Consider the following 57398-nt stretch of genomic DNA (forward strand, 5'->3'; position numbering starts at 1 on the left):
AGAGCCCGAAGGCGACGACGATGAGCGGGCTGAAGAAGGTAGACGACCTGACCTTCACCGTGACGCTCAGCCAGCCGTACGTGGACTTCAAGTCCATGCTCGGCTACACCGCCTTCTACCCGCTGCCCAAGGCGGCCTTCTCCGCGCCGGGCGTGCTCGCCGAAGGCTACGAGCAGGCGCCGATCGGCCAGGGCCCGTTCAAGATGAAGGGCAGCTGGCAGCACGACGCCAAGGTCGAGGTGGAGCGCTACGACGCGTTCCCGGGCCAGCAGCCCAAGGTCGGCGGCGTCGAGTTCCGCATCTACCAGCAGCCGACCGCTGCGTACGCGGACGTGCTGTCGGACAACCTCGACGTGATCAAGACAATCCCGACCGAGAACCTGTCGACCGCCGCGACCGACCTGGGCGACCGCTTCCAGCAGAGCCCGGCCTCGTCGCTGCAGGTGCTGGCCTTCCCGACGTTCCAGGAGGAGTTCAGCAAGCCCGAGGTGCGCAAGGCGATCTCGATGGCGATCGACCGGGACGAGATCACCAAGTCGATCTTCAAGGACTCGCAGCAGCCGGCCCGCTCGTTCGTCTCGCCGGTGGTCGCCGGTTACCGGGAGAACACCATCGGTACGGCGGGCGCGTTCGATCCGGTCAAGGCCAAGGCCATGTACGAGGCCGCGGGCGGCCCGAAGAAGATCGAGCTGTCCTACAACGGCGACGGCGGCCACAAGGACTGGATCGACGCCACCTGCAACCAGCTCAAGGCCAACCTGGGCGTGGACTGCGTGGGCACCGCCGAGCCGAAGTTCGCGGACCTGCTGACCAAGGTCAAGCAGAAGCAGCCGGTCGGCCTGTTCCGGATGGGCTGGGTCATGGACTACCCGTCCATGGAGAACTACCTCGGCCCGCTGTACAGCAGCACCGGCTCGTCGAACTACTACGGCTACAGCAACCCGGAGTTCGACAAGCTGCTCGCCGAGGGCGCCCGCGCGGCGACCGAGGACGAGGCGATCAAGAAGTACCAGGCGGCGGAGGACCTGCTCGCGCAGGACATGCCGGTAATCCCGCTCCGGTACGGGCAGAACAACTTCGGCCACTCGACCAAGGTCAAGAACGTCCACGTGGACCTCTTCGACCGGGTGGACCTGCTGAAGATCGAACGCGCCTGACACCCCGCTGACGGGCCGGGTCACCCCCACCGGGTGGCCCGGCCCTCGCATTGGCACGCATTTCGGCCGCTTTCGGCAGACTTGCCAGCATGTTCCGGTTCATCCTGCGGCGGCTGCTCCAGATGGTCCTCGCCTTCTTCGGGACCACGCTGATCGTGTACGCGCTGATGTTCGCCGGGCAGGGAGACCCGATCCAGGCCCTCGCCGGGGAGCGGCCGGTGACCGCCGCGCAGCGGGCCTACCTGACCGAGAAGTACCACCTGGACGCGACGGGTGTCGGCGGCTTCTTCTACCGCTACTTCGACTACCTGGGCGGTCTGGTCCAGGGTGACCTCGGGCAGTCGCTGACCGGGCGGCAGATCAGCGACATCCTCGCCGCCGCCTGGCCGGTCACCGTGAAGCTCGCCGTCATCGCGATGGCCGTGACGGTGATCTTCGGAGTCACCGCCGGCGTGATCGCGGCGATCCGGCGCTCCGGCGTGTTCGACCACGCCACGCTCGTGCTCACGCTGCTGGTGCTCGGCATCCCCACCATCGTGCTCGCGCCGCTGGCGCAGTACTTCCTCGGCGTCCGGTGGCCGGTCTTCCCGCCCACGGCCGGCGCCCAGCCGTCCTTCTACGCGCTGCTGCTGCCCGGCATCGTGCTCGGCTCGCTGTCCCTGGCCACCGCGCTGCGGCTGACCCGCACCTCGGTGACCGAGAACCTGCGCGCCGACTACGTCCGGACCGCCCGGTCCAAGGGCCTGCGGCGACGCCGGATCGTCGGCGTGCACGTGCTGCGCAACTCGCTCATCCCGGTGGTCACCTTCCTCGGCGTCGAGCTGGGCAACCTGATGGGCGGCGCGATCATCACCGAGGGCGTGTTCAACGTCCCGGGCGTCGGCTTCAACCTGTTCCGCGGCATCCGCACCGAGGACGGCCCCCTGGTGGTCGGCATCGTGAGCGTGCTCGTCGTGGTCTACCTGCTGTCCAACCTGGTGGTGGACGTGCTCTACGCCGTACTCGACCCGAGGATCCGCTATGAGTGACTTCGAGACGGTGGCGGCGACGGAGAACCAGGCCGCACGGCGCGGTGTCTCCGGCGAACCGGGCACACCCGGCCGGGCCGGGCGGCCGGACCGGGCCCGCAGCCTGGCCGGTGACGCCTGGCGGGACCTGCGCCGCAACCCGGTCTTCTGGATCAGCCTGCTTTTGGTGGTGCTGGTCGCCGCGATGGCGGTGGCACCAGGGCTGTTCGCCGCCAACGACCCACGCGACTGCGTGCTGTCGCGGCAGCACGCCGGGCCGTCCGGCGGGGCGATCTTCGGGTACGACTTCCAGGGCTGCGACACGTTCGCCCGCGCGGTCTACGGCGCCCGCGCCTCGCTGCTCGTGGGCGCGTTCTCCGCGCTGATCACCGGCGTGATCGCCCTCGTCGTCGGCATGGTCGCCGGCTACTTCGGCGGGTGGGTCGACGCGGTGCTGTCCCGGGTGATCGACATCGTGCTCGGCATCCCGCTGCTGCTCGCCGCGATCGTGCTGCTCAAGCGCGTCAGCACGAGCGGCGAGACGGTACGCCTGTTCGCGGTGATCCTCGTCCTGGCGCTGCTCGGCTGGACCACCGCGGCCCGGGTGGTCCGCTCCTCGGTGATCACCGCCCGGGAGCAGGACTACGTGGCGGCGGCCCGGATGCTCGGGGCCGGCAACGGCCGGATCATGTGGCGGCACATCCTGCCGAACGCGCTCGCCCCGGCCATCGTGGTGCTCACCATCGCGCTCGGGTCGTTCATCGCGGCCGAGGCGACGTTGAGCTTCCTCGGCATCGGCCTGAAGGCACCGACCATCTCCTGGGGCATCGACATCGACGCCGGCCGGGTGCACATGCGTGAGTCGGCGACGCCGTTGATCGTGCCGTCGACGTTCCTCGCCCTGACCGTGCTCGCCTTCATCATGCTCGGCGACGCGATCCGCGACGCCTTCGACCCGAAGCTGCGGTGACAACCCATGACCCAGTCGTCGGTCCGGCCCACGCCGGCCTCACCCACCCCGCCCGGCGGGCACCTGCTGGAGGTACGGGACCTGCACGTCGAGTTCCGCACCCGGGAGGGCGTGGCCCGCGTGATCAACGGGGTGACGTACCACCTGGACGCCGGTGAGACGCTCGCGGTGCTGGGCGAGTCCGGCTCCGGCAAGTCCGTCACCGCTCAGGCGATCATGGGCATCCTGGACACCCCGCCCGCGTACGTGCGCGCCGGGCAGATCCTCTACCAGGGGCGGGACCTGCTCACCCGGCCGGAGGAGGAGCGCCGGCAGATCCGCGGCGCCGAGATCGCGATGATCTTCCAGGACGCGCTGTCGGCGTTGAACCCGGTCTTCCCGGTCGGCTGGCAGATCGGCGAGTCGCTGCGCGAGCGGGCCGGGATGTCGCGGGCCGACGCGCGCAGGCGCACCGTCGAGCTGATGGACCTGGTCCGGATCCCGGCCGCGGCGAAGCGGCTCGGCGACCACCCGCACCAGTTCTCCGGCGGCATGCGGCAACGCGTCATGATCGCGATGGCGCTGGCGCTCGACCCGAAGGTCCTGATCGCCGACGAACCGACCACGGCGCTGGACGTCACCGTGCAGGCCCAGATCATGGACCTCCTGGCCGACCTGCGGCGGGACCTCGGCATGGCGCTCGTCCTCATCACCCACGACCTGGGCGTGGTCGCCGGTGTGGCGGACCGGATCGCGGTCATGTACGCGGGCCGGATCGTCGAGCACGCCGACGTGCACGCGCTGTACCGGGCGCCCGCCCACCCGTACACGAAGGGGTTGCTGGAGTCGATCCCGCGCCTGGACGTGCGCGGCCAGGCGTTGTCCAGCATCCGCGGCCTGCCGCCGAACCTGATGGCGATCCCGTCCGGCTGCCCGTTCCACCCCCGGTGCCCGTACGTCCAGCCGGTCTGTGTGGACGAGGTGCCGCACGACCTGGTGCTCGCCGACGGGCGGACCAGCGCGTGCCACTTCGCCCAGGAGGTGCACGATGACCGCGACGGCTGAACCCGCCAAGGTGCGCGGCGAGACGATCCTCGCCGTCGACCACCTGGTCAAGCACTTCCCGATCAGCCAGGGCGTGCTGTTCAAGAAGACCATCGGCCAGGTCAAGGCGGTCGACGGCGTCTCGTTCGAGCTGCGGCGCGGTGAGACGCTCGGCGTGGTCGGCGAGTCCGGGTGCGGCAAGTCCACGCTGGCCCGGCTGCTCATGCGCCTGGAGACGCCCACCGCCGGGCGGGTCACGCTGGAGGGGCGCGACCTGCTCCGGGCCACCGGTGCCGACCTGCGCCGGCTGCGGCGGAACATGCAGATGGTGATGCAGGACCCGTACACCTCGCTGAACCCGCGCATGACCGTCGGCGACATCATCGGCGAGCCGTTCGAGATCCACCCGGAGGCGGCACCGAAGCGCAGCCGGCGGCAGCGGGTGCAGGAGCTGCTGGACGTGGTCGGGCTCAACCCGGAGCACGTCAACCGCTACCCACACCAGTTCTCCGGCGGTCAGCGGCAGCGCATCGGCATCGCCCGGGCGCTCGCGCTGCGGCCCGAGATCATCGTCTGCGACGAGCCGGTGTCGGCCCTGGACGTGTCCATCCAGGCCCAGGTGATCAACCTGCTCGAACAGCTCCAGGACGAGCTGGGGCTGTCGTACATCTTCATCGCCCACGACCTGTCCGTGGTGCGGCACATCTCCGACCGGGTCGCGGTGATGTACCTGGGCCGGATCGTGGAGATCGGCACCGAGGAGCAGATCTACCAGCGCGCGACCCACCCGTACACCCAGGCGCTGCTGTCCGCGGTGCCGGTGCCCGACCCGGAGGCCCGCGACCGGCGGACCATCATCCGGCTCACCGGCGACGTGCCCAGCCCGGCCGAGCCGCCGTCCGGCTGCCACTTCCGGACCCGCTGCTGGAAGGCCGAGGAGGTCTGCGCGACGCAGGACCCGCAGGCGGTACCCCGCGCGGCGGACCCGCACCCCAGCGCCTGCCACTTCGCCGAGGTGCGCACCGAGGCGTGAGCGTGACGAAGGCCCCGTCCCCCGGAGGAAGAGGGGGCGGGGCCTCCGATGCGGGCACGCGTGCGGACGGCGGACCCGGGACGAACCCGAGGCGGCCCGGCGGCGTGAGGCGCGCCGCCGTACCGGCGGACGGCAGCTCGCGGCGGAGACCGCCGGGTCGACGCGGCGGTGTCCGGTGCGGCGCGAGCGCGCGTCCCGGTGCGGGCTGCGGGTTCGGTGCGGCTCAGGCGGCCGGCGGGGCGCGCGCGGCGAGCGGGCCGCACGGCGGCAGCGGCACGACCTGCGGCCGGGGCGCTGGTACGACGGGCTCCGGCACGGCCGGGCCGGCCACGCGCGGGAGCGCGGCCGGGGTCAGGTCGTCCGGCCCGTCGGCGTAGCCGAGGCCGTCGCTGTGGTCGTGCCACGGCCCGGCGGCAAGCTCCGACCAGGAGATTCCGGGGTACGCGGTACGCAGCGCGGCCGGGCTCGTCCCGCTCGTGGAGGCAGTGGCCGGCGCGGCGGCGGCCGGTGCGACGACGGCGGGTGCGGCTGCCGCTCCGAGTCCGGCCAGGACGAATGCCAGCGTGACGACGACGGCGGTCAACCGGTCGCGAACGCGCATGGCACACCTGCCGGGCTCACAGACAGCGGAGACGCTCGATCGTCGCCGCGCACACGCTAGCAACCGCCTCCCGCGGCGGGCAACGGCCCGGCGTCCGGGTGCGCCAGTCGTGTGGACGACTGACACACCCGGACGGTCACGGCCGGACTCGTCAGTGGAAGAAGTGCCGGGTGCCGGTGAGGTACATGGTCACGCCGGCCGCCTTGCAGGCCGCGATGGTCTCCTCGTCCCGGATCGAGCCGCCCGGCTGCACGATCGCCCGGACCCCGGCGTCGATGAGGATCTGCGGGCCGTCGGCGAACGGGAAGAACGCGTCCGAGGCGCAGACCGAGCCGCGGGCCCGCTCGTCACCGGCCCGGCTGACCGCCAGCCGCGCCGAGTCCACCCGGTTCACCTGTCCCATGCCGACACCGACGGTGGCACCCTCGCGGGCCAGCAGGATCGCGTTGCTCTTGACCGCGCGGACCGCCCGCCAGGCGAACGCAAGGTCGCGCAGCGTCGCCTCGTCGGCCGGGTCGCCGGTCGCGAGCGTCCAGCCGGACGGGTCGTCGCCCGGCGCGTCGACGGCGTCCCGCGTCTGCACCAGCACGCCGCCGCTGACCTGCCGCCACTCGGCGGGTCGTACGGCGAACTCGGGCGCCCGCAGCAGGCGGAGGTTCTTCTTGGCCCGCAGCAGCTCCAGCGCGTCCTCGTCGAAGCCGGGCGCCACCAGCACCTCGGTGAAGATCTCCGCGACCTGGCCGGCCATCGCCGCGTCGACCGGCCGGTTCACCGCGATCACGCCGCCGAACGCGGAGACCGGGTCGCAGGCGTGCGCCTTGCGGTGCGCCTCGGCCACGTCGGCGCCGACGGCGATGCCGCACGGGTTGGCGTGCTTGATGATCGCCACCGCCGGCTGGTCCGGGAAGTCGTTGGCGGCACGCCAGGCGGCGTCCGCGTCGACGTAGTTGTTGTAGGACATCTCCTTGCCGTGCAGCTGCTCGGCCTGGGCCAGCCCGGCCGGCGCGCCCGGATCGGTGTAGAGCGCCGCCGCCTGGTGCGGGTTCTCGCCGTACCGCAGCACCGCCTGGCGGCGCAGCGCCAGCCCGGCGAACTCCGGCCAGCCGTCCTCGGCCGGCGACACGGTGGTGGCGAACCAGTCGGCCACCGCGACGTCGTAGTCGGCGATGTCGGCGAACGCGCGGGCCGCCAGCGCCCGGCGCCGGGCCGGCGTGAAGCCGCCCTCGGCGAGCGCCGCCACCACCGCCGGGTACGCGGCCGGGTCGGTCACCACCGCCACCGAGGCGTGGTTCTTCGCCGCGGCCCGCACCATCGCCGGGCCGCCGATGTCGATCTGCTCGACGCACTCGTCGGTGCCGGCGCCGGAGGCGACGGTGGCCTGGAACGGGTACAGGTTGGAGACCAGCAGGTCGATGCCGGCGATGCCGTGCTCGTCGAGCTGGGCGGCGTGCGCGTCCTTGCGCAGGTCGGCGAGGAGGCCGCCGTGGATCTTCGGGTGCAGCGTCTTGACCCGCCCGTCGAGGATCTCCGGGAAGCCGGTGACCTGCTCGACCGGCGTCACCGGCACCCCGGCGCCGGCGATCGTCGACGCGGTGCTCCCGGTCGACACGATCTCCACGCCGGCCTCGTGCAGGGCGCGGGCCAGCTCGGCGAGGCCGGTCTTGTCGTAGACGCTGACCAGCGCGCGCCGGATCGGGCGGCGGCCGGCGTCCTCAGTGGCGTTCACGGGATGGTGACCTTTCTGCCGGTGATCGTCCAACCTTCACGGACCAGGCGGCCGACCTGCTCGACGAGCTGGCGCCGCTCGGCGGACTTGATGCGCTCGGTGAGCGTGTCCTCGTCGTCGTCGTCCTGCACCGGCACGGCGACCTGGGCCACGATCGGGCCGGTGTCCATGCCCGCGTCGACGAAGAACAGGGTGGCCCCGGTGACCTTCACGCCGTACGCCAGCGCGTCGCGGGGGCCGTGGATGCCGGGGAACGCCGGCAGCAGCGTGTTGTGCGTGTTGAGATAGCGGTCGCCGAACGCGGCCAGGAACTCCGGGCCGACCAGCTTGAGGAACCCGGCGCTGATGACCAGGTCGGGCCGGTGCTCGGCGACCTGCGCGGTGAGCGCCTTGTCCCAGTCGGCGCGGGTGGGGTGGTCCTTGACCCGCTCGACGAAGGACGGCACGCCCGCGGCGGCGGCCCGGTCCAGGCCGGCGATCCCGTCCCGGTCGGCGCCGACCGCGACCACCCGGGCGCCGTACCCGGGGTCGGCGGTGGCGTCCAGCAGCGCCTGGAGGTTGCTGCCGGAACCGGAGACGAGGACGACGAGGCGGGCGACGGACGCGGGCTCGGTCACCGGGCAACCCTATCGGGCAGGTCAGGCGGCCCGGCCGCGGGGCGGCGGCTCATCGGTTGACCTCCCGGGTGGCGTGATCGCGGTACGCTGCCGGTCGCCCGGTGTCCGGCCTCGCGCCCGGCCCGCACCCCCACGAAGAATCCGGCACGCCGCGTGCCGTCGGACCGAGGAGTACCTCCATGCAGCCCGGATACCCCCCGCAGCAGCCGCAGCAGATCGACAACAACATGACGATGTCCATCGTCGCGATCTTCCTGTTCTGGCCGCTCGCGATCCCGGCCATCATCAACGCGTCGAAGGTCAACCCGCTGATCCAGCAGGGTGACTACGCCGGCGCGCAGGCCGCCGCGGCCGAGTCCAAGAAGTGGTCCAAGTGGGCCCTCATCGTCGGCCTGGTCTGGATCGGCCTCATCGTGGTGTGTTGCCTCTTCGGCGGCCTGGCTGGTCTCGTCGGCGGCAGCAGCACAAACTGACGGACAACCCGAACCGATCTGAGGAGCACCCAGACATGCAGCCCGGTTACCCCGGACAGGACCCGTACGGCCAGCAGCCGAACCAGGACCCGAACGCTCAGCCGCACGACCCGTACGCCCAGCCGCCGCAGGCCCCGCAGTACGGCCAGCAGCCCCAGTACGGGCAGCAGCCGCAGTACGGGCAGCAGCCGCAGTACGGCCAGCAGCCCACCTCGGGCCAGCCGTACGGCCAGCCCACCTCGGGTCAGCCCGCCTACGGCCAGGACCCGTACGCGCAGCAGCAGCCGTACGGTGCCGCGCCGCAGTACCCGGGTGCCGGCTACCCGGCCGGGGCGGGCCAGGCCCCGAACAACACGCTGGGCCTCGTGTCCATGATCCTCGGTATCGCCTCGATCCCGATGGTCTGCTGCTTCTACCTCGGCATCCCGCTGGGTATCGCGGCGGCGGTCACCGGCTACCTGGGCCGCCAGAAGGCCGCGCAGGGGCTCGCCAACAACGACGGTCAGGCCAAGACCGGTCTGATCTGCGGCGCGATCGGCGCCGGCCTGGGCATCATCCTGATCATCCTGGGCATCGTCGCAAACGTCAGCCTGCCCGCCCAGCCCTGATCGTCAGTCGTCCAGGGGCGTCCACCTTCCGGTGGGCGCCCCTGACGCGTCTCCGGGCCCCGGAGGCGGCGCGTCAGCGGGTGCGGGTCAACGGGTGCGGGTCAGCGTGCGGGTGGCGGCGGCGCCGAGTACCGCGCCCACCCCGATCACGAGCGTGGCCACCGCGGCCACCGCCCACGGTGACGGCCCGACCTCGGCCAACCGGCCACCGCCGAGCGACCCGCCGGAGGCCGCCGCGAACAGCCCCAGCAGCGCGCCCGCGACCGGTCCGGCGAGCGCGGCCGGCAGCAGCAGCGCCGGCCAGCCCACCTCGGCCCGTTCCTCGGCCGCCGCGCGCAGCAGCCGCCGGGCCAGCAGCCAGCCGGCCGCCATCGCGGCCAGCACCGGCACTGCGAGCAGCGCGCCACCCAGCCCGTCCATCGGGCCCCGCGGCAGGCCGGCCAGCAGCGGTACGGCCGGCAGCGCACCCACGGAGACCTCGCTCGTACGGACGGCGGTGTCGGTGCCGACCGCGAACCCGGGACCGAGCAGATAGCTCGCCGACCAGGCGGTCGCGTTCGGCGCGTAGGCGAGGCTGACCAGGGTGATGCCTGCCTGACCGGCCACCCCGGTCCGGTACGCCCCGATCATGTCGGCCGCGTCGCCGCCACCGGTGGCCACCGCCAGCCCGGCCGCACCGGCACCCGCGCCGCACAGCAGCAGCGCCGCCACCAGTCCGGTACGCAGACCGTCGCGCACCGGCGGTGGGCAGCGCTCGACCAGCACCGCCCAGACACCTGTGGTGCGCAGCGCGCCGACCAGGGCGGCGGACACGCCGAACGCGGCGAACGTGAGCGCGGCGGTGACCGGAGAGACCCGCAGGCCGCCGGCGTCGACGGCGAACGCGGCGAGTGCGCCGAGCAGCGCGTACGCGATGCCGACGGCGACCGCGACGGTGAGCGCCTGGCGCGGTGAGCCCGCGCCGCGCGCGCCGACGGCCCGGCTGACGTGCACCCCGGCGCGGGTGAGCCGCCAGACGGCGAGCGCGCTGAGCGCGAGCGGCGCCAGGCCGAGCGGACCGGCGGTGGTCTGCAGCGGCACCCCGTGGCCGAGCAGCCAGCCGGCCAGGCCGGCGCGGAGCGCGCCGCCGAGCGATCCGGCGTCCTCGCTGAGCTGGGCGAGGCCCAGCACGGCGGAGACCGGCAGCCAGGAGGTCAGCGCCGCCCAGAGCGCGGCCACCCCGGCGGCGACCGGCAGCGGGGCCCGGCTGCGGGGCTCGGTACCCGATCGGGGCGCGGGCACGCGCGCGGCCGGGCGGGCACGGCCGGGCGGCCGGGCGCCGGCGGGGGGACCGGTGGCCGGACGGCGGGGCTGGTCAGGGGTGACGCGTGACATCGTGTCTACTCTGGCACGCCGCGGGAAGGACGGCAGTCCGATACCGGGCCGGTTGCCTGGCGAGTTCGCCGAACCCCGGCCCCGGCGGCGCTGATCCGGTCTAGCCTCGGCCTCAGACGCGACCGTTCCCGTCGCGGTGCCGACCGCTCGGAGGAAGCCGTGCACGCTCCGTATCCGCCGCCCCCGCCGCCACCGGCCGTCGGCCGGGACCGGACCACGCTCTGGGGCGTCCTCGGCATCGTCTTCGGCCTGTTCTGCTGCGGCATCCTGGGCATCGTCTTCGGCGCGCTGTCGATCCGCGACGCCCGGCGCAACGGCAGGTCGCAGTTGCTGGGCTGGCTGGGCATCGCCTTCGGTGTGATCAACATCGTCGCCAGCGCCATCGTGCGCGCCCGGGGCAACTCGTACTACCCGTACTGGTACCGCTGAACGCGAGAGGGCCGACCGGTTGCCCGATCGGCCCTCTCGGCGTGTCGCTCGGCCGCTCAGCGGCCGGACATGAGCTCCCGCATCAGGTTGGCGGTCTCGGTCGGGGTCTTGCCGACCTTGACGCCCACCGCCTCCAGCGCCGCCTTCTTGGCGTCGGCGGTGCCCGCCGAGCCCGAGATGATCGCGCCGGCGTGACCCATGGTCTTGCCGGGCGGGGCGGTGAAGCCGGCGATGTAGCCGACCACCGGCTTGGTGACGTTGGCCTTGATGAACTCGGCCGCCCGCTCCTCGGCGTCGCCACCGATCTCACCGATCATGACGATCGCGTCGGTCTCCGGGTCCGCCTCGAAGGCGGCCAGGGCGTCGATGTGGGTGGTGCCGATGATCGGGTCACCGCCGATGCCGACGCAGGTGGAGAAGCCGATGTCGCGCAGCTCGTACATCATCTGGTAGGTCAGCGTGCCGCTCTTGCTGACCAGACCGATCCGGCCGGAGCCGGTGATGTCGGCCGGGATGATGCCGGCGTTCGACGCGCCCGGCGAGGCGATGCCCGGGCAGTTCGGGCCGATGATCCGGGTGCGCTCGCCCTTGGCCTTGTTGTACGCCCAGAACGCGGCGGTGTCGTGCACCGGCACGCCCTCGGTGATCACCACGGCCAGGTCGATGCCGGCGTCGATCGCCTCGACCACGGCGGCCTTGGTGAACTGCGGCGGCACGAAGATGACGGTGACGTCGGCACCGGTGGACTTCATCGCGTCCGCGACGGACGCGAAGACCGGCAGCTCGGTGCCGTCGAAGTCGACAGTGGTGCCGGCCTTGCGCGGGTTCACGCCGCCGACCACGTTGGTGCCGGCGGCGAGCATCCGCCGGGTGTGCTTGGAACCCTCGGAACCGGTCATCCCCTGCACGATGACCTTGGAGTCCTTGGTCAGCCAGATAGCCATTGTCAGACCCCCGCAGCTGCCAGCTCGGCGGCCCGCTCGGCCGCGCCGTCCATGGTGTCGACCCGCTGGATCAGCGGGTTGGCCGCGCCGTCGAGGATCGCCCGGCCGGCCTCGGCGTTGTTGCCGTCGAGGCGCACGACGAGCGGCTTGGTGGCCTTCTCGCCGCGCTGCTCCAGCAGTGCCAGCGCCTGCACGATGCCGTTGGCTACCGCGTCGCAGGCGGTGATGCCGCCGAAGACGTTTACGAAGACGCTCTTGACCGACGGGTCGGACAGGACGATCTCCAGCCCGTTCGCCATCACCTCGGCGCTCGCGCCGCCGCCGATGTCGAGGAAGTTGGCCGGCTTGACACCGCCGTGCCGCTCGCCCGCGTACGCGACCACGTCGAGCGTGGACATGACCAGGCCCGCGCCGTTGCCGATGATGCCGACCTCGCCGTCGAGCTTGACGTAGTTGAGGTCCTTGGCCTTCGCGGCCTGCTCCAGCGGGTCCACCGACGCCTGGTCGACCAGGGCCTCGTGGTCCGGGTGCCGGAACCCGGCGTTCTCGTCGAGGGTGACCTTGGCGTCCAGGAGCAGCAGCTTGCCGTCCTTGGTGGTGGCCAGCGGGTTCACCTCGACGAGCGTGGCGTCCTCGGCCACGAACGCCTGCCACAGCTTGACCGCGACCTCGACCACCTGGTCGGCGATCTCGGCCGGGAAGCCGGCCGCGGTGACGATCTCGCGTGCCTTGGCCTCGTCCACGCCGGTGTTGGCGTCGATCGGCGCCTTCACGACCCGCTCCGGGGTCTCGGCCGCGACCTGCTCGATGTCCATACCGCCGGCCACGCTGGCGATGCAGAGGAAGGTGCGGTTCGCCCGGTCGAGCAGGTACGAGAAGTAGTACTCCTCGGCCACGTCCGCGGTCACGGTGATCATGACCTTGTGGACGGTGTGACCCTTGATGTCCATGCCGAGGATGTCGGTGGCCCGGGCCACCGTCTCCTCCGCGCCCTCGGCCAGCTTCACGCCGCCGGCCTTGCCGCGGCCACCGACCTTCACCTGCGCCTTGACGACCACCCGGCCGCCGAGGCGTTCGGCGATCGCGCGGGCCTCCTCCGGGGTAGTGGCGACGCCGCCGGCGAGCACGGGCAAGCCGTGCCGCTCGAACAGGTCCCGCCCCTGGTACTCGTACAGGTCCACGATTGCGCGTCCCGTCCCGTCTCCGCGGCGCGCCGTCGCGCCGCCACCAGCTTCGGAAAATCAGTTTGACGCCTGTCATCAGATGAGACAGGCCATTTGCCGCAGCCTAACGAGATGGGAACGGGCGGCAACCGAGCGGGTGCGGGGTGTGCGGTAATGCACAGGCCGTCGTCCGGCCGGGCCGGGCACGGCCGCCCCGGCGGGCGCGGGCGTCAGCCGTCCGGGGGATCTCCGGACCGGGGCGTAACCGCCCGTCGGGGGCGTCGTTGAGTGTGATGTCGGCGCGCTGGTCAAGCGCGGCGACGGGAGCGGCCGATGCCCTGTCGGTCGAGGGGTGGCGGCGGGGCATCGTGCATAGAGGGGCCGGGCGTGTGAGGGGTGCGTCCGGCCCCTCCCCCGTGCCCGGAGCCGGGAACGCGGCGGCCGGACAGCGACGGCCGACGACGCGGCGGGTCAGCCGACCGGCTGGGCGACGTTCTCCCGTACCCACTCGACGATCGACCCGGTGGTGGCACCCGGGGTGAAGATCTTCGCGACGCCGAGCCGCTCCAGCTCCGGGATGTCGGCCTCGGGGATGATGCCGCCGCCGAACACCACGATGTCGGTGGCGTCGCGCTCGGTGAGCAGTTCGACGACGCGCTTGAACAGCGTCATGTGCGCGCCGGAGAGCACCGACAGGCCGACCGCGTCCGCGTCCTCCTGGATGGCGGTCTCGACGATCTGCTCGGGCGTCTGGTGCAGGCCGGTGTAGATGACCTCCATGCCGGCGTCACGCAGGGCACGGGCGACCACCTTCGCTCCCCGGTCGTGGCCGTCCAGGCCGGGCTTCGCGACGACGACCCGGATACGAGAGCTCATCTGCGCACACCTTTCACCGGCACTCCTGACCTGAACGAACGGTAACCCGGCCGGACGGGAGGCGGGAAGCGGGGCCGGACCTTCCCACATACGAGCCGCCCCCCTACCGCCCACCCGGGTACGCGGAAAGCCGGACACCTCCGCCGTTCGGTCACTGTCCGCGACGAATGGGCAGTCGACGGGCCATCCGACTGGCGGCACGAGATATGACAAGGCCGGATGGAATTGGACATAACGAATCGGCATTTCGGCGCTTCGGCTTGTGACAGGAGTGGCTGTTGGCTAACGTGTCCACGGTTGTCATCAGGTCCACGGACGGGTGACGACGCGACACCGGAGGTTCGACAGAGCTTCACCGAACGGTCCGGAGTCGCATCGGATCCCCGACAACGGAGGGTGTGCGTGCGCCAGCGCCTGTCGTCTGAGCCCGATCGCTATCGCGGCCGCCGCCGCGTACCCACCCCCCCGCGGAGCCGCTACGCCGCGGTGGTCACCACCGCGTTCGTCGGCGCCGGCATCGTCGCCATCGGCGCGAACGCCCTTCCCGACGCCAAGAGCGTCAACCCGTCGGTCCTGGACGAGCTCCGGCAAGCCTCGGTCGCCAGCCAGGACGCCGCCGCCCGCGCCGACAGCGCGGACGTCCCCTCCCGTTCCGACCGCTCCGACCGCAAGGCCGCCGAGCAGGACCCGTGGCTCCTGCCGCTGCACGGCTACGACTTCAAGTCCCCCTACGGCATGCGCTGGGGCAAGCTGCACACCGGCATCGACCTGGTCGCCCCGGAGGGCACGCCCTACAAGGCGGTCCACGCCGGCACCGTCACCAAGGCCGGCTGGTTCGGCGGCTACGGCTACGCCGTCATCGTCCAGCACTCCGACGGCAGCGAGGCCATCTACGGCCACTCCTCCGCGGTGACGGTCAAGGAGGGCCAGGAGGTGAAGGCTGGCGACCAGCTCGGCCTGGTCGGCAACACCGGCCACTCCTACGGCTCCCACCTGCACCTCGAGATCCATGTCAAGGGCCAGCCGCAGGACCCGGTGGCGTTCCTCAAGGATCGCGGAGTGGACATTCAGCTCGAAGTCGAGGCGGTTTACAGCGACGCAGCCGCATCCTGACGCTCCGTAACGCCTCTTAACCGCCCGGACCGCACGGTCCGGGCGGTTTCGTCTGTGCCGATGTCTGCCACGTCACACCGACGAGTGTGAGCGGGAGCACAACCACCGAAGATCGTCTCTTCGGCCGAACCGGCCGGCCGGTGGAAAACCGGACGTGCCGCGACGGCCACGCGCCACCGCCTCCGCACCCCCATACCCGCTGCGACCTGCACCGACACCAGTATTTCGAGGTCACGTGCCCCTCGAAACCGATGAAGGATTCCGTGCAGCACAGCAGCCCCACCCCGGACAACGCTCCCGCCCGGCACCGGCGCCCGCGCCGAGCCCGGCGCGCCGTCTACGTGGTCACCGGCGCGGTGGCAGTGCTCGGCCTCGGCATCGGTGGCGTGGTCGTCACCACCGCCCCGTCCGACCCCACCCCGGCCGCCGTCGACCTCGGCGTGGCGGCCCGCGCCGACGACGCCGCCCGCGCCGACCGCTCGGCCCGTGAGCCGGTCACCCCGTCCGCCGTACCGGCCAGCCCGTCGCCGAGCCCGAGCGCGAGCACGACCACCCCGGCGCCGAAGAAGACGGCGACCGCGAAGCCCCAGCCGAAGCCCAAGAAGACGACTGTGGCGAAGAAGCCCAGCTGGGTCGTCCCGATGAAGGGCGCCGACATCACGTCCTGCTACGGGCCCCGCTGGGGCACCCAGCACGCCGGCATCGACTTCGCCATGCCGGCCGGCACGCCGATCCGCGCCGCCGCGGCGGGCACCGTGGTCAAGGCCGGTGACGTGGGCGACGGCTACGGCATCTCGGTCTTCATCGACCACCACAACGGCTACCTGACCCACTACGCCCACCAGAGCCGGCTCGCAGTCGCCGTGGGCGACACGGTCAAGGCCGGTCAGGTCATCGGGTACGAGGGCTCCACCGGCGACTCCACCGGCCCGCACCTGCACTTCGAGGTGCACCAGGGCACGATGTGGAACCAGATCGATCCGGCGCCGTTCCTGCGTGCCCGGGGCATCGACGTGGCCTGCTGACGCGGGCGATCCGTCGGCGTGGCCGAGCCGTCTCCGGCTCGGCCACGCCTCCATTTCGTCAGGGGGTCACCCGGGTGGCCGGGCTGTCGCCGGGCAGGCCCGACATGTCCGCCTCGACCGGCGGCACCGGAGTGGCGCCGAGGACGCTGCCGTCGGTGGCGTACGCGGTGAGCGTGGCCGGCTGGTCCGGCGGCACCCGGGTGGTGCCGGCGTTCGACGCGTCGAGCGTGACGGTGGCCGGGGGTTCACCGCCGACCGTGACCGTGACGCGGGCCGCGTCCGGCGGGGCGATCACCCGCACCTGGTCGGTGGGCGGACGGGTGCCGTCGTCGGCCCGGATCCGCCAGCCGATCGGCCTCCGGTCGGCGCCCTCGGCCGGCAGCAGCAGCCGCAGGTCGGTCCCCCAGCCGGTGCGGTGGTCGCCGTGCGTGGCGTACGCGATCACCCCGCCGCCCGCGGGCTGCACGGTGAGCAGCACGGCGGGCCGGCCGCCCTCGCTGCCCGACCAGCGCACCCGTACCGTCGTCCCGGCCGCCGGCAGGCGACTGTCGAGGAGTGCCCATCCGACGACTTCGCGCAGGTCGGCGTCGGCCAGCGGCGCGCCTCGGGCACCCCGCCGGGCAGCGGTGAGCAGGACGTCCATCTCCCGCGCGGTCGGGTCGATCCCGGCGTACGGGCCGCCGCCCAGGCCGCCCTGGAAGAGCACGTTGTTGTCGCGGCTCACCCGGACGACGGGTTCGCGCCGCAGCGGCCCGGGAGGCAGGACGGCGAACCCGACCCCGCTGCCGTCCGCCCTGGCGATGTCCTCGTACTCCAGCGTTCCCCTCGGCGTGTACCGAGGGTCGCCACTGATCGTGACAGCGGACTCCACGGGCCCGACGACGACAGCGAATCCGCCCCCGTCCGGACCGGCCTGCATCAGAGTCATGACCGGGTCGTCGACGCCCTCGCTGTGACCGGCGTAGCGCATCTGCCCGGCGCCGGCCCCGGCCGGGCCCACGTACCAGACCAGCGCCGCCTTGGTGAGCAGGCCGAACCGCAGCGGCACCGCCACCAGCGCGACCCGGCGGCCCGGCCGGTCACTGCCGTAGAGCAGACGGATCCGGTCGCGATCGCCGACCTTCCAGAAGCCGTCCGGCTTCGAGCCACCCAGTACGGTGGGGGTGCCCATCGCCGGATCGGCGCTGATCCGCTCCCGTAGCGCGTCCAGCCAGGCCCGATCGCCGGCCAGCGCGCCCCGGGGCGGCGCGTCCAGCAGCGCCGCCGGGGCGGCGGCGACAGCGATGCCGGGCGCCCAGCCCGGGAGGGGCACCAGGTTCGCCTGGACCCCGACGAGCGCGGCCACGACCGCCGCCACCGCCGCCCGGATCAGCCGGTTGCGCCGGTGCCGTCGCTCGCGCCTGGCGAACCCCGGCCACGGATCATCGGGTACGCCGACACCGTGCGCGGCCTGCCGCAGCGCGGGACCGAGCGTCGAACGGACGAAGCTCTCGGTCATGCCGGATCCTCCTGAAGCCGTACCGGGGACGCGGGGGCGGGTGCGGCGAACTCGGCCCGCAGCCGGGCCAGCCCGCGCGACGCCTGGCTCTTCACCGAGCCGACGGAGCAGCCGAGGACCCGGGCGGTGTCCGCCTCGCTGAGATCCTCGAAGTAGCGCAGCACCAGAACGGCCTGGGTTCTGGGCGGTAACCGGCGCAGCGCGGTGAGCAGCAGTCGCCGCTGCTCCACCTGCGCGTACGCGTCAGGCACCGGCGCGTTGTCGGAGGTCAGCAGCGGCACCTCCAGCGGCCGCCGCCGGCGCCGCCAGGAGATGGCCGTGTTGACCATCGCCCGGCGTACGTAGACCTCGGGCGCGTCCCGGCGCAGCACCCTCCCCCAGCGCCGATGGGTCTTCTCCAGCGCCGACTGCACCAGGTCCTCGGCCGTCCCCCGGTCGCCGGTCAGCAGGTAGGCCGTGCGGAGCAGCCTTGCCCACTGTCGTTGGACGAACAGCCGGAACTGCTCGTCGTCCTCGTCGCGGCTCACGCCACCTCCAGGTCGCATCCGTCTCGCGTCCACGAGCGGATGCAGAGGAAGACGCGACCGGTGCCGCCGGGGGTTGAGTGTCGCCTGGTTATGACCGCCCGGCGCTCAGAGCTTGTCGATCGGGGCGTGCCGCAGCACCAGCCACATGGTCTGGTCGCCGAAGTCGATCTGGACCCGGGCACCAGGTCCGGCACCCTCCACCGCCAGCACCCGGCCCAGGCCGTACCGCTGGTGGTTGACCCGGTCCCCGGCCGAGACCTTCGGGGCCTGCTTCAGCTCGCTCGCGGTGGCCAGGCGGCTGGCGTCCACGCCCAGCCGCTTCGCCAGCTCGGTCGCCTTGGGCGTGCCGCCGGCGAAGCCGCCGCGGCCCAGCCGGTCCGCCCGGCCACCGACACCACCGCCCCCGCCACCCCACGAGGTGTACGACCCTTCGGTGCGCTCCCAGCGGACCAGCTCCGGCGGCAGCTCCTCCAGGAACCGCGACGGCGGGTTGTAGGCGGGCGCGCCCCAGGCGGACCGGGTCACCGCGCGGGACAGGTAGAGGCGCTGGCGGGCCCGGGTGATGCCCACGTACGCCAGCCGCCGCTCCTCCTCCAGCTCGCGGGTGTCGCCGAGCGAGCGCAGGTGCGGGAAGACGCCGTCCTCCAGGCCGGTCAGGAAGACCACCGGGAACTCCAGGCCCTTGGCGGTGTGCAGCGTCATCAGGGTGACCACGCCTTGGTGGTCCGGGTCGTCGGAGGGGATCTGGTCGGCGTCGGCGACCAGCGCCACCTGCTCCAGGAATCCGGCCAGCGTGGCCCGCTCGTCGTCGGCGCCGAGCGCCTCGATCCGCTCGGTGTACTCCCGGGCGACGCTCACCAGTTCCTGGAGGTTGTCCACCCGGCCGGCGTCCTGCGGGTCGAGGCTCTCCTCCAGCTCGGCGAGGTAGCCCGAGCGGGTCAGCACCGCCTCCAGCACCTCCTCCGGGGTGCCGGTGTCGGCCAGCTCCCGCGCCGCGTCGAGCAGCGCGACGAACTCGGCGATGCCGTTCGCCGCCCGGGTCGAGATGCCCGGCGCGTCCTTGGCCCGGCGCAGCGCGGCGCCGAAGGAGATGCGGTCCCGGGCACTCAGCGCCTCCACGCACGCCTCGGCCCGCTCGCCGATCCCCCGGCGCGGGGTGTTGAGGACCCGGCGCAGGCTCACCGTGTCGTCGTCGTTCACCACCGCGCGCAGGTACGCGAGCGCGTCGCGGACCTCCTTGCGCTCGTAGAAGCGCACCCCGCCGACCACCTTGTAGGGCAGGCCGACCCGGATGAACACCTCCTCGAACACGCGGGACATGGCGTTTGTGCGGTAGAACACCGCCACGTCACCCGGGCGGGTCTCGCCGTCGTCGACCAGCCGGTCGATCTCCCGGGCCACCCAGTCGGCCTCGGCGTGCTCGGTGTCGGCGACGTACCCGACGATCTGCTCGCCGGACCCGGCGTCGCTCCACAGCCGCTTCGGCTTGCGCGAGGTGTTGCGGTCGATCACCGCGTTTGCCGCGTTGAGGATGGTCTGGGTCGAGCGGTAGTTCTGCTCCAGCAGGATCGTGCGGGCGTCGGTGAAGTCCCGCTCGAACTCCAGGATGTTGCGGATGGTCGCGCCACGGAACGCGTAGATCGACTGGTCGGCGTCACCGACCACGCACAGCTCGGCCGGCGGGATCCCCTCGGTGCCGGAGACCAGCTCCTTGATCAGCACGTACTGGGCGTGGTTGGTGTCCTGGTATTCGTCGACGAGCACGTGCCGGAACCGGCGCCGGTAGCTCTCCGCCACGTGCGGGTGCGACTGGAGCAGGTGCACCGTCGTCATGATCAGGTCGTCGAAGTCCAGCGCGTGCGCCTCGCGCAGCCGCCGCTGGTAGAGCGTGTACGCCTCGGCCAGCGCGCGCTCGTTCGGCCCCTTGGCGCGGCCGGCGAACTCCTCCGGGTCGACCAGCTCGTTCTTCAGGTTCGACACCTGGGCGGCAAGGCCCCGGGCCGGGTAGCGCTTCGGGTCCAGGTCCAGCTCGCGGGCGACCATCTGCATCAACCGGCGCGAGTCGTCCGCGTCGTAGATCGAGAACGTCGACTTAAGGCCGGCGTGCTCGTGCTCGGCCCGCAGGATGCGTACGCAGGCGGAGTGGAACGTGGAGACCCACATGAGCCGGGCGCGCGGGCCGACCAGCGCGGCCACCCGCTCCTTCATCTCGCCGGCGGCCTTGTTGGTGAACGTGATCGCGATGATCTCGCCGGGGTGCACGTCGCGGGCGGCGAGCAGGTAGGCGATCCGGTTGGTCAGCACCCGGGTCTTGCCGGAGCCGGCACCGGCCACGATCAGCAGCGGGGAGCCGGCGTGGGTCACCGCGTCCCGCTGGGGGCCGTTCAGGCCGTCGAGGAGGGCCTGCGGGTCCGACCCGGCGCCCGCGGAGCGGCGGGCCGGGGTGGGCCGGGACTCCGGCGCGGGCGGGGATGTGGGAATGTCGAAGAGAGGATGCATCGCAGCCCGAGTCTATGCCGCCGGGCGGACACTTCCCCGCCCGCGCCACCGCTCGACGTCTCACCTGTTGGTGCGTCTTCTTGCGCGCCCGCCCAGGTGGTCGGCATACTCGACGACGTGTTCGATCAGCGCTCCTACTTTTACTACGGCACCGGGAGTCCGGCAGCCGTGGGTCGCGCCTGATCACAGACCTACGAACCGCCCCGGGCTCCCCAGAGCCCGGGGCGTTTTCGTTCCGGGATCCGGGTACCGGGCCCGAGCCCCGAGAGGGACGACGATGATGACTGACGTGGTGGACGGCAGCCTGGCGCGCGACGGCCGGCCGGCCGGCGGCGACCCGACCGGTGCCGCGGCGGCCCGGACCGGCACCGACGACGCGGCGGCGGCGGAGCGGATCGGTGAGATCCGGCGGCGCATCGACGAGATCGACCGCACCCTCATCGCGCTCTGGCAGGAGCGGGCCGCGCTCTCCCAGGAGGTCGGCGCGACCCGGATGGCCTCCGGCGGCACCCGGCTGGTGCTCTCCCGCGAGCGGGAGATCCTGGAACGGTTCCGCGCCGAGCTCGGCGCCGACGGCACGCAGCTCGCGCTCCTGCTGCTGCGCGCCGGTCGCGGCCCGCTGTGACGCGGTGACGTCCCCGGATACGACGAACCGCCTGCCGGCGTCGAGCTGACGCCGGCAGGCGGTCCGGAACGGATCAGGCCACCTCGTGGGTGACGACGATCTCCCGCTTCTCCGCGAAGTGGCAGGCGCTCGGGTGGTCCGAGCCCGACCGGATCTGGAGCAGCGGCACCTCCTGGGCGCAGACGTCCTGCGCCTTCCAGCACCGGGTGCGGAACCGGCAGCCCGAGGGCGGGCTTACCGGCGACGGCACGTCGCCCTGGAGCCGGATGATCGCCTTGCTCTCGCGCACGGTCGGGTCCGGCACCGGCACCGCCGACAGCAGCGCCTGGGTGTACGGGTGGGTCGGCCGCTCGTAGATCTCGTCCTCGGTGCCGATCTCCACCATCTTGCCCAGGTACATCACGGCGACCCGGTCGGAGAGGTGCCGCACCACGGACAGGTCGTGGGCGATGAAGACGTACGACAGCCCGAACTCGGCCTGGAGCTTCTCCAGCAGGTTCATCACCTGGGCCTGGATCGAGACGTCCAGGGCCGACACCGGCTCGTCGCAGACGATCACCTCGGGCCGCAGCGCCAGCGCCCGGGCGATGCCGATGCGCTGCCGCTGGCCGCCGGAGAACTGGTGCGGGTACCGGTTGATGTGCTCCGGGTTGAGGCCGACCAGGTCGAGCAGCTCCTTGACCTTGCCGCGCCGGCTGCCGCGCGGAGCCACCTCGGGGTGGATCTCGAACGGCTCGCCGATCAGGTCACCCACAGTCATCCGGGGGTTCAGCGAGGTGTACGGGTCCTGCATCACCAGCTGGATCTGCCGGCGCAGCCGCCGCAGCGCGCCACCGGAGAGCTTGGAGATGTCCTGGCCCTTGTAGAGCACCTGACCGGAGGTCGGCTTCTCCAGGTTCATCAGCACGCGGGCGAGCGTCGACTTGCCGCAGCCCGACTCGCCGACCACGCCGAGCGTCTCGCCGGCCTTGAGGTCGAAGGAGACGCCGTCGACCGCCTTGACCTGGCCGATGGTCTTCTTGAACACCACGCCCCGGGTCACGGGGTAGTGCTTGACCAGGTCGCGGACCTCGATGATGTGTTCAGTCACGGTTCACCAGTTCCTCGGCGAAGTGGCAGGCGCTGGCCCGGCCGTTGCCCAGTTGCAGCAGCGGCGGGACCTTCTCCCGGCACGCCGGCTGCGCCATCGGGCAGCGCGGGTTGAACGCGCAGCCCGTCGGGATGTTCATCAGGTTCGGCGGGAGGCCCTTGATGGTGCGGAGCTCCTGCCCCTTCTCGTCCATCCGCGGGATCGAGTTGAGCAGGCCGAGCGTGTACGGGTGTCCCGGCTTGCGGTACAGGTCGTAGACGTCGGCTTCCTCGACGATCCGGCCGGCGTACATGACCGCGATCCGGTCCGCGACGTCGGCGACCACGCCGAGGTCGTGGGTGATCAGGATCATGCCCATCTGCCGTTCCCGCTGGAGTTCGCCCAGCAGGTCCATGATCTGGGCCTGCACCGTCACGTCCAGCGCGGTGGTCGGCTCGTCGGCGATCAGCACCTCGGGGTCAAGCGCCAGCGACATGGCGATCATGGCGCGCTGCCGCATACCGCCGGAGAACTGGTGCGGGTAGTTGCTGAACCGGCCCTTGGCGTTGGGGATCTTCACCTGGTCGAGCATCTCGATCGCGCGCTTCTTGGCGTCCGAGCGGCTCATGCCGCGCCGGATGCGGAACTGCTCGGCGATCTGGAAGCCGACAGTGAAAACCGGGTTGAGGGCCGAGAGCGAGTCCTGGAAGATCATGGCGATGCCCTCGCCACGGATCCGCCGCCGCTGCTCGGGGGACATGGTGAGCATGTCCTTGCCGTGGAAGCGGACCTTGCCGCCGGTGACGAAGCCGGGCGGGGTGTCCAGGATGCCCATGATGGTCTGCGCGGTGACGCTCTTGCCGGAGCCGGACTCGCCGAGCACGGCGAGGGTCTCCCCCGCGTCGACGTGGTACGTGACTCCGTTGATGACCTTGGCGACGCCGTCCCGGGTGCGGAACTCCACCCGAAGGTCGTCGACCTCGAGCAGGCGGCCCGAGGGGCGGCCGGATCCGTCGGCGCCCGGCGAGGACTGCTCGGACACGAGAATGTCGGACAACTCAGTTCCCCTATCGGAGCTTCGGGTCGAGGGCCTCGCGGACCGCCTCGCCGAGCATGACGAAGCTCAGCACTGCGGTGACGAGGAACGCGGAGGGGAAGAACAGCAGGAACGGCGAGACCCGGATGTAGTTCTGCGCCTCGCTGATCATGATGCCCCAGGAGACCACCGGGCTCTTCAGGCCGATGCCCAGGAACGAGAGCGTGGCCTCGGCGCCGATGAACGAGCCGACCATGATCGTGCCGTAGACCAGCAGCGGGGCCAGGCAGTTCGGCAGCAGGTGCTTGAGGATGATCCGGCCGGTGCCGGCGCCGAGCGCGCGGGCCGCGACGATGTAGTCGGCCTCCTTGGTGGCGAGCACCGAGGAGCGCATCAGCCGCATCACGACCGGCCAGCTCAGCACGCTCAGGGACAGGATGACCAGGCCCATGATCGTCCACTCGCCGTTGTCGCTGCCGGACCCGTTGAACGTGGTCAGGATGACGATCGATCCGAGCACGAACGGCAGGCCGAAGAAGATGTCCGCCACGCGGGACAGCAGCGCGTCCACCCAGCCGCCGCGGTAGCCGGCGATGATGCCCATCGCGCCACCGACGAGAAGCGTCAGGACGGTGGAGACCACCGCGACCACGATCGAGGCACGGGCGCCGTAGATGACCCGGGCGTAGACGTCACGGCCCTGCACGTCGTAACCGAACCAGGCGGAGGACGAGGGCTCGACCCGGCTGCGCTCCAGCGTGCCGTTCACGGCGTCGCCGGAGGTGAACAGGAACGGGAAGGCCGCCATCACGAGGAACAGCACGATGAAGGTCGCCGAGATCCAGAACAGCGGCTTGCGGCGCAGGTCGATCCAGGCGTCGCCGAGCAGGCCACGGGGCTTCTGCTGCTTCGCGCTCTCCGGCAGGCCGGCGTTTGTGGGAGCGCCCGAACCGGCCTCGGTGGGCATGGTCGCGGGCGGCGTCGACACGATCGACGCGGTACTCGGGTCACTCATGCCCGCACCTCGCTGCGCTCGGCGCGGGCGTGGTTGCCCGCGCAGACTGCTGGGAAGAATCGTTCGCTGCGACGGTCACTCATAGCGGATCCTCGGGTCGAGGGCGGCGTAGAGCAGGTCGACCACCAGGTTCATGATGAGATAGACGAGCACCAGCACCACCACGATGCCGACAACGGTAGCGCTCTCCTTCGTCACGATCGAGCGGAGCACCTGGCGGCCGATGCCGTTGATACCGAAGATGCCCTCCGTCACGATCGCGCCGCCCATCAGGGCGCCGAGGTCGGTGCCGAGCAGGGTGACGACCGGGATGAGCGAGTTGCGCAGCAGGTGCACGCCGACCACGCGGCGCATGGGCAGGCCCTTGGCGATCGCGGTACGCACGTAGTCGGCACGCCGGTTCTCGGCGATGCTCGTACGCGCCACCCGGGCGATGTACGCCATCGATGCGCTTCCGAGCACGAAGCCCGGCACGATCAGTTCACTGAACCGCATCTCGTTGGACACGGTCGGGTTGATGATGCCCCACTTCACACCGAGCAGCCACTGCAGCACGAAGCCGATGACGAAGACGGGCAGGGCGATCAGGAAGAGGGTGGAGACCAGGACCAGGTTGTCCAGGAAGCCGTTGCGCCGCAGGCCGGTGAGAATGCCCGCGCCGAGACCGATCACGGCCTCGATGGCGAGGGCTACCACCGCCAGCTTCAGGGTGTTCGGGTACGACGTGGCGATGATGTCGCTGATCTCGCGACCGCCGAACGTGATCCCGAAGTCCCCCTGCACGAGGTTCTTCATGTAGCTCGCGTACTGCACCCAGATCGACTCGTCGAGGTTGTACTTCTCGGTCATCATGGCCCGGTAGTTGGGCGGGCAACCGCGGTCGCCGCACTTACCGGCGAAGGGGTCACCGGGCACGGACCAGACGAGCCAGTAGATCAGGAACGTCGTACCGATGAACACCGGCACGAGTTGCAGCAGCCGTCTCAAGAGATAACGGCCCATGGGGTGGTCCTCCAGACAGGGAGCGCCGGGGCGGGCCGGCGCGGCGGCGACAACGTTGCGAGGGGTTCGTTGTACACCCCCTCGCGGAACGGCCCCGGGTCGGGCTCACCGGTAGGCGAGCCCGACCCGGGGTCAGACCGTTCGGATCAGAGCTCGACCGAGGTGATGTCGAGCTCACCGACGTTGGACAGCTCCAGCTTCTTGATCTTCTCCGAGTGGCCGGACTGCTGGCCACCGAAGTAGATCGGCATGGAGGGGACGTCCTGGTCGATCAGCTTGACGGCCTCAGCGAACTTCTTGTGGGCCTCCTCGAGGCTGGGGGCCGCGGAGGCCTCCTTGGCGAGGGCGTCCACCTGCGGGTTGCTGTACTTGCCGTCGTTCGAGGAACCACCGGTGACGTAGAGCGGGTTGATCCAGTTCTCGACGTCCGGGTAGTCCTGCTGCCAACCGGCCCGGTAGGCACCGGTCATCTTGTAGGCGTTGATGTTGGCGCGGAAGACCGCGAAGGTCGGCACGCCGACGGCAACCGCGTCGATGTTCAGGTTGGTCTTGATCTGCTGCGCGACGGCCTCCATCCACTCCTTGTGGCTGGCGTCCGCGTTGTACGACAGGGTCAGCTTGCCCTGGAAGCCACCGGCCTCCTGGAGGAGCTGCTTGGCCTGGGCCACGTCGAACTTGCAGGCGGTGCAGTTGCCCGGCTCGGCGCCCGGGGTCAGCGGGTTGGCCCAGCTGTCGGCCGGCTTGCGGTTACCGAAGAAGATCTTGTCGGTGATCGACTGCCGGTCGATGGACAGCGAGATCGCCTTGCGCAGCTTCGGGTTCTGGAAGCGCTTGTCGTAGATCGGGAAGGCGATGATGCCGGTCGACGGGGTGGTCGAGGCCATGGCCCGGTCGCCCAGGTCGGTCTTCCACTTCTCACCGGCCAGCGCGGAGACCGGAACCTGCTGCTGGAAGTCCAGGTTGCCGGCGAGCAGGTCGTTGTACGCCGCCGTGTCGTCCTGGTAGATCTTGACGGTGACGTCCTTGATCTTCATCTTGTCGCGCAGGCTGTAGTCGTCGAAGCGGGTCAGCTTGATCTCGACGTCGTCCTGCCAGGAGACGAGGCTCACCGGGCCGTTACCGATCGGCTTCTTGCCGAAGTCGGCCGGGGTGGACGAGAAGAACGCGTCCGGCAGCGGCATGAAGGCGCTGTAGCCCAGCTTGGTCGGGAACACGGCGGTCGGCGCGGAGAGCGTGACCTCGAAGTTCCAGTCGTCGACGACCTTCAGGCCGGACATCTCCTTGGCCTTCGGCTCCGGGGCCTTCTGCGGGCCGTCCGGGCCGTCCGGGTCCTCGGTGAAGACCTCGTCGAAGCCCTGGATGTCGGAGAAGAAGGAGGCGTTCTGCGCGCCGTTCGGGCCGTACGCAGCCCAGTTCCAGGCCTTGACGAAGCTCTCGGCCTTGACGGTGGTGCCGTCGTGGAACTTGGTGTTCTGCTTGATCTTGATCTTGAAGACCTTCGAGTCGCTCGTGTCGATCGACTCGGCGAGCAGGTTCTGCGGCGCCCCACCGTTGTTGGGGTACTCGACCAGGCCGCTCCACAGCCAGTCGACGACCTTGCCGCCACCGGTCTCGGTGGTGTTCGCCGGAACCAGGGGGTTCTCCGGCTGGGTGCCGTCGATGACGATCGCGCCGTCCTTGCTGGCGCCGGCGTCGCCACCGTCGTTGTTCCCGCTGGAGCAGCCGGACGCGACGAGCGCGAATGCCGCGCCCACCGCGAGCGCGCCGCTCGCCCGCTTCGAGACTCTCATTCCGAGGGGCCTCCTCTTTCTAACCTGGTTCCGTCGTGAGTTTCACGCACGTCTTTGGGGGTGACACCACCGGCGACCCGAACCGCAGGACACCGGTTTACCGCAGAGGAATTCGGGACACCCCAGGGGTACCGATCCGCCGGGCGCCACACCCTGGACGAGGCACCGCGCAGGGTCGGCGGCCACGCAGCGGCGCGAAAGACGGCGTCACGTGGTCGACGGGCCCGACGAGGTGCCTCACACCGGGGGGTGAGGTGCTGCCACTGTGACACCAACCGGCCCTTTCCGTGAAGGTGCCGTTATCAAGCCGTTAGTTGGTCGCCACGTTGCCGATACTTGAGAAAAGATCACAAAGCGCACGGACGATAGGGCCCTGAACAGGCAAGACGGGCATAGAAGGGTCGACAAGCATCCCTGCGCCAGGGAGGTTGTGACGTTCACCGCGCCGGTCTCGGCGCCTCCCACGGGCAGGCGACTGTCGCGTTTTCTGTCCGTCCGGATGATGCCACGCCGACTGAGCGGGCGACAGCGTCACCCAGGGGTACGAGGCCGCCGAGGCCCCGCCCCCGGCGGACGCGGGATTCCTAGACCAGCCGGCGGTCGGCGGCCCAGCGGGACAGCTCGTACCGGTTCGACATCTGGAGCTTGCGCAACACGTTGGAGACGTGCGTCTCGACCGTCTTGATCGAGATGTACAGCTCCTTGGCGATCTCCTTGTACGCGTAGCCCCGGGCGAGCAGCCGCAGCACCTCGCGCTCGCGGTTGGTGAGCTGGTCCAGCTCGGGATCGGCCACCGGCGCGTCCGGCCGGGAGGCGAACGCGTCGAGCACGAACCCGGCCAGCCGCGGGCTGAACACGGCGTCGCCGTCGGCCACCCGCCGGATCGCGTCGGTCAGCTCCTCCGGCGAGATCGTCTTCGTGACGTACCCCCGCGCGCCGGCGCGGATCAGGCCGATCACGTCCTCGGCGGCGTCGGAGACGCTCAGCGCCAGGAACCGCACCTGCGGGTGGGTACGCCGCATCGCCTCCAGCACCGCGCGGCCGCCGCCGTCGGGCATGTGCACGTCGAGCAGCACCACGTCCGGCGCGGTGGCCGCGATCCGGGTCACCGCCTCGGCCACCGAGCTGGCCTCGCCGACCACCTCCACCCGCGCCCCCAGCTCGGCGCGGACGCCGGCCCGGAACATCGCGTGGTCGTCGACGAGGAACACCCGCAGCGGCCCGCGCGGAGCCGTACCCTCGACCGGTTCCTGCTCGGACATGTCACTTGTCCCTTTCCGCCGTGGAGCCGGAGCCGCTGATCGGCAGGATCAGCCGGACCTCGGTCCCTTCACCCGGCTCGGACCGGATCTCCGCCCGGCCGCCGTGCCGCTTCATCCGTCCGATGATCGAGCCCCGGACGCCGTGCCGGTGATTCTCCACCGTATCCGGGTCGAAGCCCTTGCCCCGGTCCCGGACGAACACGCTCACCTGCTCCGGCTCCACCTCGGCGTACAGCGAGACGGTCTGCACGCCGGCGTGCCGGGCCGCGTTGACCAGGGCCTCCCGGGCGGCGGCCACGATCGCGCCCACCTTCTCGTCGGTCTCCCGGTCGCCGACCACCACCACCTCGACGGTGATGGCGAACGTGTCCTCCACCTCGGCGGCGGCCTGCTCCAGCGCGGCCGCGAAGCGCTCGGTGGGCGACGCGGTCGGTTTGTAGAGCCAGTTGCGCAGCGAGCGCTCCTGACCGCGGGCCAGCCGCTGCACCGTCTTGACGTCGCTGGCGTTGCGCTGGATCAGGGCCAGCGTGTGCAGCACCTGGTCGTGCACCATCGCGGCCAGTTCGGCGCGCTCCTGCTCCCGGATGCGGCCCTCCCGCTCGGAGCGGAGCTGGTTCCAGGTGCGCCAGAGCACCGGACCGGTGACCACACCCACGCCGGCCAGCCCGACCAGCGCGAAGATCACGCCGTTGAGCACCGCGTCGAAGTTCTGCGCCGGCGAGTAGACGGCGGCCACGCCGATGATGCCGACCGCGACGAGCACGCCGCCGCCGATGAAGCGCAGCACGAACGCGCGCCTGTCGCTCTCCTCCACCACCGCGCCCAGCCAGGGCACCGCCGAGTCGCCCCACTGCCGGCGGCGCTCCGGGGCGGCCTGGTGCCAGATGACGCCCGCGCCGACCGCGATGATCGCCACCAGCCAGCCGGCGGTGCCGGCCGCGCCCACCGAGTTGAACGCCACCACCTGGAGCAGCAGCACGCCGAGCCCGATCACCACGAACGGCAGCAGCTGGGCCGGGTCACGGCGGGGCGGGACGGCGGTGTCGCCGGGGCGGGGCGGGACCACTGCCCAGAAGGCGGCGTAGAGCAGCAGCCCGAGCCCGCTCAGCCCGAGCAGCACCATGAACGCCACGCGTACCCGCAGCACCGGGATGCCCAGGTGCTCGGCGATGCCCGCGGCCACGCCGGCGGCCAGCCGGTGCTCGGTGGCCCGGTAGAGGCGCGGGGCGTGCGGGGCGGGGGTGCTGCTGATCGGAGGCTCCCAGGTCGAGGCGGATGTGCCGGCGGCGCGCCGACGCTCAGATCGTCACACGGTTGCGAGGCCGCGGACCACGGGGACGCCCCGGAGTTTCACCGGCGGCGGATCTCAGGGTGGGGTCAGGGTCGGGTCCGGAGGCTGCTCGGGCGGCCGGGGCAGCAGTATCGAAGGCATGAACGAGGACGCTGCCCGTCCGCCCCGCCCCTGGGCGGCAGCACAGGACACCCCGCCGCCGCCCCCGCCGGGACCGGCGCCCGCCACCGACCAGGCGAGCCCGCCGCCCGGCGGCACGCCGTTCGCCGGTCCACCACCCGGTGGGTACGCCCCACCGCCCGGCGCCGCCGGCTTCACCACCCGGTACGGCCTGGTACGCCCCCGCGAGGGCCGCTACCTGGCCGGGGTGTGCGCCGCCATCGGCCGGGCCACGAACACCGATCCGGTGCTGTGGCGCGTGCTGCTGGCCGTGCTCGGCTTCTTCGGCGGCATCGGCATCATCGTGTACGTCGCAGGCTGGCTGATCATCCCTGGCGAGGGCGACACCGCCTCCCCGGTGGAGGCCATGCTCGGCCGGGGCCGGTCCAGCATGTCGCCGATCACGGTGATCGTGCTCGGCATCGTGGTGGCGCTCGGCTTCGCCTACGTGGTCACGGACGGGTTCCGGGCGATCCTGCTCGGTGCGGTGATCCTGATCGGCGGCGCGCTCCTGCTCAACCGCGAGCAGCGCGGCCCGGCGCAGCGGCCGGCTCAGCCGGTGCCGCCGCACGGTCCCCCGCCGGGTCCGGTGCCGCCGGTGGCCTGGCCCGCGCCGCCGGCCCCGGCGCCGGGTACGTGGACCGCGGCTCCCCCCGCGGCCCCGTGGACCGGCACGCCCGCCGGACCGGCACACCCCGGCGCGGCGCCGTCCGGCGGCCTGCCCGTCGAGCCCGGCTACCCGCCGGCCGGCCGGCCCGAGCCGGGCTATCCCCCGGTGCCCGCCTCCCCGGCGCCCTCCGCCGAGCGGGGCTACCCGCCGGCGTCCTCCCCCGAGCCCGGTTCCGAGCCGGGGCGCCCGGTCACGTCCGAGGCGGAGCGCGAGCCGGGCCCCTCCGGGCCCGCTACCGGCTACCCGACGCTGCCGGCGCCGGGCTGGCCCGCCGCGGCAGGGACCCGGCCGGGCCCGTCCGAGCCGACGACGGTAGGGATGCGGCACGTGACCGGGCCGGTCGCCGACACCGCCGCCTGGCCCGCGTACGGCGGGAACCCGGGCGCACGCGACGCCGGTGCCCGGCTGGACGAGCCGGTCGCCGTGCCGCCGCCCGCGCCGGTCGGCGCACCGCTGCCGCCCGGCGGGTACCGGCCGCCGTTCGCCCCGCACGGCCCCTACGCCGGATCGCCGCCAGTCACGCCACCGGTACGGCCGCCGCGACCGCCGAAGCGGCCCAAGGAGCGCTCGCCGCTCGGCGCGATCACGTTCTCGCTGATCTTCCTGGCGCTCGGCGTGGTGGCGATGCTCGACCTGCTCGACGTCTTTCCGGTCGGCGCCGCCGGCTACTTCGCCGCGGTGCTCGCGACCATCGGCCTCGGCCTGCTCGTCGGCACCTGGTTCGGCCGGGCGCGGTGGCTGATCGCCCTGGGCCTGGTGACCGCGGCGGCGCTCGGCATCGCCACGGTCGCCGAGTCCTACGACCGGGTACGCGGCATCGACGGCAACGTCACCTGGGCCCCGACCGACCTGCGCGACCTGGCGAACCGGTACGAGAACAACCTCGGTGACGCCACGCTCGACCTGCGCGGGATCGACTTCGACAAGCAGGACGTACAGGTGACGGTCGACGTGAACCTCGGCAACGCGACAGTGGTCGTACCGCCGGACGTCGACGTCACCACGGTGGCCGACGTGAACGCCGGCGACGCCACCGTCTTCGGCCGGAGCAGCGGCGGGCTCGGCGGTCGTCAGTGGGAGACCACCGATGTCGGCGCCGACGGTCCCGGTGGGGGCAAGCTGCGCCTCTTCGTCCACGTGAACGCCGGCAAGCTGGAGGTGACCCGGTGAAGGCACACCGTACCGACGTGGTGTCGTTCGCTTTCGGACTCGTCTTCCTCGGCCTGTCCGTCTGGTGGCTGCTGGCCCGGATCCTCGGTCTCTCCGTACCGCCGGTCGGCTGGTTCCTGGCCGGTGGGCTGGTGCTGATCGGCCTCCTCGGACTGATCGGCGCGCTGCGCTCGGGTCGCGCACCGGAGCAACCCGCGACGCCGCCCACGCCGGACGTCACGGTCTCGGCGCCGTACGGCTCCCCCGCCGCCGGCCCGGAGACGGCCGCCGGCCCGGGGACGCCCGACGGCGCCGACGAGTGGGCCATCGAGGCCACCACGGACTCCGCGGAACCGGCCACCCGCGAACTGCCGGCGCTCGATCCACCGGCCGACGAGGCGGCTCCCCAACGCCGTACGCCGGGGGATCCGGCCTGACCGCGCCACTGCGGCGCCCTTCGGACGCGGCCTATGCTGGTCGGCGGAGATCTCGCCTCCGCCGGCCGGCCCCGCCCCCGACCATGCCGGAGCCGCCGGTCGGGTCGCCGGAGCCGCCCCGTCCGTTCGCTATCTCGTCAGGAGCCCGTCCGACATGACCCAGTCCCCCGCCGTGCGTGTCACCGGTCCCACCGGTGCGGTCCGCATCGGCGAGCGCGCCGCCCGCACGCTCGTCAGCGAGTTCGCCCGGCGTAACGACCCGAAGGCCGGCCTGCTGGTCGGCGCGACCCCGGAGTCCGCGGTGCTGGCCGCCGCGGTCGAGGCACTGCTGCCCGGCGACCGGCTCACCGTGGTGCCGGCGGAGGGCGCCGCGGCGGCCGCGCTGCGCGACCACGTCACCGCGCAGGGCCGCTGGGTCGCCGACCGGGTACGCGTGGTCGACACCCTCGCCGAGGCGGACGCCGCCGCGGTGGTGGTCGTCGCCGAGCCGTTCACCGGCAGCGCGGACGAGGCGCGCGTCGCGATCGACGGGCTGGCGAAATACCTGGCCGAGGGCGCGGTGCTGAGCGTCGCCGCGCCGCTGTTCCGCACCGAGGGCGCCGACGGCGAGCTGGACCGGCAGGGCGTGCTCCACGGCGTACGCAGCGACCTGGTGCTGCGCAACACCCCGCCGGTACGCGTGCACCACCTGCGGTTCACCCCGGCACCGGTGGCGCTCGCGGCCTCGCTGTCCCCGGCGTACCGGCCGTCGAGCGTGCCGCTGACCCGGGGCATGCACATCGACTCCAACGGCGTGGCCGCGGCGGGCATCACGCTCGGCCTGGCCGCCCTGGCCCGGGCCGCGCGGCCGAAGTCGAAGCTCTGGCTGCTGCCGGCGCTGGCCGCCGCGCCGGTGGCCGCGTTCTTCCGGGACCCGGAGCGGGACGTGCCGGAGGACCCGTCGGCGGTCGTCGCCTCGGCGGACGGTCAGGTGCTGTCCGTGCAGCGCCTGCAGGACGAGCGCTTCGGTGACGGCGAGTGGCTGCGGATCGCGGTGTTCCTGTCGGTGCTGGACGTGCACGTCAACCGCTCCCCGGTGGCCGGCAAGGTGGTCGACTACTTCGTCGCCGACGGCGGGTTCGTCAACGCCATGAAGCCTGATGCCGAGCACAACGTGGCGGCGTACACGGTGCTGGACACCGACCACGGCACCGTCGTGGTGGCGCAGCGCACCGGGCTGATCGCCCGCCGGATCGTGCAGCGGGCGCCTGTCGGCTCGCTGCTGGCCCGGGGTGAGCGCTTCGGCCTGATCCGGTTCGGCTCGCGTACCGACGTCTACCTGCCGGCCGACGCCGCGGACCCGCTGGTCGGTCCGGGCGACAAGGTGGTCGGCGGTGCGACGGTGATCGCCCGCTGGCGCTGAGCGCCGGACACGAAGAAGGGGCGCCGCTGCAGCGGCGCCCCTTCTTGCGTTCTCGGATCAGGCCGTACGGCGCTGATGCAGCCAGAGCAGCGGCCCGCTGACCAGGTAGCCCACCACCACGAACGCGAAGGTGAGCCGGATGTCGACGAGCGCGCCGATCACCGGGGCCAGCCAGAGCCACGGCGGCAGCTTCAGCAGCCGGGCGAGCTTCGCGTACGGGAAGCTGGACACCATGGCGAAGGCGAGCAGCGCCACGCCGGCCACCATGACCAGGCCGGGGACCGGCACGCCGATCGCCACGGTCAGGGCGAGCACCGCCGCCGCCATGGTGGTCGGCACGCCGCAGAAGAAGCGGCCGTCCTTCGGCGAGACGTTGAACCGGGCGAGACGGATCGCCGCGCAGGCGGCGACGAGCGCGCAGGAGACCGCGGCGGCCGCCGGGGGCACCGAACCGGCCAGCGAGGCGTAGACCACTACCGGCGCGGCGAGGCCGAACGAGCACATGTCGGCGAGCGAGTCCATCTGCGCGCCGAACGGGCTGGCCACCCCGAGCTTGCGGGCCAGCGCGCCGTCGAGGCCGTCGAACGCGACGCACGCGATCAGGCAGATCGCGGCGAGCTGCACGTCACCGCGCATGGCCAGGAAGATGGCCAGCATGCCGAGCATGAGGCTGCTCAGCGTGCACGCGTTGACGAGCGCGAACTTGGCCCGGCGGGCGGCGGTGCGCTCACCCGGCAGGAGCGGGATCGACATCGCCGGGGACTCGTCGTCGACCGGGGTGGCCGGGGCGAGCGCCGGGCTCACCGGGCGTACCGCTTCGATGTCGGTGTCGAGCCGGCCGTAGCGGATGCGCTGGCGGTCGGAGTAACGGTGGTCGGGGGTGACCAGGTCGGTCCCCGAGACGGCCGCGCCGTCCCGGCGGCCCACCCGGACCAGCAGCACCTGGCGGGCGAACGTGCTGCTGCGGCGCAACCTGCCCGCCCAGCGACGCCCTGCGGGGCGCGGACTGTCAGTCGTACGACGCCGGCGCCATGGGGCTCTCGGCACGTTTCCTCCATCACCGGATCGGCTGGCCGCCCACGGTGGGGCGGGTGTCCGGCTGTCTCGTGCCGGACCTTTCGGGTCCGGCAGCCCTTTTGCGGAGTACACCATTGCACAGGGGACAGGGGCTTGGCGATAGCTGCCGGCGGTACTTATATCTCCCTTAACCGCGCGAACCGCCCACTCATTCCCATCTCGGGCCTCAACGCCCGTTTTCGTCGGTCAGCCGTACTTCCGACTGTACCGGAGGTCACCCAGGGCGGCTCGGCGAGCGATTCAGCTCACCCGCTGCCCGGTGGCCCGGGCCGCCACGTCGGTCATCGACAGACCGGTGACCTGCTCCCTGTCGAACCAGGCGGCCCGCGCGGTCGAGCCGCCGGCCAGCTCGGTCACCACCGCGTCGGTCGGCGCGTCCACCCGTACCCGGTAGATCACCCGGACGCCGTGCCAGTCCAGCGGGCGGCCCTCCGGCCCGAGCGCGGCCGGATTGTGCAGGTTGTCCACGGCGATCAGGTCGACCACCCGGCCCAGCTGCCCGGCCTCCTCGACCAGCTCGCGCAGCAGCCCGGCGGCCGGTTGCTCGCCGTGGTCGGTGCCGCCCCCGGGCAGGTGCCAGCGACCCGCGCCCGGATACCCGTCGGCGATCATGGTGAGCAGCACCCGGTCGGCCGGGTCGGTGACCAGCCCGTACGCGGCGAAGCGCTGCCGGCGGTCGACGGACGGCCCGGCCGGTCCGCCGGGCAGCGCCCGGGGCAGGCCGGTCGGCAGCGGAGTCACCGGCAGGCCGAGCAGCTCGGCGGTGAACGGCATCAGCGCCCGGGTGGCGGCCTCCTCGGGGGCGAACCAGCCGACCTCGTCGCTGCCGCCGGCCGGCTCGGGCCGCAGCCGTCCGCCGCGCGCCTCCACCTCGAAGATCAGCCGATCGGTGTGCAGCGCGATCCCCAGGTCGGCGAACGCGGCCACGTCGGCCACCGCGGCCCGGATCGTGCCGGGCGCCACGGTCAGGCCGGTCTCCTCGGCGAACTCGCGTACCACGGTGTCGGCCGGGTGCTCCGCGTGCTCGACGCTGCCACCGGGCAGCTGCCACACCCCCGGGTACGGGCACCGCGCCGAGCCACGCGCCAGCAACACCCGCCCCTCGGAGTCCCGCAACACCCCGTAGGCCCCGACCCGCCGCAGCTGTTCCACCCGCACCACTCCCCCGCACCCGAGCGACCCACTCCGTCGATCATGAGGTTAGCGGTACCGAGGCGGACATTTCGCGCCGTCAACTTCATGATCGCCGGGGTGAGGGCCCGGGGTGGGGCCCGGGTGAGGGGCCGGGGTGGGGCCGGGGCGGGGCTAGAGGAGGTGGGCGGCCTGGACTGCTTCGGCCGTCACCTCGGTGAGGCGGTCGGTGGGGAGGGCGCCGAGTTCCTCGCGGCGGAACCAGCGGGCCTCGCAGGTGGAGCCGCCGATGTCGGCCACGGTGGGCGGGGCGGGCTGGTCGACCACCACCCGGTAGAAGGCGCGTACGCCGTGCCAGTCGATCGGGTAGCCCTCCGGGCCGAGCGAGGCGGCGTCCCGGTGGCTGGCCACCCCGAGCAGCTCGACCAGGCGGCCGGTCTGACCGGTCTCCTCGACCAGTTCGCGGATCAGCGCCGCGCCCGGCTGCTCGCCGTAGTCGGTGCCGCCGCCGGGCAGGTGCCAGCAGCCGGCACCCGGGTAGCCGTCGGACACCCGGGTCAGCAGTACGCGCTCCTCCGGGTCGGTCACCACCGCGTACGCGGCGAAGCGCTGCGCCCGGTGCAGCCCGTCCGGGCCGGGGACGGCGTAGAACGAGGGGAACTCGGGCACCTCCTCCGGCACGATGTCGTCGGTGGAGGTGGGCAGGCCCAGGGCACGTGCGGTGAACGACCGCAGCGGAAGCTCCCGGGCCTCGTCGAGGGTGAACCAGCGGGCCAGGTCGGTCGGGCGGTCGACCCGCTCGGTGAGCGTCCCGCCGCGGACCGACACGGTGTAGAGCAGCCGGTCGGTGTGGATCGTGATGCGCCGCTCGGGCAGCGCCCGCATGTCGGCGAGCACGTCCTGGAGGCCGGCGACCGCCACCGAGAGCCCGGTCTCGGCCGCGGTCTCCCGGACGACTGTGTGTTTGGGGTCCTCACCGTGGTCGACCGCGCCTCCGGGGAGCGACCAGGTGCCGGGGGTGCCGGAGCGCTCCGATGCGCGGACCAGCAACACTCGGCCGTTTGAATCAGCACAAACTGCGTATGCCGCGATCCTGCGGAGCGGCTCCAGCGAGGTGGTCACGGGAGCAAATTCTCCCCGGAGCGGGTTACCGACATCGAAAAGAGTCAGATTCCTGACTCTCCGCTGGCGTCTCAGGGACGGTTCAGGGTAAGCGTCCGGGCGGTCACCGAGGTCGGCCGCCGCAGCGCGCGGGACCGTTGACACATGACCTTCCCGAACCCCTCCCAGGCCCCGTACAAGCAGCTCCGCCGACCGGTCAGCGACCGCATGATCGCCGGTGTGGCGAGCGGCCTCGGCCGCTACTTCGCCGCCGACCCCACGCTGATCCGGGTGATCTTCGCGACCGCCACGGTGCTCACCGGCGGGCTCGCCGCGCTCGCGTACCCGATCATGTGGTTCCTGATGCCCGAGGAGCCGGCCGGCGCGCCCGCCTGGCCGCACCCGCCGGGGACCGCGCCCGGCTGGCCGCCGGTCCCGCCGGCTACGCCGACCGAGCCGCGGACGCCGGGCGGGCCGCAGACCGGACCGCAGACGCCGCCGGCGGCCTGAGCCGCGTCACTCCCACTCGATGGTGCCCGGCGGCTTGCTCGTCACGTCCAGGACCACGCGGTTGACCTCGGCGACCTCGTTGGTGATCCGGGTGGAGATCCGGGCCACCACGTCGTAGGGCAGCCGGGACCAGTCGGCGGTCATCGCGTCCTCGCTGGAGACCGGGCGCAGCACCACCGGGTGACCGTAGGTGCGCCCGTCGCCCTGCACCCCGACGCTGCGGACGTCGGCCAGCAGCACCACCGGGAACTGCCAGACGCCCCGGTCCAGACCGGCCGCGGTCAGCTCCTGCCGGGCGATCAGGTCGGCCTTGCGGAGCACGGCGAGGCGCTCCTCGTCGACCGCGCCGATGATCCGGATGGCCAGGCCGGGGCCGGGGAACGGGTGCCGCCAGACCATCGCCTCTGGCAGTCCCAGCTCCAGGCCGATCGTGCGGACCTCGTCCTTGAACAGCGTGCGCAGCGGCTCGACCAGGGAGAACTTCAGGTCCTCGGGCAGGCCGCCGACGTTGTGGTGGCTCTTGATGTTCGCGGTGCCGGTGCCGCCGCCGGACTCCACCACGTCCGGGTAGAGCGTGCCCTGCACGAGGAATTCCACGTCGCCGTGCGCGGCGATCTCCCGCGCGGCGGCCTCGAAGACGCGGATGAACTCCCGGCCGATGATCTTGCGCTTCTGCTCCGGGTCGGTCACCCCGGCGAGCGCGCTCAGGAACCGCTCCCGCGCGTCGACCACCTTGAGCTTGATGCCGGTCGCCGCGACGTAGTCCTTCTCGACCTGCTCGGCCTCACCGGCCCGCAGCAGACCGTGGTCCACGAACACGCAGGTGAGCTGGTCACCCACGGCGCGGTGGACGAGCGCCGCGGCGACCGCCGAGTCGACGCCGCCGGAGAGGCCGCAGATGACCTCCTTGTCGCCCACCTGCTCGCGGATCCGGGCGACCTGCTCGTCGATGATGTTCGACGGCGTCCAGGTGGGCGCGATGCCGGCGATGTCGTAGAGGAAGCGGGTGAGCATCTCCTGGCCGTGCGCGGTGTGCCCGACCTCGGGGTGGAACTGCACGCCGGCGCGGCGGCCGGCCAGGTCCTCGAACGCGGCGACCGGGGCGCCCGCCGACTCGGCGGTGACGGTGAAGCCCTCCGGCGCCTCGGTGACGCAGTCGCCGTGGCTCATCCAGACCGGCAGGTCGGCCGGCAGGTCGCGCAGCAGCACGCCCGGCTCGGTCAGGCGCGGGCGCAGCGGGGTGCCGCCGTACTCGCGGTTGCCGGTGCGCGCGACGGTGCCGCCGAGCGCCTGGGCCATGGCCTGGAAGCCGTAGCAGATGCCGAAGACCGGTACGCCGGTCTCGAACATGCCGGCGTCGATCTGCGGGGCGCCCGGTGCGTAGACGCTGGACGGGCCACCGGACAGGATGATCGCGGCCGGGTTCTTCGCCAGCATCTCGGACACCGGCATGGAATGCGGGACGATCTCCGAGTAGACCTTCGCCTCGCGGACACGGCGCGCGATGAGCTGGGCGTACTGGGCTCCGAAGTCCACCACGAGGACGGGGCGAGGCGTGCTCATGTGCGCAAAGCCTACCGACAGTCACCGGCCGCGCGGACGCGCCCCGGCGGTGTGGCGGGGTGAACCTTGCGACGGCCTCCTCAGCGCAGGGCGGCGGGGGCGTGCGCGGGGACGGCGGGCCGCCGCGGCGGGACCGGCTCCACCCGGGTGTACGCCGACCCGAGCGCCGGACGCGGGTCCACCTCGTCCTTGTTCGGCCAGTACGACATGGCCCGCTCGGCCTGCGCGGTGATCGTCAGCGACGGGTTGACGCCCAGGTTCGCCGAGACCGCCGCGCCGTCCACCACGTGCAGCCCCGGGTGGCCGTACACCCGGTGCCAGGGGTCGATCACGCCCTCGTCCGGGGTGGCGCCGATGACCGCGCCGCCGAGGATGTGCGCGGTCACCGGGATGTTGAACGGCTCGGTGACCGCCCCGCCCGGGGTGCCGCCGATCTCCTCGGCGAGCAGCCGGGCCGCGGTGTTGCCGGCCGGGATCCAGGTCGGGTTGGGCGCGCCGTGGCCGGGGCCGGAGACCAGCCGCCCCCGGCGGTAGCGGGTGGTCAGCGAGTTGTCGACCGACTGCATGACGAGCGCGATCACGGTGCGCTCGGACCACCGGCGTACCGACAGCATCCGCGCCGCCAGCACGGGCTGCCGGACGATGCTGCCCAGCCAGCGCCGGGCGCGGCGGGGACCGCCGTCGACGAGCAGTGACTGGAGCAGGCCCATCGCGTTGGAGCCCTTGCCGTACCGGACCGGCTCGATGTGGGTCTGCGGGTCGGGGTGGAACGAGCTGGTGATCGCCACCCCCTCGGTGAAGTCGAGGCCGCGCTTCCGGGCCGCGCCGGGCGCCACCGAGGCGCCGAGGATGGCCTCGGAGTTGGTGCGGGTCAGCTCGCCCAGCCGGGGCGAGAGCGCCGGCAGCGCGCCGGTCGCCTTCATCTCGTGCAGCAGCCGCTGGGTGCCGAGCGCGCCGGCCGCGAAGACCACCTGGTCGGCGTGGATCACCTCGCGCCGCTTGCGCAGCCAGGCGCCGGTGCGTTCGGTGTGCACCGCGTACCCGCCGGCCGGGTCCGGGCGGACGGCGGTCACGGTGGTCAGCGGGTGCACCTGCACGCCGAGCCGCTCGGCCAGCCAGAGGTAGTTCTTCACCAGCGTGTTCTTGGCGCCGTGCCGGCAGCCGGTCATGCACGATCCGCAGTGGCTGCACCCGGTGCGGTCCGGTCCGGCCCCGCCGAAGTACGGGTCGGCCACCCGCTCGCCGGGCCGCCCGATGTGCACCCCGACCGGCGTCGGGTGGTAGGTGTGCGCCACCCCCATCCGCTCGGCCACCGCGCGGACGGCCTGGTCCGCGCGGGTGTCGATCGGGTACGTGGTGACGCCGAGCATCCGCTTCGCCTGGTCGTAGTGGCGGGCCAGCTCGTCGCGCCAGTCGGTGATGTCCCGCCACTGCGGGTCGGCGTAGAACGCGTCGAGCGGCTCGTAGAGCGTGTTCGCGTAGACGAGCGAGCCGCCGCCCACACCGGCGCCGGAGAGCACCAGCACGCCGCCGCCGGCCTTGCGGTCGGCCGAGCGCAGCAGCGTGATCCGCTGGAGCCCGAAGCAGCCGAGCCGGGGCGCCCAGAGGAACCGTCGCGCCCGCCAGGACGTACGCGGGAACTCGTCGTCGGCGAAGCGCCGCCCCGCCTCCAGGACGCCCACCGTGTAGCCCTTCTCGGCCAGCCGGAGCGCGGTGACGCTGCCGCCGAAGCCCGAACCGATGACGAGCACGTCGTAACGCATGAACGCATCATTACCGACCGGTAGCTATGGCGCCAGCGAGTGTTTTTCGCAGATCATGCAGAGCGCTCGATTCGCCGGGATTCCCGCCGCTGCAACCTCCGGCGGCTCCCGGCGCGTCGAACACCACGGGGAGGAACGAACGTGACGAGACGACGCCTGCTGGGCCTGGCCGCACTGGTCGCGGCGCTGCTGGTGGCCACCGGAGCGGTGGTGACCACCCGGCTGGTGGCGAACCGCCCGGCCGCCCCGGTCGCCGGCCCGAGCACCGCGCCGCCGCCCTCACCGACGCCCGCCCCGACCACCGCCAGCCCGACACCCCCGCCCGGCGCCGACCTGAAGGGCCCGCTCAACCTGCTGCTCGTCGGCGTGGACACCCGGGTCAGCATCCCCGGCTGGGAGCCGCACGCCGACGCGGTGCTGCTGCTGCACATACCGGCCGGGCTGGACCGGGCGTACCTGTTCTCGCTCCCCCGCGACCTGGTCGTGGACATCCCCGCCTACCCGAAGGCCCGCTACCCGGGCGGCCGCACCAAGCTCACCCACGCGATGAGCTACGGCAGCCGGGTGCCGGGCGACAAGCGCAACCCCAGCACCGCCCAGGGGTACGAGCTGCTGCGCACCACCGTCTCCCGCTACACCGGTCTGCGCATCGACGCCGGCGCGGTGATCACGTTCGGCGGCTTCGACAAGCTGGTGGACACGCTCGGCGGGGTGGACCTCTACGTCGACCAGCGGGTCGAGTCCCGGCACCGCCGCCCGGACGGCACCATGCGGACGCTGACCGGCGGCGGCTACACCGGGCCGCAGATGGTCTACCAGAAGGGCACCCGGCACCTGACCGGCTGGCAGGCGCTGGACTACGCGCGGCAGCGCTACACCGCGGGCGGCGACTACACCCGGCAGCGGCACCAGCAGCAACTGCTCCGGGCGCTGGCCCGCAAGATCCTCGACCAGGGCACGGCCCGCGACCCGCAGCGGGTCGAGCAGGTGGTGGCCGCGCTGGGCAGGACCCTGGTGTACGCCGGGGGCGGCCGGAAGCTGATCGACTACGCGTACGTCCTGGGTGGCCTGCCGGCCGACCGGCTCACGCTCGTCGTGCTGCCCGGCGCCGGGGTGAGCAGCGGCGGCGCGTACCGGGGTGAGCAGCTCAAGCCGCTCGGCCGTGACTTCCTCAGCGCACTGCGCGGTGGGCGGGCCGACGCGTTCCTGGCCGCCCACCCGTCGCTGCGCGTCAAGAACTGACGCCTACAGCGGTTTCGGGGCCGGCGGGCGCTCGGTGCCGTACAGCCACGGGTCGAAGACCTTCGCCAGCTTCCTGCCGGTGATCCGCTCGGCCAGCGCCACGAAGTCGGCGGTGGTGGCGTTGCCGTTCTTCCGCTCCGCGGCCCAGGTGCGCAGGATCGCGAAGAACGCGGTGTCCCCCACCGCCACCCGCAGCGCGTGCACGGTCATCCCGCCCCGGTCGTAGACCGAGCGGCTGAACAGGTTCGCGACGCCCGGCTTGCCCGGCGGCGTACGCCACACCTGCCCGCCGGCGTTCGCATACTTCTGCTCGAACGTGCGCTGCACCGTGGTCGAGCCGGTGTGCTCGGCCCACAGCCACTCGGCGTACGTGGCCAGCCCCTCGTTGAGCCAGATGTCCTGCCAGCGCTGGATCGACACGCTGTTGCCGTACCACTGGTGGGCCAGCTCGTGCGCGACCACGCCGGTGTTGTCGCCCTGCCGGAAGAAGCTCGCCGAGTAGACCGGCCGGCTCTGCGTCTCCAGCGCGTACCGGATGCGATCGTCGGCGATCACCACGCCGCCGTACGAGTCGAACGGGTACGGACCGAAGACGCTCTCCAGGTAGTCGGCGACCTCGATAGTGCGCGCGAGGGACCGGTCCGGCGCGCCCTCCGCCACCAGTGTGGTGACCGCGTTGTAGACCGGCCGTCCCTTGTGCTCCCCGGTGGTGACCCGGAACTTCCCGATCGCCACCGTGGTCAGGTAGCTGGCCGCCGGCGCGGTCTCCGACCACTTCCAGGTGGTCCAGGCGCCGCTTGTCGTCTTCCCCTTCGGCACGCCGTTGGAGACCGCCGTCAGTCCCTTCGGAACGGTGATCTCCATGTCGTAGGTGGCCTTGTCCGAGGGGTGGTCGTTGACCGGGAACCAGGTGCTGGCCGACTCCGGCTGACCGAGCGCGATCGCCCCGTCGACGGTGTGCAGCCAGCCGCCCTCGCCCAGCGACTCGGTACGCAGCGGCTCCGGCCGGCCGTCGTACCGGATCTCGGCGGTGAACCCGTTGCCGGAGGTCAGCCCGATCGCCGGGGTGATCACCAGCTCGTCCTCGGACCGGCTGTGCCGGGCGGCGGTGCCGTCCACTGTCACCGAGCGGACGGTCAACCCGGCCAGGTCCAGGTTGAACGCGGACAGGTCGGCGGTGGCGGTGGCCCGCAGTGTGGTGGTGCCGCTGAGCTTGTCCGTCTCCGGGTCGTAGCGCACCTTCACGGTGTAGTGCGCGACGTCGTACCCGCCGTTGCCGTAGCTCGGGAAGTACGCGTCACCGGCGCCGTCCGCGCCCGGCGCGAAGCTGCGCGAGGCCGCCGGCGCGGGGGTGGCCGGGGACGTCGGGCCGGGGTCCAGCTCGGCCGAACCGCAGCCCGCGACCAGCAGCGTGCCGCAGGTCAGCAAGCCGATCCGTCGTCGTGCGCCGCGCCGCGTCATCGCCTCGATCCTCCCGGGCCCGTTCGGCGGCCCCGCCCACGGGCCGCTCCGACCGCGGCAGCCTACCCAGCGGCGGTCACGCGTTCGTCACGGCAGTCCCGGCGGCGTGCCACCTACCAGCCAGGCGTCCAGCAGCGCCCGCAGCGGACGTCCGGACGTGCGTTCGGCGTACCCGACGAAGTCGGCGGTGGTGACGTTGCCGTCGCGGTGCTGCGCCAGCCAGCCGCGCAGCACGCGGTAGAACGTCTCGTCGCCGAGCGCGCGGCGCAGCGCGTGCACCGCGAGCGCGCCCCGCTGGTAGACCGCGTCGCCGAACATCCCGGCCCGGCCCGGGTCGACTGTGGGCTTCGACCAGTCGGTGTCCGCGTACCGTTGCGCGACTGTCTGCGCCACGGTGCGCCCGCCGTCGTGCTCGGCCCAGAGCCATTCGGCGTACGTGGCGAAGCCCTCGTTGAGCCAGATGTCGCTCCACCGGGCCACCGAGACGCTGTCGCCGAACCACTGGTGGGCCAGCTCGTGCGCGACCACCTCGGTGTTCGGCAGGCCGTCGCGGAAGAACGCCGGCCCGTAGACCGGGCGGCTCTGCGTCTCCAGCGCGTACCGGATGCGCTCGTCGGCGACCACCACGCCGCCGTACGCCTCAAACGGGTACGGCCCGAAGTGCCCGGCCAGGAAGTCCGCGACCTCGCCGGTGCGGGCCACCGACGCGGCGGCCGGACCGTCCGCGGGCAGCGCTGCGGCGACGGCGGTGACGAGCGGCTTCCCGGCGTGGGTGCCGCTGCTGACCCGGTAGTCGCCGATCACCAGCGTGCTCAGGTAGCTGGCCATCGGCGCGCGCTCGGACCAGCGCCAGGTGGTCCAGCCGCCGTTCGACGTCCTGCCCTCCGGCACGCCGTTGGACAGCGCGGCGAGGCCGTCCGGCACGGTGACCGCGAGGTCGTATGTCGCCTTGTCCGACGGGTGGTCGTTCACCGGGTACCACGTGCTCGCCGACTCGGGCTGGCCGAGCGCTATCGCACCGTCCGGCGTGGCGTGGAATCCGCCGTCGCCGAGCTCGGCGTTGGGCAGCGGCTGCGGCACCCCGCCGTACGTCACCTCGACGGTGAACCGCTTTCCCGACGGCAGCCCGCGCGGCGGGGTGACGATCAGCTCGGCGCCGTCGTGGCGGTGCTTCGCCGTCTCCGCGTCCACCCGCACCTGCTCGACGTCCAGCCCGGCCAGGTCGAGCTGGAAGCGGGACAGCGCCCGGGTGGCGGTGACGGTCAGCGTGGCGGTGCCGGTGAGCCGGTCGCTCGCCGGGTCGTAGCGCGCGTCCAGCGCGTAGTGGCCCACGTCGTAGCCGCCGTTGCCGGCGCCCGGCACGTACGGGTCACCGGCGTCCGCCGCACCCGGCCGGAACCCGTTGTCGTCACCGCCGGTGCAGCCGCCCAGCGCGAGCGCCGCCGCCACCAGCCCTGCCGCCCAGACCCGCCCCCGTCTCACCCGGCGAGCCTAGACGCGCGACGGCGCGGGCGGGGCCGGAACACGTCCGCGCCGCCGCCCGCGCCGTCACGCGGTGCTCAGCCGGTGCTCAGCGGTGCTCAGCGGTCGAGGACGAGCCCGACCTTCTGGAACTCCTTCAGGTCGCGGTAGCCGCACTTGGCCATCGCGCGGCGCAGGCCGCCGAAGAGGTTGAGCTGGCCGTCCGGCTCGTCGGCCGGGCCGAACAGCAGCTTCTCCATCGAGCCGAGCGGCTCGCCGGCCACCTCGAACGCGCCACGGGGCAGCGACGGGTGGCTGGCCGCGGAGTGCCACCAGGCACCGCCAGCCGGGGCCTCCTCGCACAGCGACAGCGGCTCGCCGAGCATCACCGCGTCCGCGCCGCAGCCGAGCGCCTTGGCGATGTCGCCGGAGGTCTGCATGTCGCCGTCGGCGATCAGGTGCACGTACCGGCCGCCGGTCTCGTCCAGGTAGTCGCGGCGGGCCGCGGCGGCGTCGGCGATGGCGGTGGCCATCGGCACCCGGATGCCGAGCACCGACTCGGTGGTCGACCAGTCGTCGCCGCCGATGCCCACGATCACGCCGGCCGCGCCGGTACGCATCAGGTGCAGCGCGGTCTTGTAGTCGGTGCAGCCGCCGACGACGACGGGCAGGTCCAGGTCGGCGATGAACTCCTTGAGGTTCAGCGGCTCGTCGGTGGTCGAGACGTGCTCGGCCGAGACGAGCGTGCCCTGGATGACCAGGATGTCCACGCCGGCGTCGAGGATCACCGGGGCCAACGCCAGGGTGTGCTGCGGGGAGACCCGCACCGCCACCGTGCCGCCGCCCTCACGCAGCTCGCGGACCCGCTCGGCGATCAGGTCGGGCCGGATCGGCTCGGCGTAGACCTCCTGGAGGCGCTTGGTCGCCCGCGCGTCCTCGCCGAGACCGGCCAGCTCCTCCAGGATCTTGGCCGGGTTCTCGTACCGGGTCCAGAGGCCCTCGACGTTGAGCACGCCGAGCCCGCCGAGCTGGCCGAGCCGGACCGCCGAGGCCGGGCTCATGGTCGCGTCGGAGGGATGCGCGACGCACGGGATGCCGAACTGGTACGCGTCGAGCTGCCACGCGGTGGAGACGTCGTCGACGTCCCGGGTGCGGCGGCTCGGCACGATGGCGATGTCGTCCAGGTGGTAGCCGCGCTGCGCGGTCTTGCCCAGCCCGATCTCGACCACGTCACGCATGAGGGACTCCAGGTGGTTGGGGGTGGTGGGTCAGCGGGAGTGGTAGTTGGGCGCCTCGACTGTCATCTGGATGTCGTGCGGGTGGCTCTCCTTGAGCCCGGCCGCGGTGATCCGGATGAGCTGGCCACGCCGGTGCAGCTCCGGGATGCTCTCCGCGCCCACGTACCCCATGGCGGCGCGCAGCCCGCCGGTGAGCTGGTGGGCGACAGCGGACAGCGGCCCCCGGTAGGGCACCTGACCCTCGACGCCCTCCGGGACCAGCTTGTCCTCGGCGAGCACGTCCTGCTGGAAGTAGCGGTCCTTGGAGTAGGACTTGCCCTGGCCGCGCGACTGCATCGCGCCGAGCGAGCCCATCCCCCGGTACGCCTTGTACTGCTTGCCGTTGATGAAGATCAGCTCGCCGGGGCTCTCCTCGCATCCGGCCAGCAGGCTGCCGAGCATCACCGTGTCGGCGCCGGCGACGAGCGCCTTGGCGATGTCGCCGGAGTATTGGATGCCGCCGTCACCGATCACCGGCACGCCGGCCGGGCGGGCGGCACGGGCCGCCTCCATGATCGCGGTGATCTGCGGTACGCCGACTCCGGCCACGATCCGGGTGGTGCAGATGGCGCCCGGGCCGACGCCCACCTTGACGCCGTCCGCGCCGGCCTCGACGAGCGCCTTCGCGCCCGCGTACGTGGCGATGTTGCCGCCCACGATGTCGATGGTGACGTCCCGCTTGAGCCGGGTGACCATCTCCAGCACGGCGCGCTGGTGGCCGTGCGCGGTGTCCACGATGACGACGTCCACGCCGGCGTCGACGAGCGCGCGGGCCCGCTTGTAGCCGTCCTCGCCCACGCCGACCGCGGCGGCGACCCGGAGCCGGCCCGCGTCGTCCTTGGTGGCGTTCGGGTACTGCTCGCTCTTGGTGAAGTCCTTCACCGTGATCAGGCCGCGCAGCTTGCCGCCCGCGTCCACGATCGGCAGCTTCTCGATCTTGTGCTGGCGCAGCAGGCCGAGCGCGTCGTCCTTGCTCACGCCGACCGGCGCGGTGATCAGCGGGGTGCGGGTCATGATCTCGCGCACCGGCGTGGCCGGGTCGGAGACGAACCGCATGTCGCGGTTGGTGACGATGCCGACCAACTGGCCCTGCCCGTCCACCACCGGTACGCCGGAGATGCGGTAGCGCCCGCAGAGCGCGTCCACCTCGCGAAGCGTGTCGTCCGGGCTGGCGGTCACCGGGTTGGTGATCATGCCGGACTCGGAGCGCTTCACCAGGTCGACCTGAAGCGCCTGGTCCTCGACGGAGAGGTTGCGGTGCAGCACGCCGATGCCGCCCTGGCGGGCCATGGCGATCGCCATCCGCGCCTCGGTGACGGTGTCCATCGCGCTGGACAGCAGCGGCACGGTCAGTTCGATGTTGCGGGTGAGGCGGGTGCGGGTGTTGACACGGCTGGGGACGACGTCCGACTCGCCCGGCTGCAGCAGGACGTCGTCGAAGGTCAGCCCGAGCGGCACCACGCGGGCCGAACCCGCAGGCAGCTCGGGCAGATGGCCACCCAGCTCCCCGCCGTCGGCGCCGGCCGGGATCTCGGTGCTGGGCGAATTCTCCACGATTGCTCCCCTGAGCTGGTCGAACGGGCTGCAGCGAGGCGGCGCGCGGGGGCACCGGCAGGCGCCGGGTGACGGCGCGTCGCCTCATCGTACCCACCTACCCGTCCGCGCCCGGGCAGCGGCGGGCCAAGGGTAGGCAGGGCCACAGCACGGGCTGGGGCGGGCTTTCCGGCGGCTCGGGGTCTACGGTGAGGGGGTGCACGACGAGCCCATCGACCCGTTCAACGGCGACCCGGCCGATCCGGCTGCCGGCCTGCACGATCCCGGCGACGACGACGCGCTCGACCCGCTGACCGAGGTCGAGCGCCAGGACGTCCTGGAGGATCTCGCCGATCTGGAGATCTACCAGGCGTTGCTCCAGCCGATCGGCGTGCGCGGCCTGGTGATCGAGTGCGAGGACTGCCGCGAGCCGCACTACTTCGACTGGGACCTGCTCCGCGGCAACCTGCGCCACCTGCTCAACTCGGGGCGTCCCCGGGTGCACGAGCCGGCCTACGACCCGGACCCGGACCACTACGTGAGCTGGGACTACGCCCGCGGGTACGCCGACGGCGTGCACGACACCCTCACCGAGGGCACCGACGACTCCGCGCAGGAGTGATCCCCGCGCGGGTCAGGCGACCAGGCCCGCCCGGAACCCGGCCGCCACGGCGTGTGCCCGATCGCGCGCGCCGAGTTTGCGGAACAGCCGCCGGGCGTGTGTCTTGACCGTGTCCTCGGAGACGAACAGCTCCCGCCCGATCTCCGCGTTGCTCTTGCCCTCGGCCATGCCGAGCAGCACCTGAAGCTCCCGCTCGGTCAGCCCGATCGCGCTGCGCGGCGTCCGCGCGGGCCGCTGGACCGCACCCGCCCGGGGCGCCTCCGCGCCGTCGGCCGCCGCCGGGTCGTCCGGGTCCTCACCCCGCTGCACGGGCACCACGGTGGGCAGGCCCGCGGCGTCCACCGGGGCCGTCGCCGGCCAGCCGGGACCGCCCTGGGTACGCCCCGGCGCCGCCGGCCGGGTCGGCCCGCCCACCGCCGCCGCGTCCCGGGCGGTGTCCGCCACCCGGTTCCTGTTGCTCCGCCCGGGGGCGGACAGCAGCAGTAGCGCCTTGGCCACCGCGCTGGTCAGGTCGTGGTCGGCGTTCTGGATCAGGCCCCGCGCTCCGGCGCTGATGGTGGCCGCCGCCGACTCCGACTCCTCGGCGCCGAGCAGCAGCACCGCCGCCTGCGGGGCGCGGGCCAGCACCCGCCGGACGAAGCCGGCGCTGTCCGGCCGGGTCAGCGCGGTGTCGGCGAGCACCACGTCCACCGGACGCTCGGCGAGCCGCAACATCACCTCCGGATCGGAGACGGCCGTCCGGACGACGCCGGACAGCCCGAGCCGCGCCGCCGCGGAGGTCAGATGCTGGGCCGCCAATGGTGTCCGAACGCACACAAGAACACTACGCACAGTGGTCTCCTCTCCGACTCAGAGCAGACCATGCGGAGGTGGGGTCGGGAGGGGGTTCCGGGCAATCATCCGAACTTTTCCGACAGATGGGGCATATGCCGCCGAGTGTCCGACGTTTTCGATCACAGATGTGTGAGGCGCGGACCGCTCGGGTACCGAGGGGTTCATCCGGAACCGGCATCCCGCGCGGACCGCCGCCCGGTAGCTGGCAACGAACATTCTCCGCGGTGCCGCGCGGGAGGAGGGGTGCTGATGTCGAACGTACGTAGGCTGCCTGGACCGATCGACGAGCTCTGGGACTGGCAGCGGCTCGGAGCCTGCCGTGGCCGCGACAGCGCGCAGTTCTTCCACCCGGACGGCGAGCGCGGCTCCTCCCGGCTGCGCCGCGAGACCGGCGCCAAGTCGGTCTGCCGCGCCTGCCCGGTGCGCGCCGAATGCGCCGCCCACGCGCTCTCCGTACGCGAGCCGTACGGCGTCTGGGGCGGGTTCAGCGAGTCGGAGCGGCTGCGGCTGCTCGCCCTCGGCTGGGAGGACCTGGCCGACCGCCGGCAGACCAAGGTGGACATCGCCCGACTGGAGGCGCGCCTCGGCCGGCCGCACAACACCGCCGTGCCGGACCAGCGCAAGGTCGCCTGACCCGGTTCCACGACCCCCGATGCCGCGCCCCGAGTTACGGGGCGCGGCGTCGTGTCGTGGCACCCCACGCGTAGATCTTGGAAGCTTTGCGCCCCTATTGCGGGGCGCCGAGGAGCGGGGACGCGGAGTCGGTGGGTCAGGCGACGGTGACCCTGACTGTGTGCCATCCCGTCGCGCCGTCGGGGGCTACCGGGGCACGCTGTTCCGTCTGCGTCTCGCCAGTCGTGTCGGTCGCCCGCACCTGGAGCGAGTGCTCGCCCGGCGTCGCGTCCCACCGCCAAGACCACTGCACCCAGGTGTCCGCCGACACGGCAGGCGCCAGTGTCGCCTCCTGCCAGGGGCCAGCGTCCACGCGTACCTCGACGCGGCTGATGCCGAGGTGCTGCGCCCACGCCACACCGGCCACCGTCACCGGGCCGGCCTCCGGGCGGCTGCGGGGCCGGGGCGTGTCGATCCGGGACTGCGTCTTGATCGGTCCCTGCGCGGACCAGCCACGCGGCACCCAGTACGCGTCGAAGTCGGCGAAGCTGGTCAGCTCCAGCTCGGTGAGCCACTTGCAGGCCGACACGTACCCGTAGAGCCCCGGCACCACCATCCGCACCGGGAAGCCGTGCTGGATCGGCAGCGGCTCGCCGTTCATGCCGACCGCGAGCAGCGCGTCCCGGCCGTCGCGCAGCACCGAGGTGGGCGTGCCACAGGTCCAGCCGTCGACCGCGCGGCCGACCACCTGGTCCGCGCCGTCGGCCGGGCCGGCCTCGTCGAGCAGTTCCTTGATCGGTACGCCGAGCCAGCGCGCGTTGCCGATCAGGTCGCCGCCCACCTCGTTGGAGACGCAGGCGAGCGTCACGTACCGCTCGACCATCGGGCGGGCCAGCAGGTCGTCGAAGCTCAGCTCGATGGGGTTGCGCACCCGCCCGTGGATCCGCAGCCGCCAGGTGACCGGGTCCACCTGCGGCACCACCAGCGCGGTGTCGATCCGGTAGAACTCCCGGTTCGGCGTGACGTACGGCGCCAGCCGGGGCAGTGACAGGTCCGCTCCGGCCGGCACCTGCGGGGCGGGCGCCACCGGGGCGGGCAACGTCACCGCCTCCCGGGCCGCCGACACGCCGCGCCGGCCCGCCAGCCAGTGCCCGCCCAGCCCGGCCACCGCCGCCGCACCGGTGAGCAGCCCGGCGCCGCGCAGGAAACGCCGCCGCGACTCCGCGTCGTCGTCGTGCCGGACCGGCTCCCAGCCACCCGGGGTCTTCTCCTCCCCCGCGAGCGCGGCGACCGCCGGAGGCGGTGCCGGCTGCGCGGCCGCGCCCCGGCCGGGCCCCAGTGGTCCGGCCACGAACGCCCAGAGCGTCAGCGCGCCCAGTCCGCCGCCGACCAGCGAGGGCAGCGCGTCGAACGCGTCCGCGCCGGCCCGGGTCAGCGCGGCAGCGACGCCGAGCACCGTGAACGCGGCGACGCCGGCCAGGCCGATCACCAGCCGCCGGGCCGCCGCCAGGCCGAGCAGCGCCCCGAAGGCGGCCAGCAGCAGCGCCGTCCCGGCCAGCAGGGCGATCTTGTCGTACGTGCCGAAGACGTCGATGGCGAACTGCTTGAGCGGCTCGGGCACCAGGTCGACGACGAGTCCGCCGACGGCGACGAGCGGCGCGGACCGGGGACCGGTCAGGACCGCCACGGGTTCGGCGGTGCCGAGTGCCACCACTGCGGCGACGACACCGGCCAGCGCCGCGCGGCGGCGGGAGAGGGTGCTCACGGCACCCAGTCTGATCGACCCGCCGGTCCGGCTGCCAATCCCGTCAGCGTTCCGTAAGGACATACGCGTCAGGGCACACCACCGGGTCGGCGGTGTGCCCTGACGTCGGGCCGTACTGCTCGGGTCAGAAACCCGGGCCGTGCTGGTGGCCGTGGCCGTGCGAGTGGCCGTGCCCACCGGCGGCCGGCTCCGGCTCGGCCGGCTTCTCCACCACGAGGCTCTCGGTGGTGAGCAGCAGGCCGGCGATCGAGGCGGCGTTGCTGACCGCGTTGCGGGTCACCTTCACCGGGTCGATGATGCCGGACTTGGCCAGGTCGACGTACTCGCCGGTGGCGGCGTCGAGGCCGTGGCCCCAGTCCTGGCCGACGACCTTCTGCACCACCACGTAGCCGTCGTGGCCGGCGTTCTGGGCGATCCAGCGCAGCGGCTCGACGAGCGACTTGCGCACGATCGAGACGCCGACCTTCTCGTCACCGGTGAAGCCCAGGTCGTCGTCGAGCGCCGGCAGGATCTGGGCCAGGGCGGCGCCGCCACCCGGGACCGTACCCTCCTCGACCGCGGCCTTGGTCGCGGCGATGGCGTCCTCGATGCGGTGCTTGCGCTCCTTCATCTCGACCTCGGTGGCCGCGCCGACCTTGATCACAGCGATGCCGCCGGAGAGCTTCGCCAGCCGCTCGGCCAGCTTCTCCCGGTCCCACTCGGAGTCGGAGGCCTCGATCTCCTTGCGGATCTGCGCGACCCGGTCGGCGACCTCGGCGGACTGGCCGCCACCGTCGACGACAGTGGTGTTCTCCTTGTCGACCACGACGCGGCGGGCGGTGCCCAGCACCTCCAGGCCGACCTGGTCGAGCTTGTAGCCCAGCTCCGGGGCGACCAGCTCGGCACCGGTGAGGATCGCCATGTCCTGGAGCATCGCCTTGCGGCGGTCGCCGAAGCCGGGGGCCTTGACCGCGCAGACCTTGACGGTCTTGCGCAGCGCGTTCACCACGAGCGTCGACAGGGCCTGGCCCTCGACGTCCTCGGCGACGATGAGCAGCGGCTTGTTGTTCTGGAGGACCTTCTCCAGCAGCGGCAGCAGCTCCTCGATCGCCGAGATCTTCTGGGTGGTGATCAGGATGTACGGGTCCTCCAGGACCGCCTCCTGCGCCTCCAGGTCGGTGACGAAGTTCGGGGAGATGAAGCCCTTGTCGAACTGGAGACCCTCGGTCACCTCCAGCTCGGTGGTGAGCGCGGAGCCCTCCTCGACGGTGATGACGCCGTCGCGGCCGACCTTCTCCATCGCCTCGGCGATCAGCTCGCCGATCGCGGCGTCCTGCGCGGAGACGGTCGCGACGTGCGCGATCGACTCCTTGCTGGAGACCTCGACGGCCTTGCCGAGCAGCGCCTCGGAGACCTTGGCGGCCGCCGCGTCGATGCCCCGCTTCAGGCCGGTCGGGTTGGTGCCGGCGGCCACATTGCGCAGGCCCTCACGGACCATCGCCTGGGCCAGCACGGTGGCGGTGGTGGTCCCGTCGCCGGCGACGTCGTTGGTCTTGGTCGCCACCTCCTTGACCAGCTGCGCGCCGAGGTTCTCGTACGGGTTGGTGAGCTCGATCTCCTTGGCGATGGTCACGCCGTCGTTGGTGATCGTGGGCGCACCGAACTTCTTGTCCAGGACGACGTTGCGCCCGCGCGGGCCGAGGGTGACCTTCACCGCGTCCGCGAGGGCGTTGACACCGTGCTCCAGCAGGTGCCGGGCGTCGTCCGAGAAGCTGAGGATCTTCGCCATCAGTATCCCTTCGAAGCGACGTTGCCCCGGCCCGGCGAGCCGGACCGGGGCAACGACACTGATCGGTTGCTTACTTCTCGATGACCGCGAGGACGTCGCGGGCGGAGAGCACCAGGTACTCCTCGCCGGCGTACTTGACCTCGGTGCCGCCGTACTTCGAGTAGAGGACGGTGTCGCCGACCTTCACGTCGATCGGCACGCGGTTGCCCTTGTCGTCGATCCGGCCCGGGCCGACAGCGAGGACGGTGCCCTCCTGCGGCTTCTCCTTGGCGGTGTCGGGGATCACGATGCCCGAGGCGGTGGTGGTCTCGGCCTCGTTCGCCTGGACCACGATGCGGTCCTCGAGCGGCTTGATCGCAACCTTGGTCGCGGTAGTCACGGGCATACCCTCCCGGGTACTTGGTGTCGTTGCCGGCCGGCACGCCGACCAGCGTCAATCTGCCACATGCCACCGGGCGGGGCCGTCGTCGCGGGTGCCGGTCCGCCTGGCGCTCAACCCCCGGGCACGAGGCTCGGGCGTTGGCACCCTCAGGGTGAGAGTGCTAATCGCAGGTTATTCCTCGGCTAGCACTCCGTCAAGGAGAGTGCCAACGCGTCGCCCTCCGTGTCGCGCCGGAACCGGGCCGGGAGAATGAGCGCGTGGATCTCGACCAGCTCGCCGCGCTGCGTACCCCCGAGGGGTCGGCGGCGCTCGCCGCGGCCGAGCGGGTGGCCGGCGGCGACCCGCTGGCGGCGGCGGCCGCGCTGCGCTCGGCCGGCATCCCCGGCGGGCTCGCGGCGGCGGCACTGACCCAGGCGGAGCTGCGCCGCCGGGCGGCCGGCAAGTTCGGCCCGGTCGCGGCCGGGATGTTCCTCACCCGGGCCGGGCTGGAGCAGGCCACCCGGCGCGCGGTCGCGGACCGGCGCGCCGCGCGGCTGCGCGCCGCGGGCGTGACCACGCTGGCCGACCTGGGGTGCGGGCTGGGCGCCGACGCGCTCGCCGCGGGCCGCGCCGGCATCCGGGTGTACGCGGTGGAGGCCGACCCGCTCACCGCCGCGATGGCCGCCGCCAACGCCGAGGCGGCCGGGCTCGCCGACCTGGTGACCGTCTCCTGCGGTGACGCCACAGCGTTCGACGTGCGCCCTGTCGACGCGGTGTTCTGCGATCCGGCGCGGCGGCGGGCCGGCACCGGGCGGCGCGTCTTCGACCCGAACGCCTACTCCCCGCCGTGGGACTTCGTCACCGGCCTGGCCGCGCGGGTGCCGCGGACCGTGGTGAAGGTGGCGCCGGGGCTCGACCACGCGCTGATCCCGGCGGGCGCCGAGGCGGAATGGGTGAGCGTGGACGGCGACCTGGTCGAGGCGGCGCTCTGGTGCGGTGACCTGGCCGAGGTCCCGCGCCGCGCCACAGTGCTGCGCGAGCGCGACGACGCGGTGTCGCTCCTCACCGGCACGGGCGGGCAGGAGGCGCCGGTGGGACCGGTCCGGCGGTTCCTCTACGACCCGGATCCGGCGGTGGTCCGGGCGCACCTGGTCGCCGAGCTGGCCACCGACCTCGACGCGACGCTCGCCGACCCGTCGATCGCCTACCTGTACGCCGACGAGGCCCGGCCCACCCCGTTCGCCCGCTGCCTGGAGATCACCGACGTGCTGCCGTTCTCGCTGAAGCGGCTGCGCGCGCTGCTGCGGGAGCGGCGGGTCGGCCGGGTCGAGATCCGCAAGCGCGGGTCGGCGCTGGAGCCGGAGAAGCTACGCCGTGACCTGCGGCTCTCCGGCGAGGCGGCGGCCGACCTGGTGCTGACCCGGGTCGCCGGCGGCCCCACGGTGCTCGTCTGCCGGCCGGTTCCGGCGGGCGGCTGACCCGCGGCGCGCGGTTTCGGCTCGCGGCGGGCCGGCGACCGGGCTAGCTTGATCCGGTGGCGGGCCCTGGCACTCCGGCGATCGCGTTGCTGAGCAAGCGGAAGATCGCCCACAGCACCCACACCTACGACGTCTCGCCGGACGCGCCGAACTACGGCGCGCTCGTCGCGACCGCGCTCGGGGTGGCACCGGAGCGCGTGTTCAAGTCGCTCGTCACCGAGGTCGACGGCGGGCTGACGGTGGCGGTGGTGCCGGTGACCGGCGAGCTGGACCTGAAGGCGCTCGCCGCCGCGGCCGGCGGCAAGCGGGCGACGATGGCGGACCGTACGACGGCCGAGCGGGCGACCGGATACGTCCGCGGCGGCATCAGCCCGCTGGGGCAACGCAAGCGGCTACCGACAGTCATCGACGCCTCCGCGCTGACACACCCGACCGTGTACGTCTCGGCGGGCCGCCGAGGGTTGCAGGTGCAGCTCGCGCCGACCGATCTGGTGGCGCTCACCGGGGCGACGACGGCATCGATCGCCGCCGCCTGAGCGGGCTCGTGACGGTACGTGTGGGAGCGTTCCCGGAGCGCGCTCTCCAGGCGGTGTCCCGCGGGTGACAACCGCGTTGCTGAATTGTTACCGCCGCCAACAAACTTCTGACCTCGGCAGTCTTGCGGTGCATGGGAAGCGGGGAATACGTTGCCGGGCACAACAAAACATCACCACTCCCCCACCTCCGAAAGGACCCTGCACATGCGCAAGGGCTTCCTCACCTTCGCGGCCGTCGGTCTCCTCGCGACCGGCAGCATGGCCGCCTGCGGTGACAACGGCGGTTCTTCCGACGAGGCCGGCGGCTCCAACGCCAAGAAGCCGAAGATCGGCGTGATCCTGCCGGACAGCAAGTCCTCCGCCCGCTGGGAGGGCGCGGACCGCAAGTACCTGAAGGCGGCGTTCGACGCGGCCGGCGTCGAGTCCGACATCCAGAACGCGCAGAACGACAAGACCGCGTTCCAGACCATCGCCGACCAGATGATCACCAGCGGCGTCAACGTCCTGATGATCGTCAACCTGGACTCCGGCACCGGCAAGGCCGTGCTCGACAAGGCCAAGTCGCAGGGCGTCGCAACCATCGACTACGACCGGCTGACCCTGGGCGGCTCCGCCCAGTACTACGTCAGCTTCGACAACGAGGCGGTCGGCAAGCTCCAGGGCGAGGGCCTGAGCAAGTGCCTGACCGACAAGGGCGTCAAGAACCCGTCGATCGCGTACCTCAACGGCTCGCCGACCGACAACAACGCCACCCTGTTCAAGAACGGGTACGACTCGGTACTCAAGCCGAAGTTCGACTCGAAGGAATACACCAAGGTCGCCGACGACCCGGTACCCGCGTGGGACAACGCGCAGGCCGCCACCATCTTCGAGCAGCAGATGACCAAGGCCGGCGGCAAGATCGACGGCGTGCTCGCCGCCAACGACGGTCTCGGCAACGCGGCCATCTCGGTGCTGAAGAAGAACAAGCTCAACGGCAAGGTCCCGGTGACCGGTCAGGACGCCACCAAGGAGGGCCTGCAGAACATCCTCGCCGGCGACCAGTGCATGACCGTCTACAAGGCGGTCAAGAAGGAGGCGGACGCCGCCGCCGAGCTGGCCATCGCGCTCGCCAAGGGCGAGAGGAAGGACACCGGCCAGACGGTCAAGGACCCGGAGGGCAACCGGGACGTGCCGGCCGTGCTGCTGGAGCCCAAGGCCATCTACAAGGACAACGTCAAGGACGTGGTGGCCGACGGCTACGTCACCAAGGAAGAGCTCTGCACCGGTGCCTTCGCGAAGCTCTGCACCGACGCCGGCGTGAGCTGACCCACCCGCCTCAGGCGGCGCCGCCCGGCACGGGAGACCCGTGCCGGGCGGCGCCCGCGCCGGACGGGATCCGAGACCTCCCTCCGCCCAAAGGAGAACCCCGTGTCCGCAACCCCCCTGCTGGAGCTACGCGGGATCGACAAGAGCTTCGGTCCCGTCCAGGTGCTGCGCGACGTCGCCTTCGCCGCGCACCCCGGCGAGGTGACCGCGCTCGTCGGCGACAACGGCGCCGGCAAGTCGACCCTGGTCAAGTGCATCAGCGGCATCCACCCCACCGACGCCGGCGAGTTCCTCTTCGACGGGCGGCCGGTGACCATCAACAGCCCCCGGGACGCCGCCGCGCTCGGGATCGAGGTCGTCTACCAGGACCTCGCGCTCTGCGACAACCTCGACATCGTGCAGAACATGTTCCTCGGCCGGGAGAA

At 72.5% G+C, this 57398-nt stretch carries 52 protein-coding genes (2 of these 52 only partly in view); 22 read left to right on the forward strand and 30 right to left on the reverse strand.

The window, feature by feature from the left end; genetic code table 11:
• The 5 genes from O7611_RS24275 to O7611_RS24295 form a co-directional block, all read left to right on the forward strand.
• A protein-coding gene (locus O7611_RS24275) for a peptide ABC transporter substrate-binding protein (protein ID WP_194801340.1) crosses the window boundary here: on the forward strand, window positions 1-1157 show its 3' portion. The gene continues 442 nt to the left of window position 1, outside the view; only the last 1157 of its 1599 coding nucleotides appear in the window; its start codon lies beyond the left edge, outside the window; the stop codon is at window positions 1155-1157.
• Between the two features lie 89 nt (window positions 1158-1246).
• The gene (locus O7611_RS24280; protein WP_194801341.1) at window positions 1247-2185 is read left to right on the forward strand and encodes an ABC transporter permease; all 939 of its coding nucleotides are present in this window, start codon (window positions 1247-1249) and stop codon (window positions 2183-2185) included.
• Entirely contained in the window at window positions 2178-3134 is a 957-nt protein-coding gene (locus tag O7611_RS24285; RefSeq protein ID WP_187691290.1) for an ABC transporter permease, read from the forward strand. Before O7611_RS24280 ends, O7611_RS24285 begins: the two co-directional genes overlap by 8 nt.
• Window positions 3135-3140: 6 nt before the next feature.
• Entirely contained in the window at window positions 3141-4178 is a 1038-nt protein-coding gene (locus tag O7611_RS24290; RefSeq protein WP_194801342.1) for an ABC transporter ATP-binding protein, read from the forward strand.
• Window positions 4162-5190 (forward strand): ABC transporter ATP-binding protein, encoded by a 1029-nt coding sequence (locus O7611_RS24295; protein WP_194801343.1) that lies wholly within the window; start codon window positions 4162-4164, stop codon window positions 5188-5190. The genes O7611_RS24290 and O7611_RS24295 overlap by 17 nt, the downstream gene beginning before the upstream one ends.
• A gap of 223 nt (window positions 5191-5413) precedes the next feature.
• Here O7611_RS24295 and O7611_RS24300 read toward each other — a convergent pair whose 3' ends face one another.
• The 3 genes from O7611_RS24300 to purN all read right to left on the reverse strand — a co-directional run bounded on the left by O7611_RS24300 (window position 5414) and on the right by purN (window position 8134).
• A complete protein-coding gene (locus O7611_RS24300) occupies window positions 5414-5791 on the reverse strand; it encodes a hypothetical protein (protein ID WP_194801344.1) in 378 nt (125 codons plus the stop codon).
• Window positions 5792-5942: 151 nt separating this feature from the next.
• Entirely contained in the window at window positions 5943-7517 is a 1575-nt protein-coding gene (gene purH / locus O7611_RS24305) for a bifunctional phosphoribosylaminoimidazolecarboxamide formyltransferase/IMP cyclohydrolase (RefSeq protein ID WP_194801345.1), read from the reverse strand.
• Window positions 7514-8134 carry a phosphoribosylglycinamide formyltransferase gene (gene purN, locus O7611_RS24310; protein WP_194801346.1) on the reverse strand — a complete coding sequence of 207 codons (621 nt, stop codon included), beginning with the start codon at window positions 8132-8134 and terminating at the stop codon, window positions 7514-7516. Before purN ends, purH begins: the two co-directional genes overlap by 4 nt.
• A gap of 179 nt (window positions 8135-8313) precedes the next feature.
• On the opposite strand from purN, the gene O7611_RS24315 reads away from it, so the two are divergent.
• Window positions 8314-8607, forward strand: a complete 294-nt coding sequence (locus O7611_RS24315; protein WP_194801347.1) for a CD225/dispanin family protein — start codon at window positions 8314-8316, stop codon at window positions 8605-8607.
• Window positions 8608-8642: 35 nt separating this feature from the next.
• Window positions 8643-9215 (forward strand): DUF4190 domain-containing protein, encoded by a 573-nt coding sequence (locus tag O7611_RS24320; protein WP_194801348.1) that lies wholly within the window; start codon window positions 8643-8645, stop codon window positions 9213-9215.
• 87 nt (window positions 9216-9302) lie between these two features.
• On the opposite strand, the gene O7611_RS24325 is transcribed toward O7611_RS24320, so the two are convergent.
• The gene (locus tag O7611_RS24325) at window positions 9303-10589 is read right to left on the reverse strand and encodes a cell division protein PerM (protein WP_194801349.1); all 1287 of its coding nucleotides are present in this window, start codon (window positions 10587-10589) and stop codon (window positions 9303-9305) included.
• 159 nt (window positions 10590-10748) lie between these two features.
• Between O7611_RS24325 and O7611_RS24330 the strand changes: the two genes are divergently transcribed.
• The gene (locus O7611_RS24330; protein WP_135241993.1) at window positions 10749-11018 is read left to right on the forward strand and encodes a DUF4190 domain-containing protein; all 270 of its coding nucleotides are present in this window, start codon (window positions 10749-10751) and stop codon (window positions 11016-11018) included.
• 56 nt (window positions 11019-11074) lie between these two features.
• On the opposite strand, the gene sucD is transcribed toward O7611_RS24330, so the two are convergent.
• From sucD to O7611_RS24345, 3 genes are all read right to left on the reverse strand, one after another.
• On the reverse strand, window positions 11075-11962 hold the full coding sequence (gene sucD / locus O7611_RS24335) for a succinate--CoA ligase subunit alpha (RefSeq protein WP_194801350.1): 888 nt from the start codon (window positions 11960-11962) through the stop codon (window positions 11075-11077).
• Between the two features lie 2 nt (window positions 11963-11964).
• Window positions 11965-13143 (reverse strand): ADP-forming succinate--CoA ligase subunit beta, encoded by a 1179-nt coding sequence (gene sucC / locus O7611_RS24340; RefSeq protein WP_013288514.1) that lies wholly within the window; start codon window positions 13141-13143, stop codon window positions 11965-11967.
• 453 nt (window positions 13144-13596) lie between these two features.
• Window positions 13597-14001, reverse strand: coding sequence for a cobalamin B12-binding domain-containing protein (locus O7611_RS24345; RefSeq protein ID WP_013288515.1), 405 nt, complete (start codon window positions 13999-14001; stop codon window positions 13597-13599).
• A 402-nt stretch (window positions 14002-14403) separates the two neighbouring features.
• Between O7611_RS24345 and O7611_RS24350 the strand changes: the two genes are divergently transcribed.
• Together O7611_RS24350 and O7611_RS24355 are read left to right on the forward strand one after the other, a co-directional pair.
• Window positions 14404-15114, forward strand: a complete 711-nt coding sequence (locus tag O7611_RS24350) for a M23 family metallopeptidase (protein ID WP_194801351.1) — start codon at window positions 14404-14406, stop codon at window positions 15112-15114.
• 251 nt (window positions 15115-15365) lie between these two features.
• Window positions 15366-16139, forward strand: coding sequence for a M23 family metallopeptidase (locus O7611_RS24355; protein WP_194801352.1), 774 nt, complete (start codon window positions 15366-15368; stop codon window positions 16137-16139).
• Window positions 16140-16197: 58 nt separating this feature from the next.
• Here the strand turns inward: O7611_RS24355 and O7611_RS24360 are convergent, their stop codons facing one another.
• From O7611_RS24360 to pcrA, 3 genes are all read right to left on the reverse strand, one after another.
• Window positions 16198-17637, reverse strand: a complete 1440-nt coding sequence (locus O7611_RS24360; protein WP_194801353.1) for a hypothetical protein — start codon at window positions 17635-17637, stop codon at window positions 16198-16200.
• Entirely contained in the window at window positions 17634-18164 is a 531-nt protein-coding gene (locus tag O7611_RS24365; protein ID WP_269697639.1) for a SigE family RNA polymerase sigma factor, read from the reverse strand. Before O7611_RS24365 ends, O7611_RS24360 begins: the two co-directional genes overlap by 4 nt.
• 105 nt (window positions 18165-18269) lie before the next feature.
• On the reverse strand, window positions 18270-20663 hold the full coding sequence (gene pcrA, locus O7611_RS24370; RefSeq protein WP_194801355.1) for a DNA helicase PcrA: 2394 nt from the start codon (window positions 20661-20663) through the stop codon (window positions 18270-18272).
• A gap of 277 nt (window positions 20664-20940) precedes the next feature.
• Here pcrA and O7611_RS24375 point away from each other — a divergent pair, with 277 nt between their 5' ends.
• Entirely contained in the window at window positions 20941-21288 is a 348-nt protein-coding gene (locus O7611_RS24375) for a chorismate mutase (protein WP_194801356.1), read from the forward strand.
• 73 nt (window positions 21289-21361) lie between these two features.
• Here O7611_RS24375 and O7611_RS24380 read toward each other — a convergent pair whose 3' ends face one another.
• The 7 genes from O7611_RS24380 to O7611_RS24410 all read right to left on the reverse strand — a co-directional run bounded on the left by O7611_RS24380 (window position 21362) and on the right by O7611_RS24410 (window position 29714).
• On the reverse strand, window positions 21362-22378 hold the full coding sequence (locus O7611_RS24380) for an ABC transporter ATP-binding protein (RefSeq protein ID WP_194801357.1): 1017 nt from the start codon (window positions 22376-22378) through the stop codon (window positions 21362-21364).
• A complete protein-coding gene (locus O7611_RS24385) occupies window positions 22371-23399 on the reverse strand; it encodes an ABC transporter ATP-binding protein (RefSeq protein ID WP_269698160.1) in 1029 nt (342 codons plus the stop codon). Before O7611_RS24385 ends, O7611_RS24380 begins: the two co-directional genes overlap by 8 nt.
• A 25-nt stretch (window positions 23400-23424) precedes the next feature.
• The gene (locus O7611_RS24390) at window positions 23425-24408 is read right to left on the reverse strand and encodes an ABC transporter permease (RefSeq protein ID WP_269697640.1); all 984 of its coding nucleotides are present in this window, start codon (window positions 24406-24408) and stop codon (window positions 23425-23427) included.
• Between the two features lie 75 nt (window positions 24409-24483).
• Entirely contained in the window at window positions 24484-25410 is a 927-nt protein-coding gene (locus O7611_RS24395) for an ABC transporter permease (protein WP_194801359.1), read from the reverse strand.
• 146 nt (window positions 25411-25556) lie between these two features.
• Window positions 25557-27200: a peptide ABC transporter substrate-binding protein gene (locus O7611_RS24400; protein ID WP_194801360.1), complete on the reverse strand. Its 1644-nt coding sequence runs from the start codon at window positions 27198-27200 to the stop codon at window positions 25557-25559.
• A gap of 584 nt (window positions 27201-27784) precedes the next feature.
• Entirely contained in the window at window positions 27785-28462 is a 678-nt protein-coding gene (locus tag O7611_RS24405; protein WP_030501521.1) for a response regulator, read from the reverse strand.
• 1 nt (window position 28463) lies between these two features.
• Window positions 28464-29714 carry an ATP-binding protein gene (locus tag O7611_RS24410; RefSeq protein ID WP_194801534.1) on the reverse strand — a complete coding sequence of 417 codons (1251 nt, stop codon included), beginning with the start codon at window positions 29712-29714 and terminating at the stop codon, window positions 28464-28466.
• A 178-nt stretch (window positions 29715-29892) separates the two neighbouring features.
• Here O7611_RS24410 and O7611_RS24415 point away from each other — a divergent pair, with 178 nt between their 5' ends.
• The 3 genes from O7611_RS24415 to O7611_RS24425 all read left to right on the forward strand — a co-directional run bounded on the left by O7611_RS24415 (window position 29893) and on the right by O7611_RS24425 (window position 33570).
• Window positions 29893-31752, forward strand: a complete 1860-nt coding sequence (locus O7611_RS24415; protein ID WP_269697641.1) for a PspC domain-containing protein — start codon at window positions 29893-29895, stop codon at window positions 31750-31752.
• Complete coding sequence (locus O7611_RS24420; RefSeq protein ID WP_194801363.1) at window positions 31749-32168, forward strand: hypothetical protein; 420 nt, start codon at window positions 31749-31751, stop codon at window positions 32166-32168. The genes O7611_RS24415 and O7611_RS24420 overlap by 4 nt, the downstream gene beginning before the upstream one ends.
• A 154-nt stretch (window positions 32169-32322) precedes the next feature.
• Window positions 32323-33570 (forward strand): phosphatidylserine decarboxylase, encoded by a 1248-nt coding sequence (locus tag O7611_RS24425; RefSeq protein ID WP_194801364.1) that lies wholly within the window; start codon window positions 32323-32325, stop codon window positions 33568-33570.
• Window positions 33571-33627: 57 nt separating this feature from the next.
• Here the strand turns inward: O7611_RS24425 and O7611_RS24430 are convergent, their stop codons facing one another.
• From O7611_RS24430 to O7611_RS24440, 3 genes are all read right to left on the reverse strand, one after another.
• Window positions 33628-34542, reverse strand: coding sequence for a CDP-alcohol phosphatidyltransferase family protein (locus O7611_RS24430; protein WP_194801365.1), 915 nt, complete (start codon window positions 34540-34542; stop codon window positions 33628-33630).
• A gap of 345 nt (window positions 34543-34887) precedes the next feature.
• Window positions 34888-35799 (reverse strand): NUDIX hydrolase, encoded by a 912-nt coding sequence (locus O7611_RS24435; RefSeq protein WP_194801366.1) that lies wholly within the window; start codon window positions 35797-35799, stop codon window positions 34888-34890.
• A gap of 153 nt (window positions 35800-35952) precedes the next feature.
• A complete protein-coding gene (locus tag O7611_RS24440; protein WP_120573154.1) occupies window positions 35953-36900 on the reverse strand; it encodes an NUDIX hydrolase in 948 nt (315 codons plus the stop codon).
• 144 nt (window positions 36901-37044) lie between these two features.
• Between O7611_RS24440 and O7611_RS24445 the strand changes: the two genes are divergently transcribed.
• Window positions 37045-37389 (forward strand): PspC domain-containing protein, encoded by a 345-nt coding sequence (locus O7611_RS24445; protein ID WP_194801367.1) that lies wholly within the window; start codon window positions 37045-37047, stop codon window positions 37387-37389.
• Between the two features lie 6 nt (window positions 37390-37395).
• Here the strand turns inward: O7611_RS24445 and guaA are convergent, their stop codons facing one another.
• Window positions 37396-38952 (reverse strand): glutamine-hydrolyzing GMP synthase, encoded by a 1557-nt coding sequence (guaA, locus tag O7611_RS24450; protein WP_269697642.1) that lies wholly within the window; start codon window positions 38950-38952, stop codon window positions 37396-37398.
• A gap of 80 nt (window positions 38953-39032) precedes the next feature.
• The gene (locus O7611_RS24455; protein ID WP_194801369.1) at window positions 39033-40715 is read right to left on the reverse strand and encodes an FAD-dependent oxidoreductase; all 1683 of its coding nucleotides are present in this window, start codon (window positions 40713-40715) and stop codon (window positions 39033-39035) included.
• A gap of 141 nt (window positions 40716-40856) precedes the next feature.
• On the opposite strand from O7611_RS24455, the gene O7611_RS24460 reads away from it, so the two are divergent.
• Window positions 40857-41957, forward strand: coding sequence for an LCP family protein (locus O7611_RS24460; protein ID WP_269697643.1), 1101 nt, complete (start codon window positions 40857-40859; stop codon window positions 41955-41957).
• Between the two features lie 3 nt (window positions 41958-41960).
• On the opposite strand, the gene O7611_RS24465 is transcribed toward O7611_RS24460, so the two are convergent.
• The 4 genes from O7611_RS24465 to guaB all read right to left on the reverse strand — a co-directional run bounded on the left by O7611_RS24465 (window position 41961) and on the right by guaB (window position 47710).
• Window positions 41961-43418, reverse strand: coding sequence for a M1 family metallopeptidase (locus tag O7611_RS24465; protein WP_269697644.1), 1458 nt, complete (start codon window positions 43416-43418; stop codon window positions 41961-41963).
• A gap of 87 nt (window positions 43419-43505) precedes the next feature.
• A complete protein-coding gene (locus O7611_RS24470; RefSeq protein ID WP_269697645.1) occupies window positions 43506-44900 on the reverse strand; it encodes a M1 family metallopeptidase in 1395 nt (464 codons plus the stop codon).
• Window positions 44901-44998: 98 nt separating this feature from the next.
• Complete coding sequence (locus O7611_RS24475; protein ID WP_013288539.1) at window positions 44999-46117, reverse strand: GuaB3 family IMP dehydrogenase-related protein; 1119 nt, start codon at window positions 46115-46117, stop codon at window positions 44999-45001.
• Between the two features lie 30 nt (window positions 46118-46147).
• Window positions 46148-47710 carry an IMP dehydrogenase gene (gene guaB, locus O7611_RS24480; RefSeq protein ID WP_194801373.1) on the reverse strand — a complete coding sequence of 521 codons (1563 nt, stop codon included), beginning with the start codon at window positions 47708-47710 and terminating at the stop codon, window positions 46148-46150.
• Window positions 47711-47906: 196 nt separating this feature from the next.
• On the opposite strand from guaB, the gene O7611_RS24485 reads away from it, so the two are divergent.
• Window positions 47907-48311, forward strand: coding sequence for a DUF5319 domain-containing protein (locus O7611_RS24485; RefSeq protein ID WP_194801374.1), 405 nt, complete (start codon window positions 47907-47909; stop codon window positions 48309-48311).
• A 12-nt stretch (window positions 48312-48323) separates the two neighbouring features.
• Here the strand turns inward: O7611_RS24485 and O7611_RS24490 are convergent, their stop codons facing one another.
• Window positions 48324-49142, reverse strand: coding sequence for a helix-turn-helix transcriptional regulator (locus O7611_RS24490; protein WP_194801375.1), 819 nt, complete (start codon window positions 49140-49142; stop codon window positions 48324-48326).
• 252 nt (window positions 49143-49394) lie between these two features.
• Between O7611_RS24490 and O7611_RS24495 the strand changes: the two genes are divergently transcribed.
• Window positions 49395-49778, forward strand: a complete 384-nt coding sequence (locus O7611_RS24495) for a WhiB family transcriptional regulator (protein ID WP_194801376.1) — start codon at window positions 49395-49397, stop codon at window positions 49776-49778.
• A gap of 136 nt (window positions 49779-49914) precedes the next feature.
• Here the strand turns inward: O7611_RS24495 and O7611_RS24500 are convergent, their stop codons facing one another.
• From O7611_RS24500 to groES, 3 genes are all read right to left on the reverse strand, one after another.
• Window positions 49915-51585 (reverse strand): sulfite oxidase, encoded by a 1671-nt coding sequence (locus tag O7611_RS24500; protein ID WP_228532301.1) that lies wholly within the window; start codon window positions 51583-51585, stop codon window positions 49915-49917.
• A gap of 61 nt (window positions 51586-51646) precedes the next feature.
• Window positions 51647-53290, reverse strand: a complete 1644-nt coding sequence (groL, locus tag O7611_RS24505) for a chaperonin GroEL (protein WP_194801378.1) — start codon at window positions 53288-53290, stop codon at window positions 51647-51649.
• 70 nt (window positions 53291-53360) lie between these two features.
• On the reverse strand, window positions 53361-53675 hold the full coding sequence (gene groES / locus O7611_RS24510; protein WP_018222648.1) for a co-chaperone GroES: 315 nt from the start codon (window positions 53673-53675) through the stop codon (window positions 53361-53363).
• A 254-nt stretch (window positions 53676-53929) separates the two neighbouring features.
• Here groES and O7611_RS24515 point away from each other — a divergent pair, with 254 nt between their 5' ends.
• The 4 genes from O7611_RS24515 to O7611_RS24530 all read left to right on the forward strand — a co-directional run.
• Window positions 53930-55129 carry a class I SAM-dependent methyltransferase gene (locus tag O7611_RS24515; RefSeq protein WP_269697646.1) on the forward strand — a complete coding sequence of 400 codons (1200 nt, stop codon included), beginning with the start codon at window positions 53930-53932 and terminating at the stop codon, window positions 55127-55129.
• A gap of 56 nt (window positions 55130-55185) precedes the next feature.
• Window positions 55186-55665 (forward strand): Cys-tRNA(Pro) deacylase, encoded by a 480-nt coding sequence (ybaK, locus tag O7611_RS24520; RefSeq protein ID WP_194801380.1) that lies wholly within the window; start codon window positions 55186-55188, stop codon window positions 55663-55665.
• Window positions 55666-55869: 204 nt separating this feature from the next.
• Window positions 55870-56973 (forward strand): sugar ABC transporter substrate-binding protein, encoded by a 1104-nt coding sequence (locus O7611_RS24525; protein WP_120573139.1) that lies wholly within the window; start codon window positions 55870-55872, stop codon window positions 56971-56973.
• A gap of 102 nt (window positions 56974-57075) precedes the next feature.
• On the forward strand, window positions 57076-57398 hold the 5' portion of the coding sequence (locus O7611_RS24530; protein WP_120573138.1) for an ATP-binding cassette domain-containing protein. Its footprint extends 490 nt past the window's final position; only the first 323 of its 813 coding nucleotides appear in the window; its start codon is at window positions 57076-57078; its stop codon lies off the right edge, out of view.

The sequence above is a fragment of the Micromonospora sp. WMMC273 genome, assembly GCF_027460285.1.
Lineage (GTDB): Bacteria > Actinomycetota > Actinomycetes > Mycobacteriales > Micromonosporaceae > Micromonospora > Micromonospora aurantiaca.

What these genes read in the sequence shown, in the direction of transcription:
- O7611_RS24390 (WP_269697640.1), bottom strand. Translation starts at nt 24,408, where the DNA reads ATGAGTGACCCGAGTACCGCGTCGATCGTGTCGACGCCGCCCGCGACC.
- sucD (WP_194801350.1), bottom strand. Translation starts at nt 11,962, where the DNA reads ATGGCTATCTGGCTGACCAAGGACTCCAAGGTCATCGTGCAGGGGATG.
- O7611_RS24280 (WP_194801341.1), top strand. Translation starts at nt 1,247, where the DNA reads ATGTTCCGGTTCATCCTGCGGCGGCTGCTCCAGATGGTCCTCGCCTTC.
- O7611_RS24415 (WP_269697641.1), top strand. Translation starts at nt 29,893, where the DNA reads ATGAACGAGGACGCTGCCCGTCCGCCCCGCCCCTGGGCGGCAGCACAG.
- O7611_RS24290 (WP_194801342.1), top strand. Translation starts at nt 3,141, where the DNA reads ATGACCCAGTCGTCGGTCCGGCCCACGCCGGCCTCACCCACCCCGCCC.
- groES (WP_018222648.1), bottom strand. Translation starts at nt 53,675, where the DNA reads ATGCCCGTGACTACCGCGACCAAGGTTGCGATCAAGCCGCTCGAGGAC.
- O7611_RS24500 (WP_228532301.1), bottom strand. Translation starts at nt 51,585, where the DNA reads ATGTCCTTACGGAACGCTGACGGGATTGGCAGCCGGACCGGCGGGTCG.
- pcrA (WP_194801355.1), bottom strand. Translation starts at nt 20,663, where the DNA reads ATGCATCCTCTCTTCGACATTCCCACATCCCCGCCCGCGCCGGAGTCC.
- O7611_RS24465 (WP_269697644.1), bottom strand. Translation starts at nt 43,418, where the DNA reads ATGACGCGGCGCGGCGCACGACGACGGATCGGCTTGCTGACCTGCGGC.
- O7611_RS24300 (WP_194801344.1), bottom strand. Translation starts at nt 5,791, where the DNA reads ATGCGCGTTCGCGACCGGTTGACCGCCGTCGTCGTCACGCTGGCATTC.
- O7611_RS24355 (WP_194801352.1), top strand. Translation starts at nt 15,366, where the DNA reads ATGAAGGATTCCGTGCAGCACAGCAGCCCCACCCCGGACAACGCTCCC.
- O7611_RS24325 (WP_194801349.1), bottom strand. Translation starts at nt 10,589, where the DNA reads ATGTCACGCGTCACCCCTGACCAGCCCCGCCGTCCGGCCACCGGTCCC.
- O7611_RS24405 (WP_030501521.1), bottom strand. Translation starts at nt 28,462, where the DNA reads ATGTCCGAGCAGGAACCGGTCGAGGGTACGGCTCCGCGCGGGCCGCTG.
- O7611_RS24455 (WP_194801369.1), bottom strand. Translation starts at nt 40,715, where the DNA reads ATGCGTTACGACGTGCTCGTCATCGGTTCGGGCTTCGGCGGCAGCGTC.
- O7611_RS24320 (WP_194801348.1), top strand. Translation starts at nt 8,643, where the DNA reads ATGCAGCCCGGTTACCCCGGACAGGACCCGTACGGCCAGCAGCCGAAC.
- O7611_RS24445 (WP_194801367.1), top strand. Translation starts at nt 37,045, where the DNA reads ATGACCTTCCCGAACCCCTCCCAGGCCCCGTACAAGCAGCTCCGCCGA.
- O7611_RS24375 (WP_194801356.1), top strand. Translation starts at nt 20,941, where the DNA reads ATGATGACTGACGTGGTGGACGGCAGCCTGGCGCGCGACGGCCGGCCG.
- O7611_RS24395 (WP_194801359.1), bottom strand. Translation starts at nt 25,410, where the DNA reads ATGGGCCGTTATCTCTTGAGACGGCTGCTGCAACTCGTGCCGGTGTTC.
- guaA (WP_269697642.1), bottom strand. Translation starts at nt 38,952, where the DNA reads ATGAGCACGCCTCGCCCCGTCCTCGTGGTGGACTTCGGAGCCCAGTAC.
- O7611_RS24495 (WP_194801376.1), top strand. Translation starts at nt 49,395, where the DNA reads ATGTCGAACGTACGTAGGCTGCCTGGACCGATCGACGAGCTCTGGGAC.
- O7611_RS24360 (WP_194801353.1), bottom strand. Translation starts at nt 17,637, where the DNA reads ATGACCGAGAGCTTCGTCCGTTCGACGCTCGGTCCCGCGCTGCGGCAG.
- O7611_RS24425 (WP_194801364.1), top strand. Translation starts at nt 32,323, where the DNA reads ATGACCCAGTCCCCCGCCGTGCGTGTCACCGGTCCCACCGGTGCGGTC.
- groL (WP_194801378.1), bottom strand. Translation starts at nt 53,290, where the DNA reads ATGGCGAAGATCCTCAGCTTCTCGGACGACGCCCGGCACCTGCTGGAG.
- O7611_RS24295 (WP_194801343.1), top strand. Translation starts at nt 4,162, where the DNA reads ATGACCGCGACGGCTGAACCCGCCAAGGTGCGCGGCGAGACGATCCTC.
- O7611_RS24285 (WP_187691290.1), top strand. Translation starts at nt 2,178, where the DNA reads ATGAGTGACTTCGAGACGGTGGCGGCGACGGAGAACCAGGCCGCACGG.
- O7611_RS24345 (WP_013288515.1), bottom strand. Translation starts at nt 14,001, where the DNA reads ATGAGCTCTCGTATCCGGGTCGTCGTCGCGAAGCCCGGCCTGGACGGC.
- O7611_RS24400 (WP_194801360.1), bottom strand. Translation starts at nt 27,200, where the DNA reads ATGAGAGTCTCGAAGCGGGCGAGCGGCGCGCTCGCGGTGGGCGCGGCA.
- O7611_RS24315 (WP_194801347.1), top strand. Translation starts at nt 8,314, where the DNA reads ATGCAGCCCGGATACCCCCCGCAGCAGCCGCAGCAGATCGACAACAAC.
- O7611_RS24525 (WP_120573139.1), top strand. Translation starts at nt 55,870, where the DNA reads ATGCGCAAGGGCTTCCTCACCTTCGCGGCCGTCGGTCTCCTCGCGACC.
- O7611_RS24475 (WP_013288539.1), bottom strand. Translation starts at nt 46,117, where the DNA reads ATGCGTGACGTGGTCGAGATCGGGCTGGGCAAGACCGCGCAGCGCGGC.